At 60.7% G+C, this 47,459-nt stretch carries 37 protein-coding genes and 1 pseudogene; 30 read left to right on the plus strand and 8 right to left on the minus strand.

Annotation, left to right across the window (positions count from 1 at the left end; all coding sequences use genetic code 11):
- Positions 1–154: pseudogene (locus ABYA88_RS06145) on the plus strand (group 1 truncated hemoglobin); the annotation flags it as partial.
- On the opposite strand, the gene ABYA88_RS06150 reads toward ABYA88_RS06145, so the two are convergent.
- From ABYA88_RS06150 to ABYA88_RS06160, 3 genes are all read right to left on the minus strand, one after another.
- Positions 141–2,576: an EAL domain-containing protein gene (locus ABYA88_RS06150; RefSeq protein ID WP_373186087.1), complete on the minus strand. Its 2,436-nt coding sequence runs from the start codon at positions 2,574–2,576 to the stop codon at positions 141–143. The pseudogene ABYA88_RS06145 and the gene ABYA88_RS06150 overlap by 14 nt on opposite strands.
- The gene (locus ABYA88_RS06155) at positions 2,567–3,868 is read right to left on the minus strand and encodes a tetratricopeptide repeat protein (protein WP_373186088.1); all 1,302 of its coding nucleotides are present in this window, start codon (positions 3,866–3,868) and stop codon (positions 2,567–2,569) included. Before ABYA88_RS06155 ends, ABYA88_RS06150 begins: the two co-directional genes overlap by 10 nt.
- A gap of 99 nt (positions 3,869–3,967) precedes the next feature.
- A complete protein-coding gene (locus ABYA88_RS06160; protein ID WP_373186089.1) occupies positions 3,968–6,364 on the minus strand; it encodes an EAL domain-containing protein in 2,397 nt (798 codons plus the stop codon).
- A gap of 245 nt (positions 6,365–6,609) precedes the next feature.
- Here ABYA88_RS06160 and flhA point away from each other — a divergent pair, with 245 nt between their 5' ends.
- From flhA to ABYA88_RS06230, 14 genes are all read left to right on the plus strand, one after another.
- Entirely contained in the window at positions 6,610–8,712 is a 2,103-nt protein-coding gene (flhA, locus tag ABYA88_RS06165; protein WP_373186127.1) for a flagellar biosynthesis protein FlhA, read from the plus strand.
- Positions 8,713–8,740: 28 nt separating this feature from the next.
- On the plus strand, positions 8,741–10,102 hold the full coding sequence (gene flhF, locus ABYA88_RS06170) for a flagellar biosynthesis protein FlhF (RefSeq protein WP_373186090.1): 1,362 nt from the start codon (positions 8,741–8,743) through the stop codon (positions 10,100–10,102).
- A gap of 30 nt (positions 10,103–10,132) precedes the next feature.
- Entirely contained in the window at positions 10,133–10,960 is an 828-nt protein-coding gene (gene fleN / locus ABYA88_RS06175) for a flagellar synthesis regulator FleN (protein ID WP_373186091.1), read from the plus strand.
- Complete coding sequence (locus ABYA88_RS06180) at positions 10,957–11,694, plus strand: RNA polymerase sigma factor FliA (protein WP_373186092.1); 738 nt, start codon at positions 10,957–10,959, stop codon at positions 11,692–11,694. Before fleN ends, ABYA88_RS06180 begins: the two co-directional genes overlap by 4 nt.
- A gap of 214 nt (positions 11,695–11,908) precedes the next feature.
- The gene (locus tag ABYA88_RS06185; protein ID WP_373186093.1) at positions 11,909–12,286 is read left to right on the plus strand and encodes a chemotaxis response regulator CheY; all 378 of its coding nucleotides are present in this window, start codon (positions 11,909–11,911) and stop codon (positions 12,284–12,286) included.
- Between the two features lie 17 nt (positions 12,287–12,303).
- Positions 12,304–13,098 carry a protein phosphatase CheZ gene (locus ABYA88_RS06190; protein WP_373186094.1) on the plus strand — a complete coding sequence of 265 codons (795 nt, stop codon included), beginning with the start codon at positions 12,304–12,306 and terminating at the stop codon, positions 13,096–13,098.
- Between the two features lie 26 nt (positions 13,099–13,124).
- On the plus strand, positions 13,125–15,395 hold the full coding sequence (locus tag ABYA88_RS06195; protein WP_373186095.1) for a chemotaxis protein CheA: 2,271 nt from the start codon (positions 13,125–13,127) through the stop codon (positions 15,393–15,395).
- 84 nt (positions 15,396–15,479) lie between these two features.
- Complete coding sequence (locus tag ABYA88_RS06200; RefSeq protein WP_373186096.1) at positions 15,480–16,598, plus strand: chemotaxis response regulator protein-glutamate methylesterase; 1,119 nt, start codon at positions 15,480–15,482, stop codon at positions 16,596–16,598.
- Positions 16,598–17,338, plus strand: a complete 741-nt coding sequence (locus ABYA88_RS06205) for a flagellar motor protein (protein WP_373186097.1) — start codon at positions 16,598–16,600, stop codon at positions 17,336–17,338. Before ABYA88_RS06200 ends, ABYA88_RS06205 begins: the two co-directional genes overlap by 1 nt.
- A gap of 15 nt (positions 17,339–17,353) precedes the next feature.
- The gene (motD, locus tag ABYA88_RS06210) at positions 17,354–18,205 is read left to right on the plus strand and encodes a flagellar motor protein MotD (RefSeq protein WP_373186098.1); all 852 of its coding nucleotides are present in this window, start codon (positions 17,354–17,356) and stop codon (positions 18,203–18,205) included.
- A gap of 56 nt (positions 18,206–18,261) precedes the next feature.
- On the plus strand, positions 18,262–19,056 hold the full coding sequence (locus ABYA88_RS06215; RefSeq protein ID WP_373186099.1) for a ParA family protein: 795 nt from the start codon (positions 18,262–18,264) through the stop codon (positions 19,054–19,056).
- A 109-nt stretch (positions 19,057–19,165) separates the two neighbouring features.
- The gene (locus tag ABYA88_RS06220; protein WP_373186100.1) at positions 19,166–19,960 is read left to right on the plus strand and encodes a CheW domain-containing protein; all 795 of its coding nucleotides are present in this window, start codon (positions 19,166–19,168) and stop codon (positions 19,958–19,960) included.
- Between the two features lie 94 nt (positions 19,961–20,054).
- The gene (locus ABYA88_RS06225) at positions 20,055–20,534 is read left to right on the plus strand and encodes a chemotaxis protein CheW (protein ID WP_150278617.1); all 480 of its coding nucleotides are present in this window, start codon (positions 20,055–20,057) and stop codon (positions 20,532–20,534) included.
- Between the two features lie 5 nt (positions 20,535–20,539).
- Positions 20,540–20,947: a DUF2802 domain-containing protein gene (locus tag ABYA88_RS06230; protein WP_373186101.1), complete on the plus strand. Its 408-nt coding sequence runs from the start codon at positions 20,540–20,542 to the stop codon at positions 20,945–20,947.
- A 6-nt stretch (positions 20,948–20,953) separates the two neighbouring features.
- Here the strand turns inward: ABYA88_RS06230 and ABYA88_RS06235 are convergent, their stop codons facing one another.
- Positions 20,954–21,253 (minus strand): EscU/YscU/HrcU family type III secretion system export apparatus switch protein, encoded by a 300-nt coding sequence (locus ABYA88_RS06235; protein ID WP_373186102.1) that lies wholly within the window; start codon positions 21,251–21,253, stop codon positions 20,954–20,956.
- Positions 21,253–22,917, minus strand: a complete 1,665-nt coding sequence (locus tag ABYA88_RS06240) for a flagellar hook-length control protein FliK (protein WP_373186103.1) — start codon at positions 22,915–22,917, stop codon at positions 21,253–21,255. The genes ABYA88_RS06235 and ABYA88_RS06240 overlap by 1 nt, the downstream gene beginning before the upstream one ends.
- A 279-nt stretch (positions 22,918–23,196) precedes the next feature.
- On the opposite strand from ABYA88_RS06240, the gene ccmA reads away from it, so the two are divergent.
- The 9 genes from ccmA to ccmI are packed head-to-tail and all read left to right on the plus strand — an operon-like array spanning position 23,197 to position 30,090.
- Positions 23,197–23,832: a cytochrome c biogenesis heme-transporting ATPase CcmA gene (gene ccmA / locus ABYA88_RS06245; RefSeq protein WP_373186104.1), complete on the plus strand. Its 636-nt coding sequence runs from the start codon at positions 23,197–23,199 to the stop codon at positions 23,830–23,832.
- Complete coding sequence (ccmB, locus tag ABYA88_RS06250) at positions 23,832–24,503, plus strand: heme exporter protein CcmB (RefSeq protein WP_373186105.1); 672 nt, start codon at positions 23,832–23,834, stop codon at positions 24,501–24,503. Before ccmA ends, ccmB begins: the two co-directional genes overlap by 1 nt.
- A gap of 19 nt (positions 24,504–24,522) precedes the next feature.
- Positions 24,523–25,263 (plus strand): heme ABC transporter permease, encoded by a 741-nt coding sequence (locus ABYA88_RS06255; protein ID WP_373186106.1) that lies wholly within the window; start codon positions 24,523–24,525, stop codon positions 25,261–25,263.
- Complete coding sequence (ccmD, locus tag ABYA88_RS06260) at positions 25,263–25,430, plus strand: heme exporter protein CcmD (protein WP_373186107.1); 168 nt, start codon at positions 25,263–25,265, stop codon at positions 25,428–25,430. Before ABYA88_RS06255 ends, ccmD begins: the two co-directional genes overlap by 1 nt.
- Positions 25,430–25,891, plus strand: coding sequence for a cytochrome c maturation protein CcmE (gene ccmE / locus ABYA88_RS06265; RefSeq protein WP_373186108.1), 462 nt, complete (start codon positions 25,430–25,432; stop codon positions 25,889–25,891). The genes ccmD and ccmE overlap by 1 nt, the downstream gene beginning before the upstream one ends.
- A gap of 9 nt (positions 25,892–25,900) precedes the next feature.
- A complete protein-coding gene (locus ABYA88_RS06270) occupies positions 25,901–27,871 on the plus strand; it encodes a heme lyase CcmF/NrfE family subunit (RefSeq protein ID WP_373186110.1) in 1,971 nt (656 codons plus the stop codon).
- On the plus strand, positions 27,868–28,407 hold the full coding sequence (locus ABYA88_RS06275; RefSeq protein ID WP_373186111.1) for a DsbE family thiol:disulfide interchange protein: 540 nt from the start codon (positions 27,868–27,870) through the stop codon (positions 28,405–28,407). The genes ABYA88_RS06270 and ABYA88_RS06275 overlap by 4 nt, the downstream gene beginning before the upstream one ends.
- Positions 28,404–28,886 carry a cytochrome c-type biogenesis protein gene (locus ABYA88_RS06280; RefSeq protein ID WP_373186112.1) on the plus strand — a complete coding sequence of 161 codons (483 nt, stop codon included), beginning with the start codon at positions 28,404–28,406 and terminating at the stop codon, positions 28,884–28,886. Before ABYA88_RS06275 ends, ABYA88_RS06280 begins: the two co-directional genes overlap by 4 nt.
- Entirely contained in the window at positions 28,879–30,090 is a 1,212-nt protein-coding gene (gene ccmI / locus ABYA88_RS06285; protein ID WP_373186114.1) for a c-type cytochrome biogenesis protein CcmI, read from the plus strand. The genes ABYA88_RS06280 and ccmI overlap by 8 nt, the downstream gene beginning before the upstream one ends.
- On the opposite strand, the gene ABYA88_RS06290 is transcribed toward ccmI, so the two are convergent.
- Together ABYA88_RS06290 and ABYA88_RS06295 are read right to left on the minus strand one after the other, a co-directional pair.
- Complete coding sequence (locus ABYA88_RS06290; protein ID WP_373186115.1) at positions 30,087–31,553, minus strand: DASS family sodium-coupled anion symporter; 1,467 nt, start codon at positions 31,551–31,553, stop codon at positions 30,087–30,089. The two genes, ccmI and ABYA88_RS06290, sit on opposite strands and share 4 nt — an antisense overlap.
- A gap of 25 nt (positions 31,554–31,578) precedes the next feature.
- A complete protein-coding gene (locus tag ABYA88_RS06295) occupies positions 31,579–32,892 on the minus strand; it encodes an MFS transporter (protein ID WP_373186116.1) in 1,314 nt (437 codons plus the stop codon).
- A 221-nt stretch (positions 32,893–33,113) separates the two neighbouring features.
- Between ABYA88_RS06295 and smc the strand changes: the two genes are divergently transcribed.
- The gene (gene smc, locus ABYA88_RS06300) at positions 33,114–36,620 is read left to right on the plus strand and encodes a chromosome segregation protein SMC (RefSeq protein WP_373186117.1); all 3,507 of its coding nucleotides are present in this window, start codon (positions 33,114–33,116) and stop codon (positions 36,618–36,620) included.
- Between the two features lie 94 nt (positions 36,621–36,714).
- Positions 36,715–37,626, plus strand: a complete 912-nt coding sequence (gene zipA / locus ABYA88_RS06305) for a cell division protein ZipA (RefSeq protein ID WP_373186118.1) — start codon at positions 36,715–36,717, stop codon at positions 37,624–37,626.
- 95 nt (positions 37,627–37,721) lie between these two features.
- Here the strand turns inward: zipA and ABYA88_RS06310 are convergent, their stop codons facing one another.
- Positions 37,722–38,168 (minus strand): transposase, encoded by a 447-nt coding sequence (locus ABYA88_RS06310; protein WP_373186119.1) that lies wholly within the window; start codon positions 38,166–38,168, stop codon positions 37,722–37,724.
- 337 nt (positions 38,169–38,505) lie between these two features.
- Between ABYA88_RS06310 and ligA the strand changes: the two genes are divergently transcribed.
- The 4 genes from ligA to ABYA88_RS06330 all read left to right on the plus strand — a co-directional run.
- Complete coding sequence (gene ligA, locus ABYA88_RS06315; protein ID WP_373186121.1) at positions 38,506–40,857, plus strand: NAD-dependent DNA ligase LigA; 2,352 nt, start codon at positions 38,506–38,508, stop codon at positions 40,855–40,857.
- Between the two features lie 167 nt (positions 40,858–41,024).
- Positions 41,025–43,022, plus strand: coding sequence for a PAS domain S-box protein (locus ABYA88_RS06320; RefSeq protein ID WP_373186122.1), 1,998 nt, complete (start codon positions 41,025–41,027; stop codon positions 43,020–43,022).
- Positions 43,023–43,063: 41 nt separating this feature from the next.
- Positions 43,064–45,049, plus strand: a complete 1,986-nt coding sequence (locus tag ABYA88_RS06325) for an ATP-binding protein (RefSeq protein ID WP_373186124.1) — start codon at positions 43,064–43,066, stop codon at positions 45,047–45,049.
- The coding region (locus tag ABYA88_RS06330; RefSeq protein ID WP_373186126.1) for an ATP-binding protein at positions 45,030–47,459 on the plus strand (2,430 nt) is incomplete at its 3' end. The genes ABYA88_RS06325 and ABYA88_RS06330, both read left to right, overlap by 20 nt.

The raw sequence follows: 47,459 nt of genomic DNA on the forward strand, positions 1-47,459 counted from the left end.
CAGCCATGCGGGAATGGATATCACCGAAGGCGACTTCAATGCGCTGGTTGAAGACCTGATTGTCGCGATGAATGCTGAACGAGTGCCTGTCACCGCCCAGAACCGGCTGCTGCAGCGGCTGGCGCCGATGCGCGAATCGATCATCTACCGCTGAAAGTAGCTTCCGCGCGGCAGGCCATTATCAGCTGTTGCTCAGCAGAGTCATCCGCGGGCCTGTCCTTGCCTGGTTCGGTGACCAGATAGGGCAGCGGTCTGCCGATATGGAAACCCTGCACGTAGTCTATGTTCAGCATGCGTACGCACTCGAGCACAGCCTTGCTGTGCACGCATTCGGCGACAGTGCGCATCCCCAGGCCAGTGGCGAACTGCTGGATGCCACGGGTCACGTTCAGAGCGATGGGGTCGGTATCGATGTGCTCGATCAGACTGCCATCGATCTTGATTACGTCGACATTCAAGCGCAGGAGATGCTGGAAATTCGAATAGCCGGTGCCGAAATCATCGATCGCAATTCGGCAACCGAGTGCCTTTACGCGGTCAATGAACTTGCGGACTTCGGCATAGTTCTCGATGCCCTCGTATTCGAGGATTTCGAACATGAGTCTCGAGGCCAGCGAGGGATTGCCTTTCAGTTTGTCGACGATGAAGTTGGCCAGATCGGGATCGAGCAGATCCTCGCAGGACAGGTTCAGCGAAAAAATAAAATCATTGTCGGCAAAGCGACTGAAACATTGGGTAATCATGGTTCGCGTGATATGGCAGTACAGGCGAATCTTCTTGGCCACGCCAAGAAACTCGGCCGGGCTGACGGGTTCGCCATTTTCATCAATCATGCGCGCCAGGCACTCGAATTTCTCGATACGGCCGGTGCGCAGATCCAGGATGGGCTGAAAGTACGGCACGATGCGGCCTTCATTTAGAGCGCTTCGCAGCCGATTGGCCCAGTTCAGGTTCTGCTCGTAGCTTTCCCGGGTGCGGTGCGCCGTGTCGTAGATGCAGTAGCCTATCCTTGCCAGTCGGGCGGATTTCAGCGCAATGCTGGCCGAGGTCAGCAGTTGTTCATCCGCTAGCTGGGTACCATCTTCCTGCAGGCTGGTGGCCAGGCCAAGGCTGACGTTGAGCGGAATCGTCTGGTTCTGCCAGCTCACCGACAGTGTGCTGACAAATCGCAGAAGCGTTTCGGCCCGATTCGCAAGCTGCGCCGGACTCTCAGTCGTAGGTAGCCAGATTGCCAGCTCGTCACCGGGCATGCGGTAGAGTCGACTCTCGGCCCATCCGTGTTCCTCGGACAGGAGTTCGCGCAATGCGAAGGCCAGCTGGCTGATTACGTGATCGCCGCAATGGTGACCATAGAAATCATTGATCTCCTTGAAGGCATCGATGTTGATCAGCAACAGGGAGGCGGTGTCGCAGCGGTGCAGGTCAGCCAGCAGCTTCTCACGATTGGGCAACTGGGTCAGCGCGTCGGTGTACAGCACCTGCACCCGATTCAGTATGCGGGCGACGATCAGCATGATCAGCAATGACAGCCCCAGGGTGATTGCGCTGATCAATGCAACGATTTTCAGGTTGCTCTCGCGCATCGGTAACAATACGGCGTCAATCTCGGCCTTGGGCACGCCAACACCAAATATCATGCCTGCCTGTGTCCGGCTGAAAAACAGCATGTGCGGTTCGTCATCCACGGTCAGCGGCAGGGTCTGCATGGGCGCCACCAGCAGACGTCCGGAGATGACTGCCGACTGAGGCTGCAGCCCCTCGATACGGTCATGGAGCCGGGAGTCTATTATGGCGTCGATTTTGCGCTGGGCTGCCAGGACATCGTCGGCACGCGCCAGGCTGGAGAGGTTTCGGTTTTCGCCGTCGAGCAGAAAGGCGAAGGTGCTCGACGTGACCTTTACACCGCTGATCAGACCGATGATCTCGTCGGCTCGCCAGTCCGTGGATGCCAGGCCGATAACTTCTCCCCCGGCGTCACGCATTTCGGTGGTAAGGCTGATGACGACGTTGTCGATGAAGTCCTTGTAGTACGCCGGCGTCCAGAAAAAGTCGACATGGCCGCTGCGCTTTTCTCCCGGCGTCGTCACCTGCGGAAGAACCCGGTTGTACCAGTCGCGGCCATGGTCGATGCGCTCGTCGACCTGGACCCGAATCATGCCGGCGTTGCGGTAGGCGTAGGCCGAGAGGTCTGGTTGCGACTGGTTTTTGCGGCGGTACCAGATCTCCGCACCGTAGGCCTGGGGCATCTTTTCCAGCGCACTCTTCAGGCTCCTTTCAAGCGTCTGACGGGCATTCTCGCCGGGCATTTCCCGATCCAGGTGAATCAGCTCGCCCAGGTTGGCCAAGCTCGCGGTGTTTTGTTCCATTAACTGGTGATGGGCATTGATCCGGTTCAGGTTGACCTGGAATATGTCGGTTATCTGTTTCTGCCGCAATTTGGCCATTGCGCGCTGGGACAGATCCTGATTGAGCGAGGACATCGCCAGCATGCCCACCAGAAAGACGCTGGTGAGCAGCACCAGGATGAGCATAATCAGGCGCTTCATCCGCATGTCGGCAAGGTTTATCAGTACCATCGACCGTTTATCCCGTCCTCGACTCGCGATCGCGCGGTGGCCAGCTGGCTGTTGGTCAGCAGTTTCTGCTGTCGCTCGATGCCGGTCTTGGCGGGATCATGCCCATTGAGCAGTGCCAGGCTGTACCAGACATAAGCCGCCTCATTATCTGCGGGGCCGTGGGTGCCGCGGGCGTAGCTCTCGCCCAGCAGGAACTGCGCGCGGGCTGAGCCCTGGCGTGCCGCCTTATCCATCCAGTAACGAAAGCGTTCAGGTTCGCTGGCAGCATGCAGATCCGCCAATGCGAAGTAGGCTGGGATATGCCCACTGGAGGCGGCCTGTTCCAGATAGCGGGCTGCCAAGCCGGCGTCAGCACTGACCCCTGTGCCGTTCATGTAGATCCGGCCGGTGTGGTAGGCGGCCTCGGCCAGATCCCGGTCGGCGGCGCTTTTCATCAGGCCGTGGGCACGGACCGGATCCTGCGGTACACCCCGGCCATCCTGATACAGTTGGCCGAGCACCAGCTGCCCCGGGGCATATTGCTGCGCTGCGGAGCGTTTGGCCCAGTCTGCAGCGGTGGCGGCATCGTTGCGCATCAACGCCAGGCTGGCCATGTGATGCTGCGCCTTGGCATCGCCAGCCGCCGCCAGTGGCTGGCAGGCCGCCAGCGCCTGGGTGTTGTTGCGGATGGTGTACAGCAGATAACAATCGCTGTGCTCGCGCCGGGTCAGTGCGTCTTCCAGTTCGGTATCAGGCCTGTCCGTGGCGGGCGGACTCTCTGCGGCGGTTTTCGTGATCTCTTCGCTCGAGGCCTTGACGGCGGTGCTTGTGCGGGCGGAGGCGACCGAGGCGCTGCCGGAGTCGACCCGCGAAGCAAACACCTGGACTTCGCCGGGACAGGAATACAGGTAGCCGCGACGCATGCGCTGCAGATTGTCCCCGGTGGCTTCGCGCTGGGCGTAGGTAGCGCTGATTGCGTCGCAGCGCCTGTTTCGCTCGGCGGCGACACGGGCCAGTTGTGCAGCGAATCGGTCATCCACCGAACGCTCCTCCAGGTATCGGGTGAGCGGGTCGATATAGGGCTGCGCGAAGAGGGCTTCGACTTCGCTGTCGCGAACTTCATCGTCATGGCTGCCGACCAGACTGCCTGCGAAGTTAGCCAGACGCTTGCGCTGAGCCTTTAACACCTCGGCAGACTGACTGAAGAAGTCGCTGGAGCGGGACCAGACCTGCTTGCGGTCCGGCAAGCTGCTGCAGCCACTCAACGTAAACGCGAGCAGGCCAACAACGAGGGTGGCCGGAATTGCATGCATGATGTCTCCTGAGCGAACCAAGGCAATGCGCCATCATCTTGTAGCATAGCCGGGTTGCATGATGCATCCGATTGTTTGGTAACAAATGGCCAGAACCGTTTATACCGCAGTGCTCGAGCTGGTGTCTTGCGGTTTGTTTGTTGCTGTGTCCGCCAATAGTACGTCGGTGATCAACGCATTCGCCGGCATTCCGATACAGGCGCCCTGGGCAAAATCGATACCCAGCAGTCTGACCTGGGCGAGAATCGACGGGCTGTGCACGAATTCGGCAACGGTCTGCAGTTTAAGCTCCCTGGCGAACTGGACGATGCCGCGAGTCAGGGAAACTGCGTTGGCATCGGTGTCCAGTTGCCTGATCAGACTGCCATCGATCTTGATTATGTCGACATTGAGACGCAGCAGATGCTCGAAATTGGAATAACCAGTGCCGAAGTCGTCGATCGCAATGCGGCAGCCCAGTACTTTGACCCGGTCGATGAACAGGCGCACGGGTTCGTAATTCTCGATACTTTCGGATTCCAGTACTTCGAAGATCACCCGCTCTGCGAGGGAGCGATCCTGCAGGCGCTCGACAATGAACTCGTGCAGATCCAGATCGAGCAGGTCTTCCGAGGACAGATTCAGGGAGAACTCATAGTCATTGCTGGCAAACCACTGCAGGCTCATATCGATCATCCGCCGCGTGACCGAGCGGTAAAGACGAATCTTCCGCGCTATCGGCAGGAACATTGACGGACTGATCGGCTCTCCTAGGTCATCAAGCATGCGCACCAGACATTCAAATTTTTCTATCCGGCCACTGGCTATGTTCATGATGGGCTGGAAAAACGGTACGAGGCGATTCTCGTCCAGCGCCGCCTTTAACTTGTTGGCCCAGACAATGTTGTGTTCGTAATTCTCTCGGGCGCGGTCGGCAGGATCGTAAAGCATGTAGCCCGCCTGCTTCATTCTTGCGTGTTCCAGGGCAATACTGGCCGAAGGGAGCAGGTCCTCGCAAGCAATGCTGTCGCCCCTAGGCGACCGGGTGCTTGCCAGGCCCATGCTGACGTGGAGCGTGAGCTCATGATCTTTCCACTGGATGCGGATCGCGGCGACGAGCGCCTGAAGATCGTCCGCCAGGCGAACCAATTGAGACTCGTCGTCCTGGCCAGGTCGCCAGATGGCCAACTCGTCACCCGGCATCCGGTATAGCCGGCCGCTGCGCGAGAGCGGTTGCTTGTGCAGGTAGGCGAGCATCTGCGTGGACAGAGTGACGATCACATGGTCACCACATTGATGACCGTAGAAATTGTTTATCTCCTTGAATCCGTCGATATTCAGCAGCACCAGTGAAGCTGAAGGGCGCCTGCGCACATCCACCAGCAGGCGCTCGCGATTGGGTAAGCGGGTCAGTGGGTCGGTATACAGGTTGCGCAGCTGGCGCAGGGTGCCGGCGATCATGTACAGAATCAGCGCAGAGAGCACGATAAGAATGCTGCCGATCAGCGCGACGATCCGCAGGTTGCTGGCGCGCATCGGCAGCAGCACTGCATCTATCTCCGCTTGGGGTACGCCGATACCGAATACCATGCCGGCTTGGGTCTCGGAGTAGAACAGCGCAAAACGCTCGCCGGCCACTTCCAGGGTACGCTGCTCCATGGCCGCCGCGGCGCCGGATGGGCTGCCGACCGTTTGCAGGGGAATTGACAGCTGCAATTGCGCGGCGCTGACCGCATCCATCAGCTGCTGTGCCCGCTCGACGTCATTGGCCTGTGACAGGCTGGACAGGTTGCGGTTCTCGCTGTCGAGCAGAAACGAGAAGGTGCCGGGCGTGATCTCAACGCCGCTGATCAGACGGATGATGTCATCAGCAAGCCAGTCGGTAGAGACGACGCCGATGCTGCGTCCGCCGGAGTCGCGCATGGTTGTGCTCAGGCTGACCACAACGTTTTCTATCCGCCGCTTGAAGTACGCCGAAGTCCAGTAGAAACGCCGGGGTTGGGTCGCCTGCCCGGCATCGTCCAGGTTATCGACGAGTCTGCGATACCAGCCGCGGTTGACGAAGTCGGAGGTGGCGCGGGTCGCGCGGATGTCGGATCCCTGACGATAGGCAAGCACCCCCACCGGTTCATCGTCAAAAGCCCCCGGCTCATACCAGATACCGCTGCCGTGGGCATCCGGAAAATCATTCAGGCCCTCGCGCAGCATCCGTTCCAGGCTTGCCGAGTTGCCATTCTGGTTCGGGCCCAGGCGATGGAAGAGTTCGCCGGTACGCGCCAATCCTACGGTGTTCTGTTCCATCTTCTGATGATGGGCGTTGATACGGTCGAGGTTCGCCTGGAAGGTGTCGATTATCTGCCGCTGGCGCAGGTCCGACAGGGTCTGCTGGGCGAAGTCCAGGTTCAGCCGTGACATCAGCAGCATGCCGGTGATGAACAGCACGACGAGCAGGCTGAGCACTACCATTATCAGGCGTTGACCGGGCATGCTGCCCGGCGGCTTCACACTCGTATTCATTTACGGGCTCTGGACATGAATGACGGGGCACGCAGCGGTTCCGCAGAGCGGCGGGCCCCGGCTTGGTTTGGACAAGCAAAGAGAGCATAGCAGTGATCCATACCAGAGGAAGAACCGTGGTATGCAATTACGTGACAAAAAACACAGGCTGGAACGGAACTTGCGTAGTGAGTTGCCAGGCCGCATCTGGCGTCAAATATTTGATCGGGAATGTCTAACGCATGGCAGTCAATCGCACAGAAGTAATGGGGAACATGCGCAGCAATCTGGCGGGGCTGCGCCATGGCAGCCTGGGTGTGCCGATTCTGCTGCTGGTGATGCTCGGCATGATGATGCTGCCGGTGCCGCCGTTCCTGCTGGACGTGCTGTTTACCTTCAATATCGCCCTTGCACTGGTAGTGCTGCTGGTAGGCGCCTATGCTCTGCGGCCTCTTGATTTCGCGGTATTCCCGACCATCCTGCTGGTGGCCACGCTGCTGCGCCTGGCCCTGAACGTTGCATCTACACGGGTCGTGCTGCTTTACGGTCACGAGGGCGGCGACGCAGCAGGCAAGGTGATCCAGGCCTTCGGCGAGGTGGTGATCGGCGGTAACTACGTCGTCGGTCTGGTGGTCTTCGCAATCCTGATGATCATCAACTTTGTTGTGGTAACCAAAGGTGCCGGACGTATCTCCGAGGTCAGCGCACGTTTCACCCTCGATGCGATGCCCGGCAAGCAGATGGCCATCGACGCCGACCTCAACGCCGGCATCATCGACCAGGAACAGGCCAAGCTGCGCCGCCAGGAAGTTGCCCAGGAAGCCGATTTCTACGGTTCAATGGACGGTGCCAGCAAATTTGTGCGCGGTGATGCGGTAGCGGGCCTTTTGATCCTGTTCATCAACATTATCGGTGGCCTGGCGATCGGCATGGCCCAGCACGAGTTGAGCTTTAGCGAAGCGGGCCGTATCTATGTCCTGCTGACCATTGGTGACGGTCTGGTGGCGCAGATTCCTTCGCTTTTGCTGTCCACGGCTGCAGCGATCATGGTGACCCGCGTATCGACCTCCGAGGACATGGGCTCGCAGGTCAATCGTCAAATGTTTGCCTCACCCAAGGCGCTGGCGATTGCCGCCGCGATCATGATCGTAATGGGCCTGATTCCCGGCATGCCGCACTTCTCCTTTCTCAGTCTGGGCGCCCTTGCCGCTGGCGCCGCGTATTACATTGCCAACCGTCAGCGGCTGAAAACGGTAGAAGCCGAAGAAGTCGAACGCAAGGAGGCCGAGGTGCCGGCCCTCGCCCGCCCCGAAACCCGCGAACTGGGCTGGGACGACGTTACCCCGGTAGACATGGTTGGGCTGGAAGTAGGCTACCGCCTGATTCCGCTGGTCGATCGCAATCAGGGTGGGCAACTGCTGGCGCGGATCAAGGGTGTGCGCAAGAAGCTGTCCCAGGACATGGGCTTTCTGATGCCTTCGGTGCATATCCGTGACAATCTGGATCTGGCGCCCAATGCGTATCGGGTGACGCTGATGGGTGTCGGCGTGGCTGAGGCGGAGGTATACCCCGACCGCGAGCTGGCAATCAACCCGGGTCAGGTTTTTGGCGAGATCAAGGGGCTCGCGGGCAAGGATCCGGCGTTCGGTCTGGATGCGGTCTGGATCGAGCCGATGCAGAAGGATCAGGCGCAGTCGCTTGGCTATACGGTAGTGGACGCCAGCACGGTAGTGGCTACCCATCTCAACCAGATTCTGCACAAGCACGCCCATGAACTGCTTGGCCACGAGGAGGTCCAGCAGCTGCTGCAGGTCCTGGCCAAGGCCTCGCCAAAGCTGGCCGAGGAGCTGGTGCCGGGCATCATCTCGTTGTCCGGGCTGCTCAAGGTATTGCAGGGTCTGTTGCAGGAACAGGTGCCGGTTCGGGACATCCGCACCATCGCCGAGGCGATCGCCAACCAGCCGGGCAAGAGTCAAGATCCCGGCGCGTTGATCGGCGTGGTGCGTGTGGCGCTGTCACGCTCCATCGTGCAAAGCATTGTAGGGCTTGACTCCGAGCTACCTGTGATCACTCTCGAGCCCAGGTTGGAACAGATATTGCTACAGAGTCTACAGAAGGCCGGTCAGGGTGGCGACGAGGGCATCATGCTCGAGCCGGGCATGGCCGAGAAGCTTCAGCGCTCTCTGTCCGACGCGGTACAGCGGCAGGAAGTGCAGGGCAAACCGGCAATATTGCTGGTGGCGGGGCCGGTTCGCGGGATGATGGCCAAGTTCGTCCGCTACGCCGCCCCCGGGGCTCATGTGCTGTCCTACCAGGAAATACCGGACAGCAAGCAGGTCACGATTGTTGCCACTGTTGGCCAAAGCTAATACAAACGAATAGAAGGGTGGGTCAGCCATGAAAGTAAAAAGGTTCTTTGCTGCCGATATGCGCCAGGCGATGAAGCTGGTCCGCGAGGAGCTGGGTGCCGACGCCTCGATTATCGGCAACCGCCGGGTCGTCGGTGGTGTGGAGCTGACCGCTGCCGTGGATTACGAAGCGCCGCGGCTGACCCCGCCTACTCCCGGCCTGAGCCAGGAGCTGAAAAAGACTCAGGAGCGCATCGTCAATGCCCGCGCCGAGCTTGAAGCCGGAGATCGCATCGCTGAGCAGCCCAGCGTCAACCGTCAGCTGTTTGGCGAAACCATGCGCAAGGCCGTCCAGGATGGCTCCCCGGTGGCCCGTGAACTGCTAGATCGCCTCAATAGCGAGATTGCCTATCCGGCGCCCGAGGCGCCGCGCGCCAAGCCTGCGCCACAACAGACGCAGGCAGAACCGGAAAACAGCTCCGGGCTAAGCGCGATGCGCGATGAAATCGCCGGCCTGCGTGAGATGCTCGAGGCGCAACTGGGCAGCATGGCCTGGGGTCAGGTCAACCAGCAGCGCCCCCAGCAGGCGAGCCTGTGGCGTCGCCTGACCCAGCTCGGTCTTCCGGCCGAGCTAAGCCAGAAGCTGCTGCAACTGGTTGCCGATGAAAAGAATACCCGTCAGGCCTGGCGTATGCTCCTGGCGCACCTCGCGCACAGCATCCCGGTCATGCGTGAAGAATTGATCGACCAGGGCGGTGTTGTAGCTCTGGTCGGCCCTACCGGCGCCGGCAAGACCACCACGCTGGGCAAGCTGGCAGCGCGCTATGTGCTCAAGCACGGCAGCCAGCATGTGGCACTGGTGACCATGGACACCTATCGCATCGGTGCCCACGAGCAGCTGCGCACTTTGGGGCGTATTCTCAATGTGCCGGTGCGCGTCGTGGACGAGCAGAACAGCCTGGCCGATGTGCTGCAGGAGTTTTCCGGCAAGCGTTTGGTGCTGGTCGACAGCGCCGGTCTGCAGGCGCAGGATCCGCACCTGCACGGCCAGCTCAATCAGTTGGCCGCGCTGGGTCATCGCGTCAGCAAGCTGCTGGTGCTGGCAGCAACCAGTCAGTACCAGGTGCTCAAGGCGGCCTATCACACCTACAAGGTCTGCGGTCTCAGCGGCTGTGTGCTGACCAAAGTGGACGAGGCGGCCACACTCGGGGAAGCATTGGGTCTGGCCATGCAGCAGGGTTTACCGGTAGCCTATCTGGCAGATGGCCAGCGTATTCCGGACGACATCGCCAAGGCCGTCGGCCACCAGCTGGTCAGCCGAGCCGTGAGCCTGGCGGGTAACGAAGCGCCAGCCGATCAGGCCATGGCAGATGTGTTTGCCGGTATACTACACACCCAGCGGGCAAGCTAACCCTACTTCATAAGAAGGTAATCAACGCAGATGGGCAGCAAACATCCGGTTCAGGTTATTGCGGTCACCGGCGGCAAGGGCGGTATTGGCAAGACCAACGTGTCGGTCAATCTCGGTCTGGCGCTGGCCGATATGGGACGCCGCGTCGTTCTGCTGGATGCCGACCTCGGTCTGGCCAATGTCGACGTGCTGCTCGGGCTCAAGGCCAAGGCCACGCTGGCTGACGTCCTCGATGGTACCTGTGAGCTGCGCGATGTGCTGCTCAATGGTCCCGGTGGCATTCGGATCGTGCCGGCAGCCTCCGGCGCCGCACGCATGGTCAATCTCAATCCCCAGCAGCACGCGGGCCTTATCCAGGCGTTCAGTGACATTGGCGACAATATCGACGTACTGATCGTGGATACCGCCGCCGGCATCGGCGACTCGGTGGTAAGCTTCGTGCGCGCCGCCCAGGAGGTTCTGGTCGTGGTCTGCGACGAGCCTACCTCGATCACCGATGCCTACGCACTGATCAAGCTGCTCAACCGCGATCACGGCATGACACGCTTTCGCGTGCTGGCCAACATGGTCCACACGCCGCAGGAAGGTCGCATTGTGTTCGGCAAGCTGACAAAGGTCACCGATCGCTTCCTCGACGTGGCCCTGCAGTACGTTGGCGCGGTACCCTATGACGAGAACGTGCGCAAGGCGGTACAGAAACAGCGCGCGGTCTTCGATGCCTTTCCGCGCAGCAAGGCATCGCTGGCGATCCGCGGGATCGCCCAGAAGGTGGACGCCTGGCCATTACCGGCCAATCCGCGCGGCCATCTCGAATTCTTTGTCGAGCGCCTGGTGCAGCAGACCGGATCAGGCCTATGACACTAACGGCAGGTGGGGTGAGCATGTATACACGCGCACAGGGTTCTGCAGGCTCCCAGGATCGGCTGGTCGAACAGTTCGCTCCGCTGGTCAAGCGCATTGCCTACCATCTGCTGGGGCGGTTACCCGCCAGTGTCCAGGTTGAAGATCTGATCCAGGCCGGGATGATTGGCCTGCTCGAAGCGTCGCGCAAGTTCGATAATTCCAAGGGCGCCAGTTTCGAGACCTACGCTGGCATCCGTATCCGCGGCGCCATGCTCGACGAGGTACGCAAGGGCGATTGGGCCCCGCGTTCGGTGCACCGCAATACGCGCATGGTCAGCGATGCGGTCCGGGCGGTCGAATCACGACTGGGCCGGGACGCCAAGGATCAGGAAATAGCTACGGAGCTGGAGATGAGTCTCGAGGAGTACTACGCGATTCTCAATGACACCGCCGGTAGCAAGCTGTTCAGCTTCGATGATCTGCTCGAGTCCGGTACCCGGGCTGACGCGCACAGCGATGAAGAACCCTTTGGCGGGCTTGAGGATCAGCGTTTTCGTCAGGCTCTGGTCGAGGCGATTGACACGCTCCCTGAGCGCGAACGCCTTTTGCTGTCGCTGTATTACGACGAAGAGCTCAACCTCAAGGAGATCGGGGCGGTGCTGGGCGTCAGTGAATCACGGGTAAGTCAGTTGCACAGTCAGTGCGCGGCGCGTTTGCGGGCGAGACTGACCGGGTGGCGTAATGATTGATTTTGTCACCAGCATCTGGAAATGCCCGCAGATTGGAGAAAATGCCTGGGAATGGCGCGGTAAATTAGCAACTTATGTCAGCGGAGGCAGCGCGATTGGGCCCACTCAGATACACTGCGTCAATAAAACGTGAAAGGCTTGTTTGGCCAGTAGCTTAACGGGGTGTGACACTGCACTCTTCCTGGTGTGTACGGAGGTCGACTTGGACAAGAATATGAAAATTCTCATCGTTGATGATTTTTCAACGATGAGGCGCATTATCAAGAATCTATTGCGCGACCTGGGGTTTACCAACACGGCCGAAGCCGATGACGGTAACTCTGCGTTGCCGATGCTGCAAAGTGGCAGTTTCGATTTCCTGGTAACCGACTGGAACATGCCCGGCATGAGCGGGATCGATCTGCTGCGGGCAGTGCGGGCCGACGAGCGGCTCAAGCACCTGCCGGTACTGATGGTGACCGCCGAAGCCAAGCGCGACCAGATTATCGAAGCGGCCCAGGCCGGAGTGAACGGTTATGTGGTCAAGCCCTTTACCGCTCAGGCACTGAAGGAAAAGATCGAGAAGATCTTCGAGCGGGTTCAGGCTAAATAACAACCGGGGTACAGGTTATGGCGTTAAGTAAGGATCCCGGCCAGGCAACCGCTCAGGAATTCGAACATTCCCTGAAAGACAATGCGCGGCAGCTGGTCGACCTCCTGGAGAAGGGACAATTCGGCGAAGCCATACTGGTCATTCACGCAATCAACCAGGCGCGCGACCGCGGCCTGTACCACGAAGTGGGACTGCTGACGCGGGCATTGCACAATGCGATCGTCAACTTCCAGCTCGACACCACCCAGGCATTGGGCGATGACGCCGAATCGACGCGTATCTCCGATGCCTCCGACCGGCTGGACTATGTCGTGACGCTGACCGACAAAGCCGCCAACCGCACCATGGATCTGGTTGACGCCAGCGCGCCGATTGTTGCCGATTTGGGTCAGGAGGCTGCCGCACTGCGCGTCGACTGGGATCGTCTGCAGCGCCGCGAAATGGCCGCCGGCGAATTCCGCGACCTGTATAAGCGCATCGGCGAGTTCCTGGAGAAGACCGAAAAATCCAGCGGCGAAGTCAGTGGGCAATTGAATGAAATCGTCATGGCCCAGGATTACCAGGACCTCACCGGTCAGGTGATCAAGCGTGTGATTACGCTGGTACATGATGTCGAGGAAAGCTTGTTGAATCTGGTGCGCATGGCCGGTCAGGTTGACCGGATGGCCGGCATAGACCATCAGAAAGTTTCGCCGGAAGCAAAAAAAGTATCACCCAAGGGTGAAGGTCCGCAGATTCATGCCGATAAAAGAGAAGATGTTGTCTCAGGGCAGGATGAAGTCGACGATCTTCTGTCCAGCCTGGGTTTCTAAATAACAAGCGCCCCGGGAGTGGATGCATGAGCTTTGAAGCGGATGAAGAGATTCTCCAGGACTTTCTGGTTGAGGCCGGAGAAATCCTGGAATTGCTGTCCGAACAGCTTATCGAGCTGGAAAATCGTCCCGACGATTCCAATCTGCTCAATGCCATCTTTCGCGGCTTCCATACAGTCAAGGGCGGTGCCGGCTTCCTCCAGCTGGATGCGCTGGTAGGCTGCTGTCACATCGCCGAGAACGTTTTCGATATCCTGCGCAAGGGTGAGCGTAAGGTCGACTCCGAACTGATGGACGTAGTGCTTCAGGCGCTGGACAGCGTCAACACCATGTTTGATGAGGTGCGTGACCGGATGCCGCCAACACCTGCTGACCCGGCACTGCTCGAAGCACTGGCCCGCCTGGCAACCCCGGCTACCGCCGGAGCACCGCCCACTGAGCCGGACACAGCCGCACCCTTACCACCCACGGCTCAGGCACCGGAAGCGACCGTGGCCGAAGGCGATATTACCGACGACGAATTCGAACAGCTGCTCGATGCGCTTCACGGGCCTGCCAGTGATGGCGCTGTATCGGCTGCGGCAGGCACTCCTGCGGCAGGCACCCCCGCGCCGGCTGTCGGTGCAGGTGACGAGATTACCGATGACGAGTTCGAGGCACTGCTTGATCAGTTGCACGGCAAGGGTGCTGCGGCTGCCGCAGCCTCTGCTGCCGCAACCAAGGCGGCGCCTGTAGTCACACTGACCGCGCCAGCTGCAGCCGGCGACGAGATCAACGACGACGAATTCGAGGCCCTGCTCGACGAGCTTCACGGCAAGGGCGCGGCACCAGGCCTGGCAGCCGCATCCAGTCCGGCGGCCACCGCCGCAGCGGAACCGGACGCATCGGATCATATAACCGATGACGAATTCGAAGCCCTGCTCGATCAGCTGCACGGCGACGGCAATGCGCCAGCCGTGGCTGCGCCAGTGGCTGCCGCACCCAAGCCTGAGGTCAGCAAGCCCGCCGTGAAAGCTGCAGGCGTGGCAGCGACCAAGCCGAAAAGCGATGCCGGCCCGCCGACTCCGCCTTCCATTCCGCCAGTGACCAAGGACAAGACCGGCGCGGTTGCATCAGACAACCCCGCAGTCGAAACCACGGTACGGGTTGATACCGCACGCCTGGACGAAATCATGAACATGGTTGGCGAGCTGGTACTGGTGCGCAACCGGCTGGTACGTCTGGGCGTCAGTAGCGGTGATGAGGAACTGAACAAGGCGGTTGGCAACCTGGATGTGGTCACTGCCGATCTGCAATCCTCGGTGATGAAGACCCGGATGCAGCCGATCAAGAAGGTATTCGGCCGCTTCCCCCGCGTCGTCCGCGACCTGGCGCGCAGCCTGAAGAAAGAAATCAATCTGGACATGATCGGCGAAGAGACCGATCTGGATAAGAACCTGGTTGAAGCCCTGGCCGACCCGCTGGTCCACCTGGTGCGCAACTCGGTCGACCACGGTATCGAGCTGCCCGCGGAGCGCGAAGCGGCCGGCAAGCCGCGCACCGGCAAGGTGGTGCTGGCCGCCGAGCAGGAGGGTGACCACATCCTGCTGACGATTACCGACGACGGTCGCGGTATGGACGCCGAGGTACTGCGCGCCAAGGCGGTAGAGAAGGGCATGATGGAGAAGGAAGCTGCCGACCGGCTGACTGAGAGCGAGTGCTTCGACCTGATTCTGGCGCCGGGCTTTTCGACCAAGACCGAGATATCCGACGTCTCCGGCCGCGGGGTGGGCATGGACGTGGTCAAGACCAAGATCTCCCAGCTCAACGGCACCATCGGCATTACCTCGGTCAAGGGGCAGGGCACCGTCATCGCGATCAAGGTCCCGCTGACGCTGGCCATCATGCCGACATTGATGGTCACGCTGGCCGACCAGGCGTTCGCGCTGCCCCTGGTCAGCGTTAACGAAATCTACAATCTCGACCTCTCGCGCACCAACGTCGTGGATGGGCAGGAAGTCATCATCGTGCGGGACAAGGCGCTGCCCCTGTTCTTCCTCAAGCGCTGGCTGATGCCCGGCGTGGAAGATACCTCGGACCGCTCGGCGGCCAGCGTGGTGATTGTCTCGGTCGGCACCCAGCGCGTCGGCTTCGTGGTCGACCAGCTGGTCGGTCAGGAAGAAGTCGTGATCAAGCCCCTGGGGCGGATGCTTCAGGGAACTGCCGGTATGTCCGGAGCGACCATCACTGGCGACGGCCGTATCGCACTGATCCTGGACATTCCCAGTCTGCTCAAGCGGTACGCGCGTCGCGGTTGACCGGCGCCTGACCGCGCATACAAGGATACCGACACACCGCCGCAGCGCGCTGTGTCCGTCAAGTTTCAGGAGAGCAGAGAGCCTATGGTAGTCAAGGTGCTGGTAGTGGACGACTCCGGCTTTTTCCGTCGAAGAGTCACGGAAATTCTGGCTGGCGACACACAGATCAAGGTGGTCGGCACCGCTTCCAACGGCCGGGAAGCCGTGGATCAGACGCTGGCGCTGCGCCCCGATGTGATCACCATGGATTACGAGATGCCGGTCATGGACGGCATCACCGCAGTGCGCGAAATAATGCAGCGCTGCCCCACCGCAGTGTTGATGTTCTCCTCGCTTACCTACGAGGGCGCCCGGGTCAGCCTGGATGCGCTGGATGCCGGTGCTGCGGATTATCTGCCGAAGAATTTCGAGGATATTTCGCGTAATCCGGACAAGGTCCGGCAACTGCTCTGCGAGCGGGTACATACGCTCGCCCGCACCAACCGCAAATCCCTCGGCCTTGGCGCGGCAGGCGCCCCAACCTCAGCCGCCGCCCCGGCCCCCGCCACTGAGCCACGCCCCGGCCTGCGCTCGAGTGAGCCACCTGCGGCGCGACCAGCAGCACCAGCGCCAGCGCAGCGCAATAGCCCGCCGCCGCGCAAAAAACATTATCAATTGGTCACGATTGGCACCTCGACCGGCGGCCCTGTGGCGCTGCAGAAGGTACTGACCCAGTTGCCGGCTAATTTTCCTTCGCCGTTACTGCTCATCCAGCATATGCCCGCGGCTTTCACCAAGGCATTTGCCGAGCGGCTCGACAAGCTCTGCCGGATCAGTGTCAAGGAAGCCGAAGACGGTGACACCCTGCGCGCGGGACTTGCGTTGCTGGCACCGGGCGGCAAGCAGATGATGCTCGACGGCAGGGGGATCGTGCGCATTCTGCCCGGTGACGACCGTTTGAATTTCAAGCCCTGTGTAGACGTGACCTTTGGCTCCGCCGCCAAGGCCTTCCGCGACAAGGTACTGGCTGTAGTGCTTACCGGCATGGGGGCTGACGGGCGTGAAGGTGCTCGCATGCTCAAGCAGGCCGGCAGCGACGTATGGGCCCAGGACGAGGCCAGTTGCGTGATCTACGGTATGCCCATGGCCATTGCCAAGGCCAATCTAGCCGACGGAATCTACAGTCTGGATGACATCGGCCGCCACCTGGCAGAGCTCAGCTGATGGATATTCTCAGCATCATCGGTGTCATTCTCGCCTTTGTGGCGATACTTGGGGGCAACTACCTCGAGGGCGGTCATGCCTCGGCGCTGATCAATGGTCCGGCTGCTCTGATCGTATTCGGTGGCACGCTGGGTGCAGCGTTCATCCAGACCCCGCTCAAGGTCTTCAAGCGCGCGTTGGTGATATCCCGCTGGATCTTCATGCCGCCGAGCAACCGGTTGCAGGAAGGGATCAATCAGGTAATCGAATGGAGCACCATTGCGCGCAAGGAAGGCCTGCTCGGACTCGAACAGATCGCCGAGATGGAGCGCGACTACTTTGCCCGCAAGGGTCTGCAACTGCTGGTCGATGGCAGCGAGCCGGAAGCGCTGCGCAGTATTCTGGAAGTCGACCTGTTGACCCGGGAAAATCACGACCTGATGGCGGCCAAGGTGTACGAGGCCATGGGCGGCTATTCACCCACCATCGGCATCATCGGCGCGGTGATGGGTCTTATCCACGTGATGGGCAACCTGGCGGACCCGTCGATGCTCGGCACCGGCATCGCCGTTGCCTTTGTCGCGACCATCTACGGTGTCGCGCTGGCCAACCTGTTCCTGTTGCCCGTGGCCAACAAGCTCAAGTCGGTGGTGCTACTGCAGTCGCGCTATCGCGAGATGCTGCTTGAGGGCCTGTTGTCGATCGCCGAAGGCGAAAATCCTCGCTCCATCGAGATGAAGCTGGAAGGCTTCCTCGATTAACCGCAGGAGCCGCGCATGCGTCGCAGACGTCAGGAAGAGCACGAGAATCACGAACGCTGGCTTGTGTCCTATGCCGACTTCATCACGCTGCTGTTCGCCTTCTTTGTCGTCATGTACTCGATCTCCTCGGTCAACGAGGGCAAGTACAAGGTGCTGTCCGATACCCTGGTCGGTGCTTTCAACCAGCCCCAGCGCACTATCGACCCGATTCAAGTGGGTGACAATGTACCCCGTGGTATCGATACCAGCGACCAGCCGGGCACCGCGGGAAACGATGGTGACGGTATCGGAGCTGACGCGCTGGAAGACATCGCCAGCGCGATGCGTTCGGCCTTTGGCGACCTGATAAGCGAGGGGGATCTGGAGGTCCGTGGCAACGAGCTGTGGATCGAGATCGAGCTGAATTCCGGACTGTTGTTCCCCAGCGGGGATGCGCTACCACTGGATGCTGCCTTTCCGCTGATCGAACGTATTGCCAAAATCCTGGCGCCCTATGAGAATCCGATTCATGTCGAGGGCTTCACGGACAACATACCGATACGCTCGCGCGCCTATCCGACCAATTGGGAGTTGTCTGCTTCCCGCGCCGCAAGCGTGGTGCGTATGCTCGACAACGGAGGGGTCGATCCCGGTCGGCTGGCTGCCGTTGGTTACGGACAACACCGGCCAGTAGCCGATAACACAACGGCGGCAGGGCGACGGGCCAATCGGCGGGTGGTATTGTTGGTCTCCCGGTTCACGGACAATCGGCATGAAGCCTTTGCCGGAGAGGAAGCGGCCGAGGTCGATACGATGCGTGAAGCGCGTATCCAGCCCGGTGGTATCTCGGCTTCCGCAAATGGATCTGGCACGACTCCTGCTTTGTAGATTATCTGGTTCATCGTGATGCGCTGCGCGCGTCAATCCGTTGTCGGAGGAAGGGCATGAAAGTCTGGGCTGTATCCAATCAGAAGGGCGGCGTGGGTAAGACCACCACGGTGGTAGCCCTGGCCGGTTTGCTGGCCGATCAGGGACAGCGTGTGCTCGTGGTCGACCTGGACCCGCACGGCTCGATGACCAGTTACTTCGGTCACGATCCCGATAGCCTGACCAGCAGTGTCTTCAATCTGTTCCAGCACAAGGGGCAGGTCCCGGAGGGCCTGGCTGCGGCGTTGCTGCTGGATACGTCCCACGAAAACATCAAACTGATGCCCTCCAGCACCTCACTGGCCACGCTCGAGCGCCAGTCCGCGATGCAGGGCGGCTATGGCCTGGTGCTGTCCCGAGCGCTGACCCAGTTGTGGGACGACTACCAGTTCGTGCTGATCGACAGCCCGCCGCTGCTGGGGGTGTCGATGATCAATGCGCTGGCAGCCTGCGAGCAGCTGGTGATTCCGGTACAGACCGAATTTCTCGCACTCAAGGGGCTCGAGCGCATGGTCCATACGCTTGAGATGGTCAACCGTTCACGCAAGCAGGCGTTGCCATTTACCATCGTCCCCACGTTGTTCGATCGGCGGACCCAGGCTTCCCTGAGCACCCTGCGCTCGCTGCGTCACGATTACGCCGACCATTTGTGGCAGGCCTATATTCCGATCGATACCAAATTACGTGATGCCAGTCTCGCTGGGCTGGTGCCCTCGCGCCTGGACAACTCGGCCCGCGGGGTGCTGGCCTACCGGGCCCTGCTGCGTTACCTCTTGGCGCAGTCGTTGCCGCGCCGCAACAAGGTGGCCTGATGCTACGCCCGTTGCAATTGGCACTAATGCTCGGCCACCGCTGGCCGATACAAAGACACAGCGCTGCCTTGCCGGGCAAGCCAAGCCTATGCAACATGACAAGCAATCTATGAATAAACCCTTACCCGTCGAGCAATACATTCCGCAGCAGACAATCCAGAGTTATCTGGACGCCCTGCTGCAGGAAGCGTCCAGCGATCTGCTGCTGGCCGAGCCGATGCCGTCCGGCACGTTGGAGGCCGCAGAGGCTGCGGAGGTCGAGGTGCCTGCGGTTGAATTCCCACCGCCAGCGCCTGTGGTAAGCGAAAAGAACAGGGTCGCGGAGCGGATGCTCGAGCGCCGCAGTAGCCCGGTGCCAGAGGTTGCTCTGGTGGCCGCTCCTGAGCCAGCTCTGGCCGAGCCCGTGGCAGAGACTCAGCCGGCCTGGCGTGCGCAGGAGTTCGAGGCGCTGCTGTTTGATGTTGGCGGCTTGACCCTGGCGGTGCCATTGGTATCTCTGGGCACTATCCACGCCCTGGAAGCAGAGATCACGCCGTTGTTTGGCCAGCCTGACTGGTTCCTCGGCATACTGCCGACTGCCGGGGGCAACCTCAAGGTGCTGGATACCGCGCGCTGGGTAATGCCCGAGCGCTACAGTGATGCGTTGCAGGAGGGGCTGCGTTTTGTCATCTCGGTTCAGGGCCACGACTGGGGGCTGGCAGTGCATGACGTCAGCCGTTCGATCAAGCTGCGGCCGGATCAGGTCAAGTGGCGCTCGCAGCAGGGCAAGCGGCCTTGGCTGGCGGGCACCGTGATCGACCACATGTGCGCGCTGGTGGATGTTTCCGCGCTGGCCGGGATGATAGCCACAGGGCAGGGCCAGCACGAACAGCGCAAGGGCAACCCGGGCGGCGCATTGGCATAGCGCCGCCATGGAGTATGATGGACGCAACTTAGCAAACCAGCGTTCCGCTGCCGTGCAGCGGGATTGGCTTATATGAAGATCGGGAACCGAGATAATGCAAAATAACACCGCACAGGGCGCTGAAGATCCTATTCTGCAATGGGTTACCTTCCGCCTGGATAACGAAAGCTACGGCATCAACGTGATGCAGGTGCAGGAAGTCCTGCGCCACACCGAGATCGCTCCGGTTCCCGGTGCGCCATCCTATGTGCTTGGTATCATCAACCTGCGCGGCAACGTGGTGACGGTGATCGACACCCGCCAGCGCTTCGGCCTGACGCCAGCGCCGATCACGGATAACACCCGGATCGTGATCATCGAAGCCGACAAGCAGGTGGTCGGCATTCTTGTCGACAGCGTTGCTGAAGTGGTTTATCTGCGCCAGTCGGAGATCGAGACGGCGCCCAACGTGGGTACCGATGAGTCGGCCAAATTCATCCAGGGCGTATGCAACAAGAACAACGAGTTGCTCATCCTGGTCGATCTGGAAAAGATGATGACCGAAGACGAGTGGGCCGAGCTGCAGGGATTCTGAACGGCATGATCGATACCGCCGCCCTGTTGATGCTGTTCGTGGGACTGGGCCTTGGGGCGCTGGTGGCTGCGCTGGTGGCATTGTACCTGGCCAACCGCAAGGTGGCGCGCCAGGTCAAGGCGCTCGAGGAGCGACAGGCTCAGCGTCTGCAGCAGCTAAAGAGCGAGGTGAGTACTTTTCAGCAGGGCAATATCCGCATGGGCGAGGAGCTGGTCACGTTGCGCGAGCAGTTCAAACGGATGGAAGGCAAGCAGCTGCGAATCGAACAGCACGATCCCCAGTCATTGCCCTACAATCAGGCTGCGCGTCTGGTCAGCCTCGGCGCCAGTGTCGAAGATCTCACCCAATCCTGCGGACTGTCCAAGGCTGAAGCCGAGCTGGTTGCCAAGTTGCACGCCGCGCGCAAGCCCTGATCTGGTTTACTCCGTACCGTCCTGATCCTGTTCCGGCGGCACGAATCCCTCGGGCGCCTTGCCCTTCAGATACCAGGCGAAAGCAATGATTTCCGCTATGGTGCGATACAGCGCCTCGGGAATCTGATCCCCCAGTTCCAGGCGTGCCAGTACCTTCGCCAGTTCCGCATTTTCATAGATAGGCACTTCATACTCCATTGCCAGCTGGATAATCTGCTCCGCCAGATCACCCTCACCCTTGGCTGTCAGAGTGGGTGCCTGGTCACCGTCATAGACCAGCGCGATGGCTTCGCGATTGCTGCTCATCATGTCACCTCGTCGATCCAGCGTTGCTGTAATGCCTGGTTGGGCTGTGGTGGGGTGCCCTGGTGGCAACTGATCTCACCTACCTCCAGGCCCTTGGCGAGCAGGCGGTCGCGCAGCAATGTCAGCTCGCCGTTGAGCAGCGACAGGGTGTGCGGTTGCTCGGCCCAGAACTGGGTGTTTACCCGGCCCTTGTACAGCTTGGCAATCGCCTGCAGCGAGCCCAGATGATCAAGCGTGAACGCCAGACGTACTTCCCAGAATGGCGTCTGCTCGGCGGATTTCCTGGTTGTCGCCTCGTCATCGCGCTGGATACGCACCTGCACATGGTTGAACTGCTGACCGTCACGCAGGGGGATTTCCAGTTGCCAGGTGGTCTGGGTACTGCCATCGCTGAAGGTTTGTGACTGGCCAAGACTCTGCAGCTGGTGGTGCTGGATGCGCGAGAGCAGGGCTGCGGTCATTCTCAGTAGTGACCCCAGATCGGGCGTTTCGGCAAGCGCCTGCATGGCTCTGGACGGCAGCGGAAAGCCACTGGGAGGAGGACCCATGCCTTGCGCCCAGGGCCCGGGCGGCAGGGTCAGTGCTTTCAATGCGGTGGGCGGGACCTGTTGCTGGACGTTGACCAGCAAGTTGATCAGGGCAGCCTTCAGGTCTGCGCCGGGCAGTGGCGGGGCGCCCGGCGTTACCGGCAATGCCGCGAGTGCCGAGAGCAGTTTTGCCAGTGCTGGCTGCGGCAACGGTGCGCTGCCGGCGGGCGCGGCGGTGCCATCGGCCCGGGCGCCGGCTGGCGCCTGCCCGCCCTTGAGCAGATTGGCAAGCTGGGTCAGGTTGGGTTCCAGAAACAGTCCGCTGCGCTGTACTGCCTGTTCGACGCCCTTGGACGTCATCAGTTGCGCGGGGGTTGCTACCTGCTGCAGCACCTGGCGTACCGCGTTCTGGACCTGGGCGGCCAGCTTGTCGCCCGCCGTAGCTCCCGGCAACGCTGTGCCGGCGGTGCTTCCGGCCGATTGCGCAGGGTTGGCTGGTGCGGTCTGACTAGTTGTCGCGCTGGCCAGTTGCTGAAGGCGGTTCAGCAGGGGCTCGACCGAGCCCTGGCGCTGCAGGGTTTCGCGCAGTCCCTGGGAGAGCACCTGTTGCAAGACCTGACGGCCCGGATCGGGAACCCGCAGCTCGCCTTGGGCGCCCACACGTGCGGTCAGCAGGCTACCGGGCTCCAATGGCTTGTTGGTGGTCAGGCTCAGGTTCATGCCACTGTTGGCTCCCTGCAGAACCTTTGCCAACACGGCAAACCGGGCCTGATCCACCTGTTGCTGGCTGATAACCCGTGCCTGTACCGTGGTGCCCGGTGGGAACTGACCTGGATCAAGCCGGGTGAGGGTGGCAGCAGGCCCCGTTGCGGGCTTGTCGCCTGGTTGCAGGATGGCCATCAGTTGCGTCTGGCTGACCGCCTGAATCAGGGCCTGGGTACCGTTGGCAATCGCTCGCGGGCTGGTTGCGGATATCTCGGCCCGCGGTGCGGTCGGGTTGGTCTGCTGCTGTGCCAGGCGCAACACGAGATTGAACTGCCCGCCCTGCGGCGTGCTACTTACCACTTCGGCGCGGCTGGTCTGGCCCGGTGGCAACAGCAGTGCGTCAATCGGACGCAGCAGCTTCAGGGCCACCACGGAGGGGTCCTGAGGTTTGGCTGCAGGGCCCGGCGCTACTGGCGCGGAAAGGGTTGGCGGTAAGCGAAAATCGGATGCCATGGGGTCACATATTGATGTAAATCATGGGCCCTGTCAGGGGGGCTGTATGTATAATGGCCTTGCACTGCGAGAGCTGCGCCTGCGTGTTCTGCGGGGCTCGATCCCCGATCGTCGTGCCGGCTTCAGTGAGTATAGCGGCCTGAGGCCGACAAACATGAATACTGTGCGGCGATATGCGCCAGCCAGTGCGGAGAACCGGTGAAATCACAGCCTATCGACATTCGGCAATTGGCCTGCGAACGTGATCAGCGCGAACTGTTCGATGACCTGTCGCTGCGTCTTGAGCCGGGTGATGTGCTGCAGGTAGCCGGACCCAACGGGTCGGGCAAGACCAGCTTGCTGCGCATATTGGCCGGTTTGCTCCCGGCTGCGGCGGGTGACGTGCTTTATGGCGATGCCTCGGTCTTTAGCGGCATCGGTCGTGATGCCTGGCGTCAGAGTCGGCTGTATATAGGTCACGCACCGGCGGTAAAGGGCGCGCTGACCGCAGAGGAAAACCTTAGCTGGCTCTGCGCCCTGAGCCAGCCGGTGTCCCGTGAGCTGATCTGGCAGGCGTTGCAGATGGTCGGCCTGCATGGCTTCGAGGATGTGCCCTGCGATCATCTCTCGGCCGGCCAGCAACGACGCGTGGCGCTGGCCCGGCTGTATCTGGAAGCTCACCCGGTGTGGATTCTCGACGAACCCTTTACTGCAATCGACCGCAGCGGTGTGGCCACGCTCGAGGCCCACGTGCTGGCCCACGCCGCCAAGGGCGGCATCGTGGTACTGACCACACATCACAGTCTCGAACATCTTTCCGGCCTGCGCTGCCTGGATCTGGGACAGGCCGCCTGATGCTGCAGATTGTCTGGTTGCTGTTTACCCGCGAGTGGCGCCTGGCCTGGCGCCGGCCCGGTCAGTTGCTCAATCCGCTGGTGTTTTTCGCCATCGTGATCAGCCTGTTTCCGCTGGCTGTTGGGCCGGAGCCGGGCATGTTGCGTACCATGGCGCCCGGGGTGATCTGGGTGGCGGCGTTGCTCGCCACGCTGTTGTCCCTGGACGGGCTGTTTCGCAGCGATTACGAAGACGGATCACTGGAGCAGTGGGTGCTGTCACCCCATCCGCTGGCGTTGATGGTGCTGGTCAAGGTGCTGCATCACTGGATGGTGTGCGGACTGGCACTGGTGGTGTTGTCGCCGCTGTTCGGCCTGATGCTGTCGCTGCCAGTTAAAGTGTTACCGGTGCTGGCGCTCAGCCTGCTGCTCGGCACGCCGGTGCTGAGTCTGCTGGGCGCGGTAGGCGCGGCGCTGACCGTCGGGTTGAAAAGTGGCGGTGTACTGCTGGCCCTGTTGATCCTTCCCCTGTACATTCCGGTGCTGATTCTGGGTACCGGCGCTGTGGAAGCGGCGGTGCAGGGCCTGCCGGTAACCGGCTATGCGCTATGGCTGGGCTGCCTGGCGGTACTCTCGCTGAGTCTCGCGCCGGTGGCGATCGCCGCAGGGCTGCGTATCGGGGTTAGCGAATGATTTGCGGAGAGAACATGCGATGAACTGGAGTTTCTTCCACAAGCTGGGTTCGCCCAAGTGGTTCTACGACATCAGCGGTCGCTGGCTGCCGTGGTTCGCGGTCGCCAGCGCGCTGCTGATCGGCGTGGGGACCATCTGGGGTCTGTTCTTTGCACCGCAGGACTATCAGCAGGGCAACAGCTTCCGGATTATCTACATTCACGTGCCAGCGGCCTTTGTGGCCCAGTCCTGCTACGTGATGCTCGCGGCCGCCGGTATCGTCACCCTGGTCTGGCGCATGAAACTGGCCGATGTCGCGCTGCGCTGCGCTGCGCCCATCGGCGCCTGGATGACCTTTATTGCACTGGTCACCGGGGCGATCTGGGGCAAGCCGACCTGGGGTACCTATTGGGTCTGGGATGCGCGTCTGACCTCGATGCTGATTCTGCTGTTCCTGTATTTCGGCATCATCGCCCTGAGCCAGGCGATCAGCAACCGCGATACCTCGGCCAAGGCAACCGCGGTGCTGGCGATCGTCGGCCTGGTCAATATCCCGATCATCAAGTATTCGGTGGACTGGTGGAATACCCTGCACCAGCCCGCCACTTTCAAGATTACCGAGAAGCCGGCGATGCCGGTGGAAATGTGGTTGCCGCTATTGCTGATGGTGCTGGGTTTCTACGCCCTGTTCACTGTCAGTCTGTTGATGCGTATGCGCCTGGAAGTCCTGCGCCGTGAGCACAAGACCCGCTGGGTACGCGATGCCCTGGAGAAAGCCTGATGAATAGTCTGCCCGAATTGTTCGCCATGGATGGCCACGGACCCTATGTCTGGTCCGCCTATGCGATCACGTTCGCGGTACTGGCGCTGAATGTGGTCCAGCCCTGGCTGGCCCGACGGCGTCTGGTCAGCGTCGAGGCGCGCCGCCGGCGCCGGGAGGTCGCGTAATGCACCCGCAACGCAGAAAGCGCCTGATCCTGATCGTGATGGTAGTGCTGGGCGTTGGCGTTGCCGTGGGCCTGGCATTGAGCGCGCTGCAGCAGAATATCAACCTGTTCTATACCCCGAGCCAGATCGCCGCCGGCGAAGCGCCGACTGATGCGCGTATCCGCGCCGGCGGGATGGTCGTGGACGGCAGCGTCAAGCGCTCGCCGGACAGCCTGGATACCCAGTTTGCGGTCAGTGACGGGGCCCAGCAAATACTGATCTCCTACAGTGGCATTCTGCCGGACCTGTTCCGCGAAGGGCAGGGCATTGTTGCACTGGGCCGGATCAACCAGGATCGCATGCTGATCGCCGATGAAGTCCTGGCCAAGCATGACGAGGAGTACATGCCACCGGAGGTGGCGCAGGCGATGGAAAAGGTCAATCAGATGAAACGGGATGCCGATGCGGCATCCGGTTATTGAGGAGACAAGATGATTCCCGAGCTTGGCCAGTTAGCCCTGATCATCGCGCTGGTACTGGCGCTGTTGCAGGCAACGGTACCGCTGTATGGCGCATGGCGCGGTGACACCCTGGCGATGGGCTTTGCCCAGCCGGCGGCCATCGCCCAGTGTCTGTTCGTACTTTTTGCGTTCCTGTGCCTGGTACAGGCTTTTGTCGCCAACGATTTCAGCGTGACCTACGTCGCGCTGAACTCCAACAGCGCCTTGCCCTGGTACTACCGGGTCAGCGCAGTGTGGGGCGGCCACGAGGGTTCATTGCTGCTCTGGGCCCTGATCCTGTCAGCCTGGACCTTCGCTGTGGCAATCTTTTCCCGTGATCTGCCGCCGGAGATGCTCAGCCGCGTGTTGGCGGTGATGGGCATGATCGCGGTGGGCTTCCTGCTGTTCATGCTGATGACCTCCAACCCGTTCGACCGTCAGTTGCCATTCCATCCGGCCGACGGCAACGACCTCAATCCGTTGCTCCAGGACTTTGGCCTGATCGTCCATCCGCCGATGCTCTATATGGGCTATGTGGGTTTCTCGGTAGCCTTTGCCTTCGCCATCGCCGCCTTGCTCGGGGGCCGGCTGGATGCCGCTTGGGCGCGCTGGTCGCGACCGTGGACCATCATTGCCTGGGCTTTCCTGACCCTGGGTATCGCCCTGGGCTCCTGGTGGGCCTATTACGAGCTTGGCTGGGGCGGCTGGTGGTTCTGGGATCCGGTGGAAAACGCGTCCTTCATGCCCTGGCTGGTGGGTACCGCGCTGATCCACTCGCTGGCGGTGACCGAAAAGCGGGGCGTATTCAAGAGCTGGACGGTGTTGCTGGCGATCGCTACCTTCTCGTTGAGCCTGCTGGGTACCTTCCTTGTGCGCTCCGGCGTGCTCACTTCGGTGCACGCGTTCGCCACCGACCCGGAGCGCGGCGTATTCATCCTCGGCTTCCTGTTGCTGGTAACCGGCGGCTCGCTGGTGCTCTATGCGTTGCGCGCGCCGGTGGTCAAGAGTCAGATCGGCTTTGCGCTCTGGTCGCGGGAAACCTTCCTGCTGATCAATAACGTGATCCTGGTGGTCGCGGCGCTGATGATTCTGCTCGGCACCCTTTATCCGCTGGCGCTGGATGCGATCAGTGGCACCCTGGTGTCGGTCGGCCCGCCGTACTTCAATGCACTGTTCATCCCCTTGATGGCGCTGCTGCTGGCAGCAATGGGGGTGGGCATGGTCAGTCGCTGGAAGGACACGCCCACGCGCTGGCTGTTCAGTCAGCTCAAGTGGGTCCTGCTGTTCTCGGCGCTGGGTGCCATTGCGCTGGCGGTCTGGATTGGCGAGCACCACCTGGCCGTTGGCAGCATGTTGCTGCTGGTTTTCTGGGTGGTGGGTGTCAGCCTGCGCGACGTTTTCCACAAGACCCGCAACAAGGGGCTGCCCCGTGGCCTGGCAGCATTGCCGCGGAGCTACTGGGGTATGACGCTGGCCCACATAGGTATGGCGGTTTGTGCGGTCGGGGTCGTTGGCGCCAGCCTGTTCGACAACCAGCGTGACCTGCGCATGGCCCCTGGCGACCAGGTAGAACTCGGCGGTTACCGGTTTGTATTCGAAGGCACCGAGCATTATGAAGGCTCCAACTGGCAGGCCGACCGCGCCACCATGGTGGTCTTCCGCGATGACCGGCAAATAGCCGTGCTGCGGCCGGACAAGCGTCTGTATACCGTGAAGAACCAGGTCATGACCGAAGCGGCAATCGATGCCGGCTTCACTCGCGACCTGTTCGTGGCGATGGGCGAACCGCTGGAAGGTGACGCCTGGGCGATGCGCGTACACATCAAGCCCTTCGTACGCTGGATCTGGCTGGGCGCGCTGTTCATGACATTCGGCGGCCTGCTTGCGGCCACCGATAAACGCTACCGGTTGCGTGCCCGTGAACCCAGGGTGGCGGCGCCGGCCAGGGAGGTAAACCTATGAGACGCGCACTGCTGCTATTGCCACTGGCGCTGTTCCTGCTGATGCTCGGCTTCCTGTTCCGCGGGCTGTATCTGGACAACGACGATCTGCCCTCGGTGCTGGTCGGCAAGCGCTTTCCCGCGTTCACGCTGCCTTCGGTGGAGGCCGGTGAACCGCCGATTACCGAACAGGATCTGCTCGGTCGGCCCTCGCTGGTCAATGTCTGGGCGACCTGGTGCGTGGCCTGCCGGGTCGAGCATCCGGTGCTGAACAAGCTGGCTGCCGATGGCGTGGTCATCCATGGCGTCAACTACAAGGACGACACCGAGGCTGCGCGCAAATGGTTGCGCGACCTGCATGACCCTTACGAGCTGAACATCAGCGATCCCGAGGGTCTGCTGGGCTTGGATCTGGGCGTATATGGCGCGCCGGAAACATTCTTCGTCGATGCCGATGGCGTGATCCGCTACAAGTTCATCGGCGTGATCGACGAGCGCATCTGGGAAGAGGATCTGGCCGCGCGCTATCAGGCCCTGGTCGAGGAAGCGCAGCCATGATCCGTGTGCCCGCTTTAATGGTCCTGTTTGCCTTGTTGCTGGCAAGCTTCGGCGCGCTGGCAATCGACACCTACGAGTTCGATAGCGAGGAGCAGCGTGAGCGCTTCTACTACCTGAGCACCGAGCTGCGCTGTCCGAAATGCCAGAACCAGAACATCGCCGATTCCAACGCGCCGATTGCCACCGACCTGCGCCGGGAAATCTACCGCATGCTGCAGGAAGACCGCAGCAATGAAGAGATCATCGATTTCATGGTCGCGCGCTATGGCGAGTTCGTGCGCTATCGGCCGGCGCTGACCGCAGAAACCGCCGTGCTCTGGTTCGCCCCGGCGGTGTTTCTGATTGTCGGCCTGCTGGTGCTGGTAGTTATGCTGCGGCGCCGACAGAAGGCGTTCAAGGCCGGTGGTGCCGAGCACCTCAGCTCCGAAGATCAGCAACGACTGAAGACCCTGCTGGAGAACAAAGACCGCAATGATTGATTTCTGGTTAGCAAGTATCGTGCTGGTCGTATTGGGGATGCTGGCCATCCTCTGGCCGCTCTGGCGTCGTCATCAGCACGCAACTGTCGATCGCACCGCGCTGAACATCGCGCTCTACGAGGAACGTATCCGGGAGCTGGACGCACAGGTGGCATCCGGCGAAATAAGCCCGGCCCAGCGCGATGCCACGCTGGAAGAGGCCAGCCGGCTGCTGCTGGCCGACACCGATCTGCCCGAACGCACCCAGCGTCGGCGCGGCGCGCCCTGGCTCCTGATCGGCTCTGCCGGTGTGCTGCCGGTAGTCGTCGCGGCGCTGTACCTGGCCTGGGGTAACCCGGGCGGTCTCGCGCTGTCCCGCGAGATGGCAGAAGGCGGCCAGCCGGAAAGCCTGGAACAGATGGTCTCGCGCATGGAGCGCATCACCCGGGTGCAGCCTGAAAGCGGTGAGGCCTGGTACATGCTTGGCCGCGCCTACCTGTCCGATCAGCGTCCGGCAGAGGCAGCGCAGGCCTTCGGGGAAAGTCTCGAGCGTCTCGGGGAGCGCCCTGAAGTGCTGGCCCAGCTGGCCCAGGCACGCTTCTTTGCCAGTGGCAACCAGCTCGACAGCGCTGCGGTAGCGGCTCTGGACAAGGCGCTTGAGCTCGATCCCAATGAGCCCACGGCACTGGGGCTGCTGGGTATAGCGGCGTTCGAAAGCGGCGACTATCCCGGCGCCATCAGTTTCTGGGAACGGCTGCTGGCCGTTACGCCGCCGCAAAGCGCCGGTGCAGAGGCCATCCGCGGCGGTATAGAGCGTGCCCGCGAGCGCCTGAGCGTTGCCGATGCGCCGGGCGCCAATGTGCAGGCTGAGGAGCCGAGCGATAACGCGGTGATCCGCGTGCGTCTGGAGCTGGCGGAGGCGATCGCAGAGGAAGTCGGCCCTGAAGCTGTGATCTTCGTGTTTGCCCGCGATCCTGAGGGCCCGCCGATGCCACTGGTTGCCCGGCGCCTGCAGGTGGATGATCTGCCGGCAGAGCTGGTGCTCAGCTCGTCCGATGCAATGTTGCCCGATGTGCGGATCAACGAGGGCCAGACCCTTCAGCTCAACGCCAGGCTGTCACCTACCGGCGATGTGATGCAGGGTACCCATGAGGGGCGTATCGACGCAGTCACCGTGGGTGATGCGGATCAGGTCACGCTGGTGATTGATCAGGCGGTGCGTTAGAGGCCGCTGAAGATCCAGCCCACCAGAACGTAACCGGCGAAGGTAACAACCACGATGCCGAGCAGATTGAGCGCAAAACCGGCACGGATCATGTCGCCAATCTGCAAATGCCCGCTGCCAAACACAATTGCATTGGGCGGAGTGGCCACCGGCATCATGAATGCGCAGCTCGCCGCAATCGCCGCCGGTACGGTAAAGAGCACCGGCGACAGTTCCTGAGCCATTGCCAGTGCGCCGAGCAGAGGCAGGAACGCCGCCGCCGTAGCGGTGTTGCTGGTCACCTCGGTCAAAAAAATGATTACGGTCACTACCAGCGCCACCATCAGCAGCGCCGGCAGCATGCTCAGCACCCCCAGACTTTCGGCAATCCAGGTGGCCAGCCCCGAGCTGCTGATCGCGCCGGCGAGGGCAAGCCCGCCGCCGAACAGCAGCAGCACACCCCAGGGCATCCCCTGGGCAGTGTCCCAGTCCATCAGAAAAGTCCTTGAGCGCAGGTCCACTGGTATCAGAAACATCGTGACGGCGGCACTGATTGCGATCACCGTGTCATTCAGCCAAGGGAGTAGCTCGGCCGAGAGCAGAGGCTGGAATATCCAGGCCGTGGCGGTCAGGACAAACACTGTCGCTACCAGCTTTTCGGCGCGGGTCATTGAACCCAGCGCATGCAGCTGATCACGCACGCCATCGGCATTGCGCGCTGCGTCATGGCCCAGCCCGAAATTCCTGCGCGTGAGCCAGAACCAGATCGCAATCAGCATGCAAAGCGAGACCGGCACGCCAATCAGCATCCACTGCGCGAAACCGATGGTGATGTCCTGGTTCTGCGCCAGATAGGCCGCAAGCAGTGCATTAGGGGGTGTCCCGATCAGCGTCGCAATACCGCCAACACTGGCGGCATAGGCGATTGCGAGCAGCAGCGCTGTGGCGAAACGGCGGACAGCTGCCGGCTCCTGACGGGTCATCATGCTCACGACCGAGAGGCCAATCGGCAGCATCATGATCGTGGTTGCGGTATTGCTTACCCACATACTCAAAAACGCGGTCGCCAGCATGAAACCGGCAATCTGGCGCTTCGGCTGACCACCCACCGCGAGCAGGGTGAGCAGTGCGATGCGTTTGTGCAGGTTCCAGCGCTGCATCGCCAGTCCGAGCACAAAGCCGCCCATGAACAGGAATATGATCGGGTTGGCATAGGCTGCTGTCGCGGCAGCTGCTGTATCCAGCCCCAGTGCGGGTATCAGGACGATAGGCAGGAGTGCCGTGGCGGGTATCGCTATGGCTTCGGTCGACCACCAGGTGGCCATCAACAGCAGCATCCCGGATGCCAGCCAGGCTTCGCCGCTCATGCCGCCCGGAGCAGGTAGCAACACAGTGACAAGGAGTAGCAGCGGGCCGAGGAGAAGGCCCACAACCCGGATTATAGGCAGGCCCTGGACGGTTTTGTCCGGTGCTGGTACAGACATTGAAAGCCCCAGTGATCTGAATGACTCACGATTGAACCTCTTGCAGCCTCAAGGATAGCAGGGCACCGCAAAATCCCAGGCCCGAGAGCAGAAGCAGCATGCCGCCCGGGCCGATAAGGGCCGTCAACAAGCCCAGAAAGCCGGCACTCAACAGCAACAGGCCGATGATGCTGTTGCTCACTGCGACGTAGTCGGTGCGCTTGTTGCCCCCCGCCATGTCCAACACATAGGTCTTGCGCCCGACCCGCACACCGCTGTGGGCAATACCCAGCACAAAGAAGGCGACCGGGAACAGCCACATGTGCAGGTTTTCCGGCAGAACATTCCACCAGTGCAGACCGACGACGATCGGCGCCAGCAGGCTGGCCAGCAGGCCTGCGCGCGTCAGCACCTGGCGGCTCGAAAGGTCCGCCATGCGCCCCCAGAACATCGCGCTGAGGCTGTTGGCCAGACCGTTGGCAACCAGGAAAGCCCCAAGCATGCTCAGCGAGGCCTCTACCTCCTGGCCCAGCACTACGTAATAGGGCGCGGAGAGTGCCGAGCAGAGCAGCAGTGCGCGGGTGATTACGAAGCGACGAAAGGGCGCATCGTCGCGCAGCAGTCCGATTCGGCTGATCGCCTCGCGGATTGCGCTGCCGCCGCCTTCGGTCGCGCCGGGGGCTTCCTCGACCTGATGGTAGAGGATCGCAGCCCCGACCCAGAGCATCGCCGAGCCCACCAGCAGCAGCGCATAGAACAGGACATCGCCATCGGCGGGTGGGCGCAGCATCATGTAGCTACCAAAGGCCAGTGCCAACAGGCCGGATACTGTGGTCGCCATGCCATGCATGCGGCCACGGCGGGTTTTTGGAATGGTCTTGCCCACGATGTCCTTGATTGCGACCGAGCAGACGCTGCGTGCCAGGCTGAACAGCGTCAGACAGCCGAGTATCAGCAGTCCTGCCAGCAGGCCCTCGGTCAGCCAGGCAGCGGCGCCCATCGCCAGCAGTGCGATAGCCTGCACCAGGCTGCCGACAACCCACAGGGGCTTGCGTCTGGCCTGCGCCCTTATATAGGTGGCAATGAACAGTTGCGGCAGCATCGAACCGGAATCACGGATCGGCACAAGCCAGGCCACCATCGCCGCTGGCGCACCGACAATACCGAGCAGCCAGGCCAGCGTCGTCTTCGGGTTGGTCAGGGTGTCGCCGAGCCCGGTGAGTACGATCGCCGCCACCTGGCGAAAGAAATTGGCAGGTACATTGCTGCACGCCGAGTCGGGAATGTCCTTGCACACCCGCGTATCCTCTTCCTCTACCAGCTTGTCGTAGAGCTGGTCCATATCCGTTTTCAGCGCCATGGTTTAACCCGTTTTAAACGTATGATCGGGTAATTTTGCAGTACCGACAGATACTTGGCCACCTCCGCGCGCGGTCAGACTTCCGCCCGGGTAACAGGGTATTTCCAGTGCAGGGCTTCTCATGCGGGCCCATTGCAGGTAAAAATGCGGGTTTAACCGGCGTAGACAACCGAGGCGGCGACGGCCGCGCGGCTCGGGTGTAGCTTTTCACAGGCGACCGAATGCGACTCAAGTGCATCAAGTTGGCGGGTTTCAAATCCTTTGTGGACCCGACCACCGTTTTCTTCCCGACCAATATGGGCGCCGTGGTCGGGCCGAATGGCTGTGGCAAATCCAATATCATCGATGCGGTGCGCTGGGTGATGGGCGAAAGCTCGGCGAAGAACCTGCGCGGTGAATCGATGAGCGACGTCATCTTCAACGGCTCCAACAGCCGCAAGCCGGTTGGTCAGGCGTCCATCGAGCTGATCTTCGACAACAGCGACGGTACGCTCAAGGGCGAATACGCTGGCTACAACGAAATTTCCATTCGCCGCCGCGTCACCCGTGAGGCGCAGAACCAGTATTACCTCAATGGCACCAAGTGCCGCCGCCGCGATATCACCGACATCTTCCTCGGCACCGGCCTGGGCCCGCGCAGCTATTCGATCATCGAGCAGGGCATGATCTCCAAGCTGATTGAGGCCAAGCCGGACGAGTTGCGGCTGTTCATCGAGGAAGCCGCCGGCATCTCCAAATACAAGGAGCGTCGCCGCGAGACCGAGAACCGTATCCGCCGCACCCACGACAATCTGGCGCGTCTGACTGACCTGCGCGAGGAGCTGGAGCGGCAGCTCGCGCATCTGCAGCGCCAGGCCCAGTCAGCCGAGAAATACAAGGAATACAAGGCCGAAGAGCGTCAGTTGAAAGCACAGCTGCAGGCGCTGCGCTGGCAGGCGCTGGATGCCCAGACCGCCGAACGTGAGCAGCGCGTACGCGAACTCGAGGTAGCCATGGAGGCGCTGATTGCCGAGCAGCGCAACGCAGACAGCGAAATCGAGAAACAGCGCGACCAGCATGCCGACCTGACGGAAACCTTCAACCAGGTGCAGGCCCGCTACTACAGCGTCGGCGCCGATATCAGCCGCATCGAGCAGGTGCTGCAGTTCAACCGTGATCGCCAGCGTCAGCTGCACGACGATATCGACGAAACCGAGCTGGCCTGGCAGGAGGCGCAGAGCCATCTGGGTCAGGATCAGGCACTGCTTGCCGACCTGCAGAACGAGCTGGCGGAAGTCGAACCCGAGCTGGAAATGGCCAGCGCGGCAGACGAAGACACCGCCGAGCAGTTGCTCACCGCCGAAGAGGCCATGCAGTCCTGGCAGGGCGCCTGGGACCAGTTCAACCAGCAGGCCGCCGCCCCGCGCCAGCAGGCAGAAGTGGAGCAGTCGCGCATCCGCCACCTGGAGCAGGCAATTGAGCGTCTCAGTGAGCGGATCCAGCGTCTTGAAGATGAGCGCAGTGGTCTGACGTCCGGCCCTCTGGACGAAGAACTGGCCGAGCTGACCGAACAGCTGGCGGAGATGGAGCTGCGCAGCGAAACCGAACAGCAACAGCTGACCGATATCAGCGATAACCTGCAGCACGAACGTGAAACACTGCATGCGCTGCATCAGGAACGGGATATCCGCCGCGGCGAGATCCAGCGCCGGAGCGGTCGCCTGGCCTCGCTCGAGGCGTTGCAACAGGCGGCGCTCGATCAGGGACAGGGTGTGCAGGAGTGGTTGCGCGAGCAGGGGCTGCAGGATCTGCCGCAATTGGCCGGACAACTGCAGGTCGACAGTGGTTGGGAGCTGGCGGTGGAGACCGTGCTGGCCGACGACCTGCAGGCGGTCAGCATGGACAGCCTCGACAGCATGGCCGATAGCCTCGCCGGGTTCGATCAGGGCAGTGTGCGGCTGATCGAGAGCCGGCAACGCAGCGATGAATCAACCGCGGCAGCGGGTGACTCGCTGCTGGGCAAGGTGCGATGCGCCATCGATCTGGGCCCCTGGCTGGCCACCATCCAGACCGCAGACAGCCTCGAGCAGGCGTTGGCAGCGCGCGGTACGCTCGCCGACCACCAGTCGATTATTACCCCGGAGGGGCACTGGCTGGGACCCAACTGGTTGCGCTATCAGCGCGGTGAAGAGAGTCAGTCCGGCGTCCTCGCCCGCCAGCAGGAAATAGATAGTCTGCTGGTGAATGTCGAGGAGCAGGAACAGCGGCTCGAACAGGACAACCTGCGGGTCGACGAGTTGCGCGAGCGCATTCGCCTGCTCGAGCAGCAGCGCGACGGTCTGCAGCAGGGCCTGGCCAGTCAGAGCCGCGAGCAGGGCGATCTCAAGGCCCAGTGGTCGGCTCGCCAGGTCCGCCTGGAGCAGGTCAATGCCCGCCGCCAGCGCATTACCGATGACCTCGAAGACATACGCGCCCAACGCACCGAAGAGCAGGAACAGATCGGCGAAGCGCGAATGACCCTGCAAGCTGCGCTGGATCATATGGCCGCCGATGCCGGCCAGCGCGAAGAGCTGCTGCGCCAGCGTGATCAGGTGCGCGAAAACCTGGATCAGGCGCGCCAGCACGCCCGCCAGCACAAGGATCGGCTGCATCAGCTGGAACTGCGCGTGCAATCGGTGCGCGCCCAGCATGACTCCACCAGCCAGGGTCTGGAACGTCTTGGCGTTCAGGTCGAGCGTCTGGCCGAACGGCGCGAACAACTGCGCATGACCCTGGAAGAAAGCCAGGCACCCGGGGATGACCAGCGCATCGAGCTGGAGAGTCTGCTTGAACAGCGGGTGCAGGTGGAGCAGGAGCTGGGCAATGCGCGCCAGGCGCTGGAAAGCGTAGATCAGCAGATGCGCGATCAGGACCGCCGCCGCGTCCAGGCCGAACAGCAGGCCCAGGTGCTGCGCGCGCAACTGGATGAGCAGCGTTTGGTCGCCCGTGACCTGCAGACGCGCAGGCAGGGCCTGCAGGAACAATTGCTCGAAGCAGGATATGACCTTAAGGCGGTACTTGCGCTGCTGCCCGAGGACGCCACTGAAGCGGCCTGGGAACAGCAGCTGGCGCAACTCGACGCACGGATCCAGCGCCTGGGCGCGATCAACCTGGCCGCGATCGACGAATATCAGCAGCAGTCAGAGCGCAAGCGCTATCTGGACGCACAGAATGCGGACCTGGATGAGGCGCTCAATACCCTCGAACAGGTGATCCGCAAGATCGACCGCGAAACCCGCAGCCGCTTCAAGGAGACCTTCGACAAGGTCAATCATGGGCTGCAGTCGCTGTTTCCCAAGGTGTTCGGTGGCGGGCATGCCTACCTGGAACTCACTGGCGACGATCTGCTGGATACCGGCGTGACCATCATGGCCCGACCACCGGGCAAGAAGAACAGCACCATCCATCTGTTGTCCGGCGGCGAAAAAGCCCTGACCGCGATTGCCCTGGTGTTTTCCATCTTCCAGCTCAACCCCGCGCCGTTCTGCATGCTCGACGAGGTGGATGCGCCGCTGGATGACGCCAACGTCGGGCGTTATGCACGATTAGTTAAAGAGATGTCTAAGCGGGTGCAATTCATTTACATTACGCATAACAAGATAGCGATGGAAATGGCCGATCAGCTGCTCGGGGTAACGATGCATGAACCCGGATGTTCTCGGCTTGTCACAGTGGATGTGGAAGAGGCAGCCGCTCTGGCGGCGCTATAAAGTTGCTGGCGGGCATGCTAGTGTCCACGGCTAATATGTGGCCAGCCAAACGGCGGGCTCCAGTTCAGAATTTGTAGACAGGATCAGGATATTCATGGATTTCGGTTTGCGTGAGTGGCTTATCATTATCGGCCTTCTGGTGATCGCAGTTATTCTGTTTGATGGCTGGCGGCGCATGGGCGGCCGTTCGCGGATCCGCTTCAAGCTGGAGCGCAACCTGCCAGATGTGCCGGAAGACGAAAGCAGCAACGAGCTGCTTGGCCCGCCGCGGGTGATCGGCAAACACGAACGTGAAGAACCGTCGCTTGGCGACGACGCGCCGATAATCCCCGAAGAAGACGAAATCCGCGAACCCCATGGCAAGCGCCACCCCGAACAGGTAGGTCTCGACCTGGAAGAGCCGGTACCGGTGTTGCTTGATCCTGTTGGCGGTAACAGCCCCACGAATGGCCGCCCCACGGATGGCCGCCCCACGGATAAAGATAAGCAGGCGCGCAAGAACGGCGCTCGTACCGAGAAAAAATCAGCCAGCGCCGAGCCGGCCGCAGCCACACCACCGAAGGAACCCGCACCCGTTCAGGAAGTGCTGGTGATCAACGTCATTGCGCGGGATGAAGAGGGCTTTGCAGGCTCTGCCCTGCATCAGAGCATTCTGGAAAGCGGGCTGCGCCACGGCGATATGAACATCTTCCACCGCCATGAAAGCATGAGCGGCAACGGCGACGTGCTCTTCTCCATGGCCAACGCCCTCAAGCCAGGTGTATTCGATCTGGATGAAATGGACAGCACCCGCGTGCGCGCCGTAAGCTTCTTCATGGGCCTGCCCGGCCCGCGCCACCCCAAGCAGGCCCTCGACCTGATGATCGCCGCCGCCCGCAAACTGGCCCACGAGCTGGGAGGCGATCTCAAGGACGAACAACGCAGCGTCCTCACTGCCCAGACTATTGAGCATTACCGCCTCAGAATCGCCGAGTTCGAGCGCAAGCATTACGCGCTGAGGCGCTGAGCTCCGGTTGAAATCTCTTCGCCGCGGGACCGCGGCTCCTACCGATAAGTCGCGGCTACATCCCGGTAGGAGTGGCGGCCCGGCCTCGAAGGTCTTCATAACCACACTGCATCCCAGTGGGAATAATCTCCGATACTCTCACTTAGCCCCGCCCGCAAGGGATTAACGATGATATGGCGAGCCATCCTTCTCAGATCATCTTCATGCTGCAACGCATGATCATGAAAGCCTGGTTGCCATGTCAGTTTATCGATCTGCCGAGAAGATACGGACTTCACTCGGCCCATCAACGCGTCCAGACGATCTTCCTTTAGCTGCACGAGCCAATGCAGGTGATCCGGCATCACAACGAAGGCGTGACTGTCGACCCTGTCCATACGGTGCTGGTGGGCGAGGATACGGATCAACGTGCGGGCTGCATAAAGATCGGCAAAAACAGGGGCACGGTGTCGCGTTACGCTGGTTAGCAGATAACACCGGCCTGGCTCGGAAATCCTGCCAAGTTGCAGTTGGTGGGTTCCTGTCTGGGGTTGTGGTGGCATGATCATCATCCTTGATGTGTGTGAACAGACCCTAGCGGGAAAAGGGGCCAGCGCTGAAGTGTGGGGAGCGGGAATTGTGAACTGCAGCACAGCTTGATGCCTAACGCGCCCCTTCTCTGCGGGGCCGCGGCTCCCACCGGTAATTTATGGCTCCCATTCCGGCAGCAGTGGCGGCCCCGCCACGATGAGCCATCTCGAAACTCCACTCCGCCCGACCGCCATGAAGATCAACGCAAACACAAACAACACCGAACGATAGGTTCCGGGCCCATGCAAACCCTGACGCCACTGCCCCCATTGGTTACAATCTCCCCACTTATTCCGACCGATGATGGCCATGACCGACTTCACTGATTCCGCTGCCCGCGCTACCGAGCTGCGCAAACAGATCGACCAGCACAATTACCGCTACTACGTCCTCGACGAGCCCGCGATCCCGGATGCCGAGTACGACCGGCTGTTCAATGAGTTGCGCGCTATCGAGGAGCAGTTCCCCGAGCTGGTCACCCAGGATTCGCCGACGCAGCGGGTGGGCAGCGAGCCGTCGCCGTCGTTCAGCCAGGTACAGCACGAAGTGCCCATGCTCAGCCTGGCCAATGCCTTCAGCGATGATGATCTTTACGACTTTGACCGTCGGGTGCGTCAGCGGCTGAGCGGCGACAGGAAAATCGAATACGTTTGCGAGCCCAAGCTCGATGGTCTCGCAGTCAGCCTGCTCTATGAGAATGGCGCACTGGTGCGCGGGGCCACGCGTGGCGATGGCGCTACCGGCGAAGACGTTACCAGCAACATCCGCACTGTCCGCAACATTCCGCTCAAGTTGCAGGGCAGCGGCTGGCCGCAGGTGCTTGAGGTGCGCGGTGAGGTTTACATGCCGCGCAGGGGATTCGAGCAACTCAACGAGCGGGCCCGGGAGGAGGGCAGCAAGAGCTTCGCCAATCCGCGTAACGCCGCGGCCGGCAGTCTGCGGCAGCTCGACTCACGCATCACCGCCCAGCGACCGCTGGAATTCTGCGCATACGGCTACGGCCGGGTGGAAGGTGGCGAGCTGCCGGATAACCAGCACGAGATCCTGCTGCGCGTGCGCGACTGGGGCCTGAAGATCAATGCCGAGATGCGTTTGGTCGACTCGGTCCAGGGTTGCCTGGACTACTACAGGATGCTTGGTGAGAAGCGCGATACTCTGGCCTACGACATCGACGGTATCGTATTCAAGCTCAATAGCCTGGAGCAGCAGAAGGTGCTGGGTTTTGTTGCGCGTTCACCGCGCTGGGCCGTTGCCTTCAAGTTTCCGGCCCAGGAAGAGATGACCGAGCTGCAGGATGTCGAGTTCCGTGTGGGCCGCACGGGTGCAGTCACTCCAGTCGCACGCCTGCGGCCGGTATCGGTGGGTGGCGTGACGGTATCCAACGCCACCTTGCACAACATGGATGAAATTGAACGCCTGGGCGTGATGATTGGCGACAGCGTGGTGATCCGCCGTGCCGGTGACGTTATCCCCCAGGTGGTCCAGGTGGTGCTCGAGCGGCGCCCGGAAGGCGCCAGGCCGATACCCGTGCCAAAGCTCTGCCCGGTGTGTGGCTCGGACGTGGAGCGCACGCAGATCGTCAAGCGCAGCAAGGGCCGCGAGACCTACACTGAAGGCTCGGTTCTGCGCTGCGTCGGCCGGCTCACCTGCCAGGCGCAGGTCAAGCAGGCGATCATTCACTTCGTCTCCCGCCGGGCGATGGATATCGACGGCCTGGGCGAAAAGAGCGTCGAGCAACTGGTCGATCATCAACTGGTGCATTCACCTGCCGATCTGTTCAGGCTCAAGGCCGACGATGTACTGACGCTGGAAGGCTTCGCCGAGCTGTCGGCGAACAACCTGATCGACTCGATCAACGCCAGCCGGCAGCCGTCTCTGGCCCGTTTTGTCTATGCGCTGGGTATTCCGGACGTCGGCGAGGAAACCGCCAAGCTGCTGGCCCGCGCCTTTGGCTCGCTCGAGTGGATCAGCAAGGCGCTGCCGGAGGTGCTGGTCTATCTGCCCGATGTCGGTGGCGAGGTCGCCCATGAGATTCATGCGTTCTTCGATGACGAGCACAACCAGCAGGTAATCAAGCAACTGCGGGCCAATGGCGTCGACGTGCAGGAGGAAGGCAGCCTTGCGCCGGAATTCGCCGCCAGTGTCTCATTCGCCGAGTTTATCGCCCGGCTGGAAATCCCCTACGTGGCTAGCACCAGCGCCGAGCGCCTGGCGAAATCCTTCGGCAATCTGCAACAGCTGATCGAAGCCGACTGGCTCGATCTGAAGCAGGTCGATCGTCTGAACGACAAGGCAATCAAGAGCCTGCGTGGTTTTTTTCAGGATACTGAAAACCGCCAGCGCGCCGAAGCGATCGAGGCGCAGCTGCGCGAGTTCGGCATGCACTGGGAGAGCCCGCGCGCCAAGGCCGACAGCCTGCCGTTGGCGGGTCAGAGTTGGGTGCTGACCGGTACGCTGGAGACCTTTTCACGCGATGTCGCGAAGGAATATCTGGAGAGTCTTGGCGCCAAGGTGGCGGGCAGTGTGTCGGCCAGGACCCATTGCGTAGTCGCCGGCCCCGGGGCCGGCAGCAAACTGGCCAGGGCCGAAGAGTTGAAGGTGCCGGTACTGGACGAGCAGGGTCTGCTGGATTTGCTGGCAAAGAATGCGATATTGGTCTGAAACCGTGCCTCTCACCTCATTTCCGTTGCGCGGCTGCCGATATAAAGTCTGGTCGGCTTGCGATGACGTACCTATTGGTGCCTGAGACACGGGCTGAATAGGCAAGCAGACTCTTTTGCGCTTAATCTGTCTGAAACAAAAATCGTCCTGTCGCCCAAGAGGCATTGATGCAGCCACCAGAAAAGCCTGAAAATGAGACGTCACGTCTAGAGGCGCTCGAGCATTCCGCCCTGCTGTTCACTGCAGCGGAGCCGCGGTTCGACAGAATCACCCGACTGGCACAGCGAGTTTTCGGCGTGGATACCGTCCTCATCTCTCTGGTAGCGGATGATCTTCAATGGTTCAAATCCCGTCAGGGCCTGAATGTTGCGCAGACAGATCGGGATCTGTCCTTCTGTGGTCACGCCATTCTGCAGGATGAGCTCTTCATTGTGAACAATGCGGCAACCGACCAGCGGTTTGCTGACAATCCTCTGGTAACAGATGCACCACACATACGCTTTTATGCGGGTGCGCCATTGCATGAGGCGCATGAGTTGTCGGGCGAACTCCACAGGATAGGCACTTTGTGCCTGATCCATCCCCGGCCACGCACGCTGTCAGACGAGGACGGGCAGGTTCTGCGCGACCTGGCTGATCAGGTCGAGCTGGAGATACGCCAGGCTCGGCTGGAAAAGCAATTGCTCCGCGCCGAACTGGCGGAGCAACGTCTCGCGTCTGTGATAGAAGGCACCAACATCGGTACCTGGGAATGGAACGTGCAAACTGGCGAAACGGTGTTCAACGAACGCTGGGCAGCGATCGTCGGCTACACCCTTGAAGAGCTTTCTCCGGTCAATATTGACACCTGGATGGCCCTGGCGCATCCCGATGACTTCGAGGAGTCTAGCCGAGCCCTTCAGGCGCATTTTAAGGGCGAGGCCGCATTCTATGATGTGCATTGTCGGATGCGCCACAAAGACGGCCATTGGGTCTGGGTCCACGATCGGGGTCGCCTGGTCAGCCGCGCGGGAGATAGCCAGCCGCTCTGGATGGCGGGTACCCATGCCGATGTCAGCGAACAGGTTCAGGCCCAGTTCGCCCTGGGTCAGAGCGAAGCCCGGTTGCGCGGCCTGTTTGAATTGTCGCCTTACGGTATCGCCTTGAACGATTTCGATACCGGGGCCTTCATCGAGATGAATCCAGCTTTGCTGGCTCCAGCCGGCTATACCCGCGAGGAATTTGCCACTTTGAGCTATTGGCAGGTGACGCCAGAGGAATATGCTGCTCAGGAGCACGAGCAATTGCGCAGTATGGAGGAAACCGGGCGTTATGGACCCTACGAAAAGGAGTATATCCGCAAGGATGGCAGTCGCTATCCCGTGGTGCTCAACGGTATGGTCATACACGATGCTGGCGGGCAAAAATTTATCTGGTCAATAATCGAAGATATCTCTGAACGCAAGCGCATGCAGCGTATGAAAGATGATTTCATCTCCACTATCAGTCATGAACTGCGTACTCCCCTGACGGCACTGAGAGGCGCGATCTCGCTTGTGGCATCCGGCGCGTTGGGCGCGTTACCGGACACCGCGCAAGACATGATGGCCGTAGCTGACAGAAACAGTCATCGCCTGCTTGTTCTGATCAATGATGTGCTGGATATGGAGAAGTTGCTGGTTGGCAAGATGAGCTTCGATCTGCAATGGCATGTGCTGAAGACATTGGTGGCGATATCGCTGGTAGAAAATCAACCCTACGCGCTTCAGTATGATGTGAGTCTGCGGACGCTCAATCTCGCCGGAGATACGCAGGTCTGTGTTGACGCGGGTAGATTGCAGCAGGTATTGGCCAATCTGTTGTCCAATGCGATCAAGTTTTCGCCAACGGGGGGTGACGTCCTGGTGACCAGTCAGCATTATGGTGGCGGCGTTCGGTTGACCGTCGCCGATGAGGGGATGGGCATTGATCCCCAGTTCCACGATCAGATATTCGACAAGTTTTCCCAGGCCGATGCCTCCGACAGCCGTCAGCGGGGCGGGACCGGACTCGGTCTGGCAATCACTCGGGAATTGGTGGAAAAGATGGGAGGCTTTATCAGTTTCGACTCAGATCCAGGTCAGGGGGCCCGCTTCCATGTGGATTTCCCTGCGTCAACGGCCGGTCCTTCGAGAATGCCGGCGTGACAGCGAGCCATCAAATTTCCCGTATAGGGAGCTTCTGGTTGATGGTGGCTGGCCTTTTTGTGTGCCTGATGATTCCGCTGGAGTATGGTCTGCAGAGCTATCGCAATGAGCAGGCCGATGATGAAGTACGCGCGACCCTGAAGGACGCGAGTCGGTTAAGAGCCCTGCTGGAATCCGAGATCAACAACGCCGCATTCCTGGCTACTGGTGTCGAGTCCTATATTGTCGCGCGCGACGGCGTCCTCGATCCGCGTGAAATACAGCGCATTCTGTCGTTGGTTTATGAGCGTGGGCGACACTTTCGTAATATCGGGATTGCGCCGGGCAATCGAATTACATGGGTGTTTCCGCTGGCCGGTAATGAGAATGCTATCGGCCTGAACTATGCAGATCTTCCTGACCAGTGGCCTGCCATCCAGAAAATGCAGACTACCGGGGAGGGCTTGCTAAGCGGTCCCCTGCAACTGGTACAAGGTGGTCGAGGCCTTATCTACCGTGCACCGATTTTTATCGAGGACACCTACTGGGGGTTGCTCAGCACGGTCATTGATGCAGACAGTCTGTTCGATTACCTCAGGTCTGCCGCCGACGAACTGGCGCCCGCTATCGCTTTGCGTCATGCAGGGGTCGACGGTCAGCCTGGCAACGTATTCTTTGGCTCCCAGACTTTTTTTGATCAGCCACTGGATGTACTTCCGATAAGGGTCCCTGGTACCCAATGGCAGATGGCTATTCAAGCGCCCGATGCGCGTCCCGGTAAACTGGGGTGGTACCGAGCACTGGCAGTTTCAATGGCTCTGTTTCTGGCCATTCTCATTGGATTGTTCGTGCGGCTTGTCTGGCAACGCAATCTGCTGGACCAGCTTGATTCTGAAGTCAGAAAACGCACCGCAGAGGTGCTCCAAAGTCATGACCTGCTTGACTCAGTCCTGGCCGCGGCACGTTCATTTGCTATCGTAGCCACGGATGCGCGGGGAGTCATCATGCTCTTCAACAAGGGAGCGGAACTGATGCTGGGTCACCCCGCTGACGACATGGTAGGCAAGCAGAAGCCCGGTATTTTCCTGCTGTCTGACGCCATCCGTGAGCGGGCGCACGCGATGGAAATCGAGCTGGGACGGCCGTTGGTGGGTGATGAAGTGTTCACTTTGCGCGCGCAGCAGGGCGTCGAAGAAGTGTTGATGCTGCACTACAGGCATAGGGACGGGCATCTGATTCCGGTTCAGGTAGTGGTGAGCGCCATCCGAGGCAGTGATGGTGATGTTCGAGGTTATCTGGGCGTGGCAGAGGATGTGAGCGACAGGCTGCGTAATGAAACCTTGAAAAATCAATTTATTTCCACGGTCAGCCACGAGCTGCGCACCCCGCTGACGGCAATCTCCGGCGCGATCGGTCTGTTGCGCTCAGGCTCTATTGGCGCCGTTCCAGATGCATTGCGGCCCCTGCTTGATATTGCTTTCAACAACAGCCGGCGATTGTCGCAACTGGTCAACGATCTACTCGACATCGAGAAACTGATGGCAGGACGCATAGCCCTCTACCCGGCCTGCCATTCGGTCGCGGATCTGATACGAACCGGTATTGGGGACATTCAGGCATTGGCAGACCAGCAGCAAGTGGAGATTACGTATGATCCCTCCACGGCGCTCAGTATCTGGGTAGACGCCTCGCGTTTTCAGCAGGTACTGACCAATCTGCTCAGCAATGCGATCAAGTTCTCACCCATTGGCGGCAGGGTGGATGTTGGGATCAGTCACACTTCTGACTCTGTCCGAATCAGCGTTACCGATCAGGGAGCGGGTATACCACCCAGTTTTTACACTCAAATGTTCCAGCGTTTTGCCCAGGCAGACGGCAGTGATAATCGACGCCAGGCGGGTACCGGTCTGGGCTTGGCTATCAGCAAGGAGCTGACGGAACAAATGGACGGTCGCATCGGCTTCGAGTCCGCCATTCCGGGGGGGAGTTGTTTCTGGGTAGCGTTCCGCGAATGCAAGGAGACACAGGATGTTTGCACGGCCCAATAGCGATAGCCGCGTTTTTGGCAAAGGGCTCGGATTGCTGGTGCTTTGCATGCTGGCTCTGCTGGGCAACTGGCTGAGCGTACCGTTGTTATTCGGTATTGATCTTATTTTCGGTTCGGCAGCCGTGATGCTGGCGGTCGTGTATCTGGGGATATGGGCTGCTGTCGTGGTGGCGTTCGTCGGCTCCCTCTATACCTTGGCGTTGTGGGGACAGCCGTTGGCGATTCCCGGGTTTATGTTTGAGGGGCTGTTCGTAGCCTGGTTGTATCATAGACACCATCTGAAAAATCTGGTGATAGCCGATCTGGTCTACTGGGCGATGATCGGTATTCCCCTGGTCGTCATCATCTATTGGGTGATCGCTGATATGCCAGGGTCCGTTGTTGCACTCATTGCCCTCAAGCAAGCAGTCAATGGGATGTTCAATGCTTTGCTGGCCGGTTTGGTCATTTTGCTTATCAGTTATCGACGCAGGCAATTAGCCCAGTTGTCACTGTCGTGGATTATTTTTCAGAGCATGTTGATGGCTATCTTGTTGGCAGGCATGACCCCAATACTGGTAGATGCCCACAATCAGCGGTATACGCTGGAAAGTGCTGTGCTGGAAAAGCTCAGTGGGATTGCAGCCATTTTCGAGAACAGGCTGCAGTCCGACTCTGATGCAGCTAACAGACTGGATGCGCATCTGTCGCGCGTGCAGAGCATGTTCCCTACCTTGACCATCGCGCTGGAAAAGGACGGTGTGGAAGGGGTAGCTATTGGCGCTCAGCCGCACTCTGCCGCGCCGGGTCTGGTCCCAGAACATCCCAGCTCTCTGGAGCGCCTGAGGATCTGGTTGCCAGGGGGTGAATACAATGCGGTACAGCGCTGGCGGGAGGGGTATTACTGGGTCCGTCTGCCTCTGGAGGTGATGCCGGGCTGGTATGTGCGCGTTGAAGAGTCTGCCGCGTCCCTGGTGCAGGCAATGGAAATCAAACGCCTGTCGAAGTTCACCCTGTTGGTCGGCATATTCATGTTTTCGATTCTGTTGGCTTGGGTGATCAGTCGGCTTCTGAGTCATCCTATAATACGCCTGGCCAATGCCAGTCAACATATCGAACGAGGCGTGCGCGCGGGCCAGTTTTCGCCTGTTTCGGGTAGTATCGTGCATGAATTCGATCAGATGTCCACGGCACTTAACCATCTGGGCAGCGAGATGGCCTCCAGTGTCCAGGTGCTGCACGATTCCCGCGGTCGGCTGGTCAAGAGTGTCGCAGCCAGGACCCGGGAGTTGGCCGAGGCCAATGGTCTCTTGTCTTCTGTACTGGATGCAGCAGAAGATTTCAGCATTATCGCTACTGACAGCCAAGGCGTTATTACCCTATTCAACACGGGTGCGCAGCGCCTGCTGGGCTATACCGCAGAGCAGATGGTTGGCCGGGAGACGCCCGCGTTGCTGCATGATCCGGAAGAAGTATCACGGGTAGGCAAAGAGCTGACCGCGCACTATGGTTTTGATATTGAGGGATTCAGGGTCTTTGTGCATGAGGCGGAGCAAGGTCGCCGGCATCCACGTGAATGGACCTACATAACACGTGGTGGCCAGCGCGTGCCGGTGCGGCTTGTGATTTCCATTATTCGCAATGCGGACGATAGCATCGAGGGGTACCTCGGAATCGCCGAGGATGTATCGGAGCGCAAGCACCTTGAGCAAATCAAAAGTGAGTTCGTGTCTACAGTAAGCCACGAACTGCGTACGCCCCTGACGTCTATTTCGGGTGCCCTGGGCATGCTCAGATCCGGTGCACTCGACGGCATGCCACAGCGAGCAGAGGAAATGGTGGCCCTCGCTCACAATAACAGCCAACGTCTCACCAACCTGATCAACGATCTGCTGGATATCGAAAAAATTGCGGCGGGAAAGCTGCATTTCGACTACCAGAAGGTGAGCTTGGCAGAGCAACTGAACCAGGCCCTTGTCGCTATTGTGCAATACGCGCCGGATCAGCAGGTGATTCTGGACTCATCCGCGCAGGTTCCTGAGGTATTGATCAATGTCGATCCGCAGAGGCTGCAACAGGTGTTGATCAACCTGTTGTCCAATGCGATCAAGTTTTCGTCCCAGGGCGGGCATGTTGCCCTGGACGCCCGCCTGCGTGGCGAACGCATACGTATCCGTGTGTCAGATACAGGAGAGGGTATTTCTGATGCCTTCAAACCCAAAGTCTTTCAGCGTTTTGCCCAGGCGGATTCGTCTGACCAACGCAAAAAAGGGGGCACCGGACTGGGACTTGCGATCAGCAAAGAGCTTATTGAGCACATGGGTGGCGAGCTCGGGTTCGATTCGACGCTGGGTCAGGGGTCTACCTTTTGGGTCGACTTGCCTTGCCTTGAAGCAACGGAAAGCCCGATTGAGTCAGAGCATGCCTTGCGG

This window comes from Halopseudomonas sp. (assembly GCF_041579695.1).
Lineage (GTDB): Bacteria > Pseudomonadota > Gammaproteobacteria > Pseudomonadales > Pseudomonadaceae > Halopseudomonas.

What these genes read in the sequence shown, in the direction of transcription:
- ABYA88_RS06290 (WP_373186115.1), bottom strand. Translation starts at nt 31,553, where the DNA reads ATGTCTGTACCAGCACCGGACAAAACCGTCCAGGGCCTGCCTATAATC.
- motD (WP_373186098.1), top strand. Translation starts at nt 17,354, where the DNA reads ATGCGTCGCAGACGTCAGGAAGAGCACGAGAATCACGAACGCTGGCTT.
- zipA (WP_373186118.1), top strand. Translation starts at nt 36,715, where the DNA reads ATGGATTTCGGTTTGCGTGAGTGGCTTATCATTATCGGCCTTCTGGTG.
- ABYA88_RS06320 (WP_373186122.1), top strand. Translation starts at nt 41,025, where the DNA reads ATGCAGCCACCAGAAAAGCCTGAAAATGAGACGTCACGTCTAGAGGCG.
- ABYA88_RS06205 (WP_373186097.1), top strand. Translation starts at nt 16,598, where the DNA reads ATGGATATTCTCAGCATCATCGGTGTCATTCTCGCCTTTGTGGCGATA.
- smc (WP_373186117.1), top strand. Translation starts at nt 33,114, where the DNA reads ATGCGACTCAAGTGCATCAAGTTGGCGGGTTTCAAATCCTTTGTGGAC.
- ABYA88_RS06270 (WP_373186110.1), top strand. Translation starts at nt 25,901, where the DNA reads ATGATTCCCGAGCTTGGCCAGTTAGCCCTGATCATCGCGCTGGTACTG.
- flhF (WP_373186090.1), top strand. Translation starts at nt 8,741, where the DNA reads ATGAAAGTAAAAAGGTTCTTTGCTGCCGATATGCGCCAGGCGATGAAG.
- fleN (WP_373186091.1), top strand. Translation starts at nt 10,133, where the DNA reads ATGGGCAGCAAACATCCGGTTCAGGTTATTGCGGTCACCGGCGGCAAG.
- ABYA88_RS06155 (WP_373186088.1), bottom strand. Translation starts at nt 3,868, where the DNA reads ATGCATGCAATTCCGGCCACCCTCGTTGTTGGCCTGCTCGCGTTTACG.
- ccmE (WP_373186108.1), top strand. Translation starts at nt 25,430, where the DNA reads ATGCACCCGCAACGCAGAAAGCGCCTGATCCTGATCGTGATGGTAGTG.
- ABYA88_RS06295 (WP_373186116.1), bottom strand. Translation starts at nt 32,892, where the DNA reads ATGGCGCTGAAAACGGATATGGACCAGCTCTACGACAAGCTGGTAGAG.
- ABYA88_RS06325 (WP_373186124.1), top strand. Translation starts at nt 43,064, where the DNA reads ATGGTGGCTGGCCTTTTTGTGTGCCTGATGATTCCGCTGGAGTATGGT.
- ABYA88_RS06180 (WP_373186092.1), top strand. Translation starts at nt 10,957, where the DNA reads ATGACACTAACGGCAGGTGGGGTGAGCATGTATACACGCGCACAGGGT.
- ABYA88_RS06275 (WP_373186111.1), top strand. Translation starts at nt 27,868, where the DNA reads ATGAGACGCGCACTGCTGCTATTGCCACTGGCGCTGTTCCTGCTGATG.
- ABYA88_RS06230 (WP_373186101.1), top strand. Translation starts at nt 20,540, where the DNA reads ATGATCGATACCGCCGCCCTGTTGATGCTGTTCGTGGGACTGGGCCTT.
- ccmI (WP_373186114.1), top strand. Translation starts at nt 28,879, where the DNA reads ATGATTGATTTCTGGTTAGCAAGTATCGTGCTGGTCGTATTGGGGATG.
- ABYA88_RS06220 (WP_373186100.1), top strand. Translation starts at nt 19,166, where the DNA reads ATGAATAAACCCTTACCCGTCGAGCAATACATTCCGCAGCAGACAATC.
- ABYA88_RS06235 (WP_373186102.1), bottom strand. Translation starts at nt 21,253, where the DNA reads ATGAGCAGCAATCGCGAAGCCATCGCGCTGGTCTATGACGGTGACCAG.
- ABYA88_RS06200 (WP_373186096.1), top strand. Translation starts at nt 15,480, where the DNA reads ATGGTAGTCAAGGTGCTGGTAGTGGACGACTCCGGCTTTTTCCGTCGA.
- ABYA88_RS06150 (WP_373186087.1), bottom strand. Translation starts at nt 2,576, where the DNA reads ATGGTACTGATAAACCTTGCCGACATGCGGATGAAGCGCCTGATTATG.
- ABYA88_RS06195 (WP_373186095.1), top strand. Translation starts at nt 13,125, where the DNA reads ATGAGCTTTGAAGCGGATGAAGAGATTCTCCAGGACTTTCTGGTTGAG.
- ligA (WP_373186121.1), top strand. Translation starts at nt 38,506, where the DNA reads ATGACCGACTTCACTGATTCCGCTGCCCGCGCTACCGAGCTGCGCAAA.
- ABYA88_RS06255 (WP_373186106.1), top strand. Translation starts at nt 24,523, where the DNA reads ATGAACTGGAGTTTCTTCCACAAGCTGGGTTCGCCCAAGTGGTTCTAC.
- ccmB (WP_373186105.1), top strand. Translation starts at nt 23,832, where the DNA reads ATGCTGCAGATTGTCTGGTTGCTGTTTACCCGCGAGTGGCGCCTGGCC.
- ABYA88_RS06190 (WP_373186094.1), top strand. Translation starts at nt 12,304, where the DNA reads ATGGCGTTAAGTAAGGATCCCGGCCAGGCAACCGCTCAGGAATTCGAA.
- flhA (WP_373186127.1), top strand. Translation starts at nt 6,610, where the DNA reads ATGGGGAACATGCGCAGCAATCTGGCGGGGCTGCGCCATGGCAGCCTG.
- ABYA88_RS06310 (WP_373186119.1), bottom strand. Translation starts at nt 38,168, where the DNA reads ATGCCACCACAACCCCAGACAGGAACCCACCAACTGCAACTTGGCAGG.
- ABYA88_RS06225 (WP_150278617.1), top strand. Translation starts at nt 20,055, where the DNA reads ATGCAAAATAACACCGCACAGGGCGCTGAAGATCCTATTCTGCAATGG.
- ABYA88_RS06215 (WP_373186099.1), top strand. Translation starts at nt 18,262, where the DNA reads ATGAAAGTCTGGGCTGTATCCAATCAGAAGGGCGGCGTGGGTAAGACC.
- ccmD (WP_373186107.1), top strand. Translation starts at nt 25,263, where the DNA reads ATGAATAGTCTGCCCGAATTGTTCGCCATGGATGGCCACGGACCCTAT.
- ABYA88_RS06185 (WP_373186093.1), top strand. Translation starts at nt 11,909, where the DNA reads ATGAAAATTCTCATCGTTGATGATTTTTCAACGATGAGGCGCATTATC.
- ABYA88_RS06160 (WP_373186089.1), bottom strand. Translation starts at nt 6,364, where the DNA reads ATGAATACGAGTGTGAAGCCGCCGGGCAGCATGCCCGGTCAACGCCTG.
- ABYA88_RS06280 (WP_373186112.1), top strand. Translation starts at nt 28,404, where the DNA reads ATGATCCGTGTGCCCGCTTTAATGGTCCTGTTTGCCTTGTTGCTGGCA.